This window comes from Flavobacterium sp., from assembly GCF_031423415.1.
Lineage (GTDB): Bacteria > Bacteroidota > Bacteroidia > Flavobacteriales > Flavobacteriaceae > Flavobacterium.
Genome location: NZ_JANPFL010000064.1, coordinates 1 through 43,030, shown reverse-complemented (window position 1 = coordinate 43,030; position 43,030 = coordinate 1). Strand labels below are relative to the sequence as shown.

Annotated in this window: 42 protein-coding genes; 25 read left to right on the top strand and 17 right to left on the bottom strand. The window is 34.3% G+C overall.

What is annotated here, in order from left to right:
* Window positions 1-392: 392 nt before the first annotated feature.
* From RMO83_RS06920 to RMO83_RS06905, 4 genes are all read right to left on the bottom strand, one after another.
* Complete coding sequence (locus RMO83_RS06920) at window positions 393-767, bottom strand: DUF4258 domain-containing protein (protein WP_310558947.1); 375 nt, start codon at window positions 765-767, stop codon at window positions 393-395.
* 36 nt (window positions 768-803) lie between these two features.
* Window positions 804-1,997, bottom strand: coding sequence for an alanine dehydrogenase (locus tag RMO83_RS06915; RefSeq protein ID WP_310558946.1), 1,194 nt, complete (start codon window positions 1,995-1,997; stop codon window positions 804-806).
* Window positions 1,998-2,061: 64 nt separating this feature from the next.
* Window positions 2,062-2,469, bottom strand: coding sequence for a tRNA (adenosine(37)-N6)-threonylcarbamoyltransferase complex ATPase subunit type 1 TsaE (gene tsaE / locus RMO83_RS06910; protein ID WP_310558945.1), 408 nt, complete (start codon window positions 2,467-2,469; stop codon window positions 2,062-2,064).
* A 194-nt stretch (window positions 2,470-2,663) separates the two neighbouring features.
* Window positions 2,664-4,217, bottom strand: coding sequence for a bifunctional response regulator/alkaline phosphatase family protein (locus RMO83_RS06905; RefSeq protein ID WP_310558944.1), 1,554 nt, complete (start codon window positions 4,215-4,217; stop codon window positions 2,664-2,666).
* 437 nt (window positions 4,218-4,654) lie between these two features.
* Between RMO83_RS06905 and RMO83_RS06900 the strand changes: the two genes are divergently transcribed.
* The 10 genes from RMO83_RS06900 to RMO83_RS06855 all read left to right on the top strand — a co-directional run bounded on the left by RMO83_RS06900 (window position 4,655) and on the right by RMO83_RS06855 (window position 14,605).
* Window positions 4,655-6,175 (top strand): glycosyltransferase family 39 protein, encoded by a 1,521-nt coding sequence (locus RMO83_RS06900; RefSeq protein ID WP_310558943.1) that lies wholly within the window; start codon window positions 4,655-4,657, stop codon window positions 6,173-6,175.
* A gap of 214 nt (window positions 6,176-6,389) precedes the next feature.
* Window positions 6,390-7,619 carry an HD domain-containing protein gene (locus RMO83_RS06895; RefSeq protein WP_310558942.1) on the top strand — a complete coding sequence of 410 codons (1,230 nt, stop codon included), beginning with the start codon at window positions 6,390-6,392 and terminating at the stop codon, window positions 7,617-7,619.
* A 131-nt stretch (window positions 7,620-7,750) separates the two neighbouring features.
* Window positions 7,751-8,797 carry a UDP-3-O-(3-hydroxymyristoyl)glucosamine N-acyltransferase gene (gene lpxD / locus RMO83_RS06890; protein WP_310558941.1) on the top strand — a complete coding sequence of 349 codons (1,047 nt, stop codon included), beginning with the start codon at window positions 7,751-7,753 and terminating at the stop codon, window positions 8,795-8,797.
* Window positions 8,790-10,178, top strand: coding sequence for a bifunctional UDP-3-O-[3-hydroxymyristoyl] N-acetylglucosamine deacetylase/3-hydroxyacyl-ACP dehydratase (locus RMO83_RS06885; RefSeq protein ID WP_310558940.1), 1,389 nt, complete (start codon window positions 8,790-8,792; stop codon window positions 10,176-10,178). Before lpxD ends, RMO83_RS06885 begins: the two co-directional genes overlap by 8 nt.
* 79 nt (window positions 10,179-10,257) lie before the next feature.
* Entirely contained in the window at window positions 10,258-11,043 is a 786-nt protein-coding gene (lpxA, locus tag RMO83_RS06880) for an acyl-ACP--UDP-N-acetylglucosamine O-acyltransferase (RefSeq protein WP_310558939.1), read from the top strand.
* A 110-nt stretch (window positions 11,044-11,153) separates the two neighbouring features.
* Window positions 11,154-11,720 carry an elongation factor P gene (efp, locus tag RMO83_RS06875; protein ID WP_310558938.1) on the top strand — a complete coding sequence of 189 codons (567 nt, stop codon included), beginning with the start codon at window positions 11,154-11,156 and terminating at the stop codon, window positions 11,718-11,720.
* 88 nt (window positions 11,721-11,808) lie between these two features.
* A complete protein-coding gene (locus RMO83_RS06870; RefSeq protein WP_310558937.1) occupies window positions 11,809-12,747 on the top strand; it encodes a UDP-3-O-(3-hydroxymyristoyl)glucosamine N-acyltransferase in 939 nt (312 codons plus the stop codon).
* Complete coding sequence (locus RMO83_RS06865; RefSeq protein WP_310558936.1) at window positions 12,744-13,106, top strand: nuclear transport factor 2 family protein; 363 nt, start codon at window positions 12,744-12,746, stop codon at window positions 13,104-13,106. The genes RMO83_RS06870 and RMO83_RS06865 overlap by 4 nt, the downstream gene beginning before the upstream one ends.
* A gap of 72 nt (window positions 13,107-13,178) precedes the next feature.
* On the top strand, window positions 13,179-14,051 hold the full coding sequence (sucD, locus tag RMO83_RS06860; protein ID WP_310558935.1) for a succinate--CoA ligase subunit alpha: 873 nt from the start codon (window positions 13,179-13,181) through the stop codon (window positions 14,049-14,051).
* A gap of 125 nt (window positions 14,052-14,176) precedes the next feature.
* Window positions 14,177-14,605 carry a hypothetical protein gene (locus tag RMO83_RS06855; protein ID WP_310558934.1) on the top strand — a complete coding sequence of 143 codons (429 nt, stop codon included), beginning with the start codon at window positions 14,177-14,179 and terminating at the stop codon, window positions 14,603-14,605.
* A 59-nt stretch (window positions 14,606-14,664) separates the two neighbouring features.
* Here RMO83_RS06855 and RMO83_RS06850 read toward each other — a convergent pair whose 3' ends face one another.
* The 12 genes from RMO83_RS06850 to RMO83_RS06795 all read right to left on the bottom strand — a co-directional run bounded on the left by RMO83_RS06850 (window position 14,665) and on the right by RMO83_RS06795 (window position 26,046).
* Window positions 14,665-15,282, bottom strand: a complete 618-nt coding sequence (locus RMO83_RS06850; protein WP_310558933.1) for a tetratricopeptide repeat protein — start codon at window positions 15,280-15,282, stop codon at window positions 14,665-14,667.
* Window positions 15,270-16,583: a hypothetical protein gene (locus RMO83_RS06845; protein WP_310558932.1), complete on the bottom strand. Its 1,314-nt coding sequence runs from the start codon at window positions 16,581-16,583 to the stop codon at window positions 15,270-15,272. Before RMO83_RS06845 ends, RMO83_RS06850 begins: the two co-directional genes overlap by 13 nt.
* Window positions 16,568-18,757 (bottom strand): urea transporter, encoded by a 2,190-nt coding sequence (locus RMO83_RS06840; RefSeq protein ID WP_310558931.1) that lies wholly within the window; start codon window positions 18,755-18,757, stop codon window positions 16,568-16,570. The genes RMO83_RS06845 and RMO83_RS06840 overlap by 16 nt, the downstream gene beginning before the upstream one ends.
* Window positions 18,758-18,761: 4 nt before the next feature.
* Window positions 18,762-20,120 carry an alanine racemase gene (locus RMO83_RS06835; RefSeq protein WP_310558930.1) on the bottom strand — a complete coding sequence of 453 codons (1,359 nt, stop codon included), beginning with the start codon at window positions 20,118-20,120 and terminating at the stop codon, window positions 18,762-18,764.
* A gap of 106 nt (window positions 20,121-20,226) precedes the next feature.
* Window positions 20,227-21,276, bottom strand: coding sequence for an ATP-grasp domain-containing protein (locus RMO83_RS06830; RefSeq protein WP_310558929.1), 1,050 nt, complete (start codon window positions 21,274-21,276; stop codon window positions 20,227-20,229).
* A complete protein-coding gene (locus RMO83_RS06825; protein ID WP_310558928.1) occupies window positions 21,269-21,517 on the bottom strand; it encodes a PqqD family protein in 249 nt (82 codons plus the stop codon). The genes RMO83_RS06830 and RMO83_RS06825 overlap by 8 nt, the downstream gene beginning before the upstream one ends.
* A 53-nt stretch (window positions 21,518-21,570) precedes the next feature.
* Window positions 21,571-22,935 carry a YHYH protein gene (locus tag RMO83_RS06820; RefSeq protein ID WP_310558927.1) on the bottom strand — a complete coding sequence of 455 codons (1,365 nt, stop codon included), beginning with the start codon at window positions 22,933-22,935 and terminating at the stop codon, window positions 21,571-21,573.
* Window positions 22,936-23,002: 67 nt separating this feature from the next.
* On the bottom strand, window positions 23,003-24,025 hold the full coding sequence (locus RMO83_RS06815; protein ID WP_310558926.1) for a cytochrome c peroxidase: 1,023 nt from the start codon (window positions 24,023-24,025) through the stop codon (window positions 23,003-23,005).
* A complete protein-coding gene (locus tag RMO83_RS06810) occupies window positions 24,022-24,720 on the bottom strand; it encodes an MbnP family protein (RefSeq protein WP_310558925.1) in 699 nt (232 codons plus the stop codon). The genes RMO83_RS06815 and RMO83_RS06810 overlap by 4 nt, the downstream gene beginning before the upstream one ends.
* The gene (locus RMO83_RS06805) at window positions 24,713-25,165 is read right to left on the bottom strand and encodes a hypothetical protein (protein ID WP_310558924.1); all 453 of its coding nucleotides are present in this window, start codon (window positions 25,163-25,165) and stop codon (window positions 24,713-24,715) included. Before RMO83_RS06805 ends, RMO83_RS06810 begins: the two co-directional genes overlap by 8 nt.
* Window positions 25,166-25,172: 7 nt before the next feature.
* Window positions 25,173-25,436, bottom strand: a complete 264-nt coding sequence (locus RMO83_RS06800; RefSeq protein ID WP_310558923.1) for a hypothetical protein — start codon at window positions 25,434-25,436, stop codon at window positions 25,173-25,175.
* A 64-nt stretch (window positions 25,437-25,500) separates the two neighbouring features.
* A complete protein-coding gene (locus RMO83_RS06795; protein ID WP_310558922.1) occupies window positions 25,501-26,046 on the bottom strand; it encodes an RNA polymerase sigma factor in 546 nt (181 codons plus the stop codon).
* Between the two features lie 217 nt (window positions 26,047-26,263).
* Here RMO83_RS06795 and RMO83_RS06790 point away from each other — a divergent pair, with 217 nt between their 5' ends.
* The 3 genes from RMO83_RS06790 (at window position 26,264) to RMO83_RS06780 (ending at window position 29,980) form a co-directional block, all read left to right on the top strand.
* A complete protein-coding gene (locus RMO83_RS06790) occupies window positions 26,264-28,198 on the top strand; it encodes an alpha-L-fucosidase (protein ID WP_310558921.1) in 1,935 nt (644 codons plus the stop codon).
* 266 nt (window positions 28,199-28,464) lie between these two features.
* Window positions 28,465-29,142 carry a hypothetical protein gene (locus tag RMO83_RS06785; RefSeq protein ID WP_310558920.1) on the top strand — a complete coding sequence of 226 codons (678 nt, stop codon included), beginning with the start codon at window positions 28,465-28,467 and terminating at the stop codon, window positions 29,140-29,142.
* A 175-nt stretch (window positions 29,143-29,317) separates the two neighbouring features.
* Window positions 29,318-29,980, top strand: a complete 663-nt coding sequence (locus RMO83_RS06780) for a hypothetical protein (RefSeq protein ID WP_310558919.1) — start codon at window positions 29,318-29,320, stop codon at window positions 29,978-29,980.
* A 128-nt stretch (window positions 29,981-30,108) separates the two neighbouring features.
* On the opposite strand, the gene RMO83_RS06775 is transcribed toward RMO83_RS06780, so the two are convergent.
* Complete coding sequence (locus RMO83_RS06775) at window positions 30,109-30,807, bottom strand: hypothetical protein (RefSeq protein WP_310558918.1); 699 nt, start codon at window positions 30,805-30,807, stop codon at window positions 30,109-30,111.
* A 523-nt stretch (window positions 30,808-31,330) separates the two neighbouring features.
* On the opposite strand from RMO83_RS06775, the gene RMO83_RS06770 reads away from it, so the two are divergent.
* The 12 genes from RMO83_RS06770 (at window position 31,331) to RMO83_RS06715 (ending at window position 42,920) form a co-directional block, all read left to right on the top strand.
* Complete coding sequence (locus RMO83_RS06770; RefSeq protein WP_310558917.1) at window positions 31,331-31,915, top strand: HNH endonuclease signature motif containing protein; 585 nt, start codon at window positions 31,331-31,333, stop codon at window positions 31,913-31,915.
* A 188-nt stretch (window positions 31,916-32,103) separates the two neighbouring features.
* Window positions 32,104-32,943, top strand: a complete 840-nt coding sequence (locus RMO83_RS06765; protein ID WP_310558916.1) for a hypothetical protein — start codon at window positions 32,104-32,106, stop codon at window positions 32,941-32,943.
* A 144-nt stretch (window positions 32,944-33,087) separates the two neighbouring features.
* Window positions 33,088-33,906, top strand: a complete 819-nt coding sequence (locus tag RMO83_RS06760) for a hypothetical protein (protein ID WP_310558915.1) — start codon at window positions 33,088-33,090, stop codon at window positions 33,904-33,906.
* Between the two features lie 144 nt (window positions 33,907-34,050).
* The gene (locus RMO83_RS06755) at window positions 34,051-36,792 is read left to right on the top strand and encodes a DNA methyltransferase (protein ID WP_310558914.1); all 2,742 of its coding nucleotides are present in this window, start codon (window positions 34,051-34,053) and stop codon (window positions 36,790-36,792) included.
* Entirely contained in the window at window positions 36,792-37,046 is a 255-nt protein-coding gene (locus tag RMO83_RS06750) for a hypothetical protein (protein WP_310558913.1), read from the top strand. The genes RMO83_RS06755 and RMO83_RS06750 overlap by 1 nt, the downstream gene beginning before the upstream one ends.
* A 330-nt stretch (window positions 37,047-37,376) precedes the next feature.
* Window positions 37,377-37,856, top strand: coding sequence for a hypothetical protein (locus RMO83_RS06745; RefSeq protein WP_310558912.1), 480 nt, complete (start codon window positions 37,377-37,379; stop codon window positions 37,854-37,856).
* Window positions 37,857-38,164: 308 nt separating this feature from the next.
* Complete coding sequence (locus tag RMO83_RS06740) at window positions 38,165-40,159, top strand: S9 family peptidase (protein ID WP_310558911.1); 1,995 nt, start codon at window positions 38,165-38,167, stop codon at window positions 40,157-40,159.
* A gap of 226 nt (window positions 40,160-40,385) precedes the next feature.
* Entirely contained in the window at window positions 40,386-40,970 is a 585-nt protein-coding gene (locus RMO83_RS06735; RefSeq protein ID WP_310558910.1) for a zeta toxin family protein, read from the top strand.
* Window positions 40,957-41,103 (top strand): hypothetical protein, encoded by a 147-nt coding sequence (locus tag RMO83_RS06730; protein ID WP_310558909.1) that lies wholly within the window; start codon window positions 40,957-40,959, stop codon window positions 41,101-41,103. Before RMO83_RS06735 ends, RMO83_RS06730 begins: the two co-directional genes overlap by 14 nt.
* 297 nt (window positions 41,104-41,400) lie before the next feature.
* Window positions 41,401-41,883 (top strand): hypothetical protein, encoded by a 483-nt coding sequence (locus RMO83_RS06725; RefSeq protein ID WP_310558908.1) that lies wholly within the window; start codon window positions 41,401-41,403, stop codon window positions 41,881-41,883.
* 84 nt (window positions 41,884-41,967) lie between these two features.
* Entirely contained in the window at window positions 41,968-42,453 is a 486-nt protein-coding gene (locus RMO83_RS06720; RefSeq protein WP_310558907.1) for a hypothetical protein, read from the top strand.
* A gap of 212 nt (window positions 42,454-42,665) precedes the next feature.
* Window positions 42,666-42,920 carry a type II toxin-antitoxin system RelE/ParE family toxin gene (locus RMO83_RS06715; RefSeq protein WP_310558906.1) on the top strand — a complete coding sequence of 85 codons (255 nt, stop codon included), beginning with the start codon at window positions 42,666-42,668 and terminating at the stop codon, window positions 42,918-42,920.
* The last annotated feature ends 110 nt before the right edge of the window (window positions 42,921-43,030 follow it).

Sequence of the window (43,030 nt, the reverse complement as noted above, 5' to 3'; positions counted from 1 at the left end):
TCATTCTGTAAGAGTCTCAAACTACAATGGAGATTCCTACGGAATGACAAACAGGATGAAATAGCAATTTTTATTTTTTTAGAAAAATAAGATAAAATGTAGCCCGAACAGAGTAGTTAAGCCCGCCTGCGCAGATGCTACTGTCCGCCGCGGCGGCTGGGAAAGTATGTCGTCGCCTTTCTTTATGGAACCCTTCCCGTTACATCGGGAGGGGTTTTTTGTTTAATAGAATTTTTGAAAATACCTGAAGCCCACTGGGCTTCCTCCTCTTAATATCAAATGTCGCCTTTGCTTCGCCCGTTCGGCTAAAGCCTCGGGTCATTAATCTGAACTTGTTTCAGATTCTAAAACCCTGTTCCGCAAATTAAGAGTTTTTTCGTAAAAGGAAAGTTCTATTTCTTTATAATTTTATCCAAAACAGCTTTTTCAGGATAATTGATCACCTCAAGGTTTATTTCTTGGTTCTTCACAGTTTTACCTTCAATCACATAGCGTTTTCCGGTTCCGACAGGTTTGTTGCTTTTATCAAAATCAACATCACCATATTTCAGACAGTTTTTGATATCGATGGTGTCTATCCATTTTTCTGCCAATACTCGTGAAGCCTCATTTGAATAATAAAAAGGTTTGTTTCTTAAATCATTCAAAACTCTGGCATTAGGAAAATAATTGCAACGGGTGTCTTTACCGCTGAAGATGGCAGCAACAACAAACAATCCCATAATTAATCCTACCAAATAGTAAGCAAAACGATGTACAAATTTCATAAGTCAATTTTCGGGCAAAGATAAAAGAAAGTTACGTTAAAAAACGATTAAATTTATATCGCTGTTAGGTAAATCAAACCAATCTCCAATTGCTTTGTTGGTCAGGATTCCGTGATACAAATAAACTCCATTTTTCAATCCGTTATTGCATCGAATAGCGCTTTCGATTCCGCCATCTTCGGCAATTTGCAATAAATAGGGCGTGATAATATTGCTAATAGAGAGTGATGCCGTTTTAGAATATCGAGAAGGAATATTGGGGACACAATAATGCAAAACATTATTCTTGAGAAAGGTTGGTTTCTCGTGTGATGTTACTTCCGAAGTTTCAAAACAACCTCCTGTATCAATGCTTACATCGACAATTACAGCTCCTTTTTTCATATGTTCGACCATAGTTTCTGTGACGATAACTGGGCATCGATCCTTACCACGCATAGCACCAATCGCCACATCGCATCTCCTTAATGCTTTCAATAAAGATTTGGGTTGAATGGTAGAAGTAAAAATTCGTTGGTTCAAATTGTTTTGCAAACGGCGTAGCTTTCGAATCGAATTGTCAAAAACTTTCACATTGGCACCCAATCCAATAGCGGTTTTTGCGGCAAACTCACCGACTGTTCCTGCACCAAGAATCACAACATCTGTAGGAGGAACTCCGGTAATATTGCCAAACAATAATCCTTTTCCGAATTCATTAGTGATCATTAATTCCGCGGCGATTAAAATAGAGGCAGTTCCTGCAATTTCACTCAAAGACTTCACGGCAGGATAGGAGCCATCTTCGTCTTTGATATATTCAAGTGCCAAAGCAGTTATTTTTTTCTTGGCCAAAGCTTCGAAATACGTTTTCTTCCTTGTTTTGATTTGAATAGCTGAAATAATTATCGAATTTGCATTCATCATTTCAATTTCTGCTAAACTCACTGGTTCGACTTTCAATAACATCGGACAGCCAAATACTTTCTTGGTGTCGTTCGTAATTTCGGCACCGGCATTGGCATATTCTTTATCCGAATAACTCGAACTTTCTCCCGCTCCAGCCTCAATCATTACCCGATGTCCTTGATATGTCAAAGAATTTACCGCGTCAGGTGTAAGGCAAATGCGACGTTCCTGATAGCTTGTTTCTTTGGGAATTCCAATGAAGAGTTCGCTTTTATGTCGTGCTATTTCAAGTTTTTCTTCTTGAGGTAATAACTGTTGCTTGGTGAATGGAGATATTGCCATTGTTTGGTACTAATTAGTGGTACAATTTACATAAAAAGTTTAAAATGAGACTGTATTAATAGATTTAAATTAAAGTTAAGTGTCGTTTCCCATCGGGCAGCGAGACGATTGTAATCACCGAATGCAAATCAGGAATAAGGTTTGGAATTTTTTCGGCCCATTCGATAAAGCACCAATTGCCAGAATAAAAGTACTCATCCGCTCCCATATCTAAAGCTTCTGTTTCTATTTTTAATCTATAAAAATCAAAATGGTAAACAATTTGATTGTTAGTAGTTTGATATTCATTAACTATAGAAAAAGTTGGACTACTTGTGGCACCGTTTACACCAAGAGTTGTAGCCAAAGCTTTAATCAAAGTGGTTTTTCCAACGCCCATTTCTCCGTGAAAAAGTATCACTTTATTCGGATTTTGAGCTACAATTTCTTGGGCAACTTCATTAATTTCATCTAATGAAAAAATAATATTCATTCTATTAAAAGTTTGTGTTTAATCTCTATAGGTTTAATTCCTCGAGGCTCTGCTTCGATTTTTTTGCCACAGATTCACAGATTAAAAATGATTTTTGAAAATCTGTGAATCAGTGACTATAATTTAGTTAATATCTCTGGAGATATACCTCAAAGTAGTTATTGAAGCCTGCAAACTAAAATCTGCAATCTGCATTATTTAGGATTGAAAATCAAAAACGGAATAATCATTTCTTCTAAAGAAATTCCACCGTGTTGATACGTATTTTTATAATAACTCACATAATGATTGTAGTTGTTCACGTAAGCCAAAAACAAATCATTTTTTGCAAAAATATAAGAACTGCTCATATTTATGGTAGGCAAACCAATATTTTTCGGCTCTTTTACGGCATAAACATCTTTGTGTTCATAGGTTAAACTACGCCCTGTTTTGTAGCGTAGATTCAGACTCGTGTTTTTATCTCCAATTACTTTCGAAGGATTTTTTACGTTTATTGTTCCGTGATCGGTGGTTAAAATCAATTTGAAACCTAGTTTTTGGGCTTGCTGAATGATTTCTAAAAGAGGCGAATTCTTGAACCAACTCAAAGTCAAAGAACGATAGGCTTTATCGTCTGAAGCGAGTTCTTTGACCACATCCATTTCGGTTTTAGCGTGCGAAAGCATATCAACAAAATTGTAAACTACAGTAACTAAATCGTTGTTTTTTAAAGATTTGAAGTTTTCAACCAGCTTTTTCCCTCCCGCAAGATTCGTGATTTTAAAATAATCCTGCTTGATATTCAACCCTGATTTTTTGAGTTGAGCGGTCAAAAACTCGGCTTCAAACAAGTTTTTTCCACCTTCTTCAGGATCGTTTTTCCAATATTGAGGAAACTGTTTCTCCATTTCCAATGGTGTCAATCCTGAGAAAATAGCGTTTCTAGCATATTGAGTTGCCGTTGGTAAAATAGCGTAATACGGCACTTCTTTTTCTAACTTATAATGATTTCCTAACACGTTTTCAAAAACTTTCCATTGGTCGTAACGCAAATTATCTATTACTACAAACAAAATTGGCTTGTCTTTTTTTACAATTTCAGGAACTACCAATTCGCGAAATAAAGTGTGTGATTGAACAGGCTTATCTGCCTTTGGACTGAACCAATTTTCATAATTCCTTTCGATGAATTTCCCGAATTGCGAATTGGCCTCAGCTTTTTGCGATTCCAGTATTTCAATCATTGCTTGATCGTCAATGTTTTCGAGTTCGAGTTCCCAAAAGATCAATTTTTTGTACAATTCTACCCAATCTTCATAGGAATTGACCATCGCCATTTCCATCGAAATTTTGCGAAATTCTTTTTGATAATCCAAAGTAGTTTTTTGCGAAATCAATCTAGAGTGGTCCAAATTCTTCTTCAAACTCAACAAAATCTGGTTCGGATTGACTGGTTTGATCAAATAATCGGCAATCTTAGAGCCGATGGCTTCCTCCATAATATACTCTTCTTCGCTCTTGGTAATCATAATCATCGGGATAGACGATTTTTTTTCTTTCATTTCCGAAAGCGTTTCCAATCCACTCATTCCAGGCATATTTTCGTCAAGGAAAACAATGTCAAAATTTTCGTTTTCAAAAATATCAATCGCATCACGACCGTTATTGCAGGTGGTAACACTGTAATTTTTCTTTTCCAGAAATAAAATATGTGGTTTTAGGTAATCAATTTCGTCATCGACCCAAAGTATTTTTATCTTGTCCATAATTGTAAATAGTAAGTAATTAAAAGTAAACATTCAATACGCCAAATTAGCTTTTTTATTATCTTAAGTGGCCAATAAAGTGATAATTTAATATTATTTTAAGGTATAGCTAGTCATTGCGAGGAACGACGCAATCACAACGATGTGTTTTTTTTGGCGTGCCACCGTCTCCGCAAGCTCCGTCGCTGTCGGGTTGTACGCTATATCTCTCCGTTGCACTACGAGGATGCCACTTCCATCCCTCACTAAAGAGGAAGTTACAAAATAACGATTTCCATAAAAATGCTTATTAATTGATAAATATAATTTTTATATTCTGTAGGAATTATTTAATATATTTGGTAATAAATAAGGCAAAACAAACCTAGTTAATCGAACTATTATTTACAAGAAATTTTTTGCAAAATGGGAGTAACCATACTAATAAAATAGTAGCAATGAAACAAAACACTTTAATTTTGATCGGTTTTATTGCACTTAAATTTGTGTTGCAATACATTCTGATTAGTCCTGAATACGACTTGCAACGGGATGAATATTTGCATCTAGATCAAGCCAATCATTTAGCATGGGGATTTCAGTCGGTGCCGCCATTTACTTCTTGGATTTCGTATCTCATTCTATTATTGGGAAACTCGATTTTTTGGATAAAATTTTTTCCGGCACTATTTGGAGCATTGACACTTTATGTGGTTTGGAAAGCAATCGAAGAACTTAACGGAAATACATTTGCATTAATTTTAGGAGCAACGTGTGTCTTATTTTCAGCACTTTTGCGTTTAAATATTTTATATCAACCCAATTCTTTCGACGTGTTGTGCTGGACAAGCTTGTATTTTATCTTTATCAAATATTTCAAAACAGAAAACACAAAATGGTTTTTTATAGGTGCTGTAGTATTTGCGTTAGGATTCTTGAATAAATACAATATAGTGTTTTTAATTGTTGGGTTATGTCCTGCCGTACTCTTGACAAAACAGCGCAAAATAGTGCTTCAACCCAAACTATATCTGGCTTTATTGACTGTGTTGTTGCTTATTTTGCCTAATTTATTGTGGCAGTACAACAATAATTTTCCAGTTATTGGACATGTGAGGGAATTAGCAGAAACACAATTGGTCAATGTAAACAGAATTGATTTTTTGAAGGCTCAATTGCTGTTTTACCTAGGTTCCCTTTTAGTGATTTTTTTCGCGTTTTATGCCTTACTTTTTTACAAACCCTTTAAGCGGTATCGTTGCTTCTTTTGGAGCATTATTTTTACTTTAGTGGTTTTTATGTACTTCAAAGCCAAGGATTATTACGCCATTGGAATTTACCCAATTTACATTTCATTTGGAGCCGTTTATCTGGAATCTATTTTGAAAGAGGGTTGGAAAAAGTATTTAAAACCAGTATTAATTAGTATTCCACTGTTGTTATTTATTCCTTTTTACAAAATTGGATTTCCAAATAAAAGTCCTAAATATATGGTGCAACATCAAGAACCTTATAGAAAATTAGGCATGCTTCGTTGGGAAGATGGCAAAGAACATGCCTTGCCACAAGACTATGCTGACATGCTGGGTTGGAAAGAATTGGCAAGAAAAGTGGATAGCGTTTGTGTCCAATTACCAAACCTCGACCAAACCCTTATTTTGTGCGACAATTACGGGCAAGCGGGAGCCATAAACTATTATACAAAAAACAAAAAAGTAGTAGCTCAATCTTTTAACGCCGACTATATCAATTGGCTTCGTTACGACAAAAAAATAGTGGATGTGGTTTTAGTTAAGGAAGGAAATGACGAAGACAAAAAACGTAAAACTGAAATCCCTTTGTTTGACAAGGTATATTTAGCAAGCCAGAGGATCAATACATTTGCTAGGGAAGATACAATTTCAATTTATGTTCTTCGTGGTGCCAAAGTGGACATCAACATACGAATAAAAGACGAGGCAGATAGAAAGCAAAACTAGCACAGCAAAGTTGCCGCATTTGAGGATGTGTCTGTCAGTTTGCGACGGACTTTATAATTAAATCAGCTAAAACAAAAACGGTTGAAAACCGAACATCAATATCTCAAAGTCGGACGCTTTGCAGAGTGGAGAATCATTCTAAAGGATTTGAAAACTTAAATTTTCATTCCCCCGCAGATTTACCTATATTTGTTACTCAAAACTAAGCGATACAGTGAACGAAATCAACAAGCTAAAAATATTCAATGACCCTATTTACGGGTTTATTACCATACCAAATGCCTTAATTTACGATTTAATTCAGCATCCATACTTTCAGAGATTGCGCCGTATTTCCCAAATGGGTTTGTCTTATTTGGTCTATCCTGGCGCCAATCATACTCGTTTTCATCACGCTTTAGGTTGCATGCATTTAATGCAAAAAGCGGTCGAAACCCTTCGTTTCAAAGGGATTTCTATTTCGCCTGAAGAAGAAAACGCCTTGTTTATTGCCATTTTATTGCACGACATTGGTCACGGACCTTTTTCGCACGCGATGGAAAGTAGCATTGTCGAAGATGTTCATCACGAAGCCATTTCGTTATTGTTTATGCAACAATTAAATGTAAAGTTTGAGGGTCAGTTAAGTTTGGCTATCCAAATTTTTAAAGGAGATTACCACCGAAAATTTATGTTGCAACTCATTTCGAGTCAGCTCGATATGGATCGAATGGATTACCTGAAACGCGACAGTTTTTATTCGGGTGTGGCCGAAGGAAATGTTAATTCGGAGCGATTAATTCAAATGATGAATGTAGTCGATGATGTCTTGGTTATCGAAGAAAAAGGCATTTATTCGGTCGAAAAATTCCTGATGTCCAGACGATTGATGTATTGGCAAGTCTATTTGCACAAAACCAGTTTGGTGGCCGAATTGATTTTGACGAAAGTGCTAAAACGGGCTAAGGAGTTGACCGAAAAAGGAGTGATTTTACCATGCAGCGAACCTTTGCTATTCTTTATGCAACACAAAATAACAATGGAAACTTTCTATAGCGAAACTTTAGATTTGTTTTCTCAATTGGATGATTTTGACATTATTAGCGCATTGAAATCTTGGCAAAAACAAGATGATTTTATATTGTCTTCCTTGAGTAAAATGATTATTAATAGAGATTTATTAAAAATAAAATTAAGCGAAGAAAAAGTGTCAACTGAGGAATTGCACGTTCTTAAAGAACGATTCGCAGCACAAAATAATATTAGTTTAACCGAAGCCGGCTATTTTATTTTTAAAGGGAAAATTAAAAATCAGGCATATAGCAAAGTAGCTGAACCCATTCGGATTTTGAAAAAAGACAAAACAATTGAAGATGTTGTCGAAGCTTCTGACCAATTGAATTTAAAGTCATTATCTAAATTTGTGACCAAATACTATCTTTGTTTTCCAAAACAACTTGCTTAAAAATCAATATTTAAAATCTATTTTTTATATTTTTGTCGAGATGAAACAAAACAACACATTTTTTTTAATAATAATAGATCGTTAAATAAAGGTTTTCATTTTATTACTATAAAAAATACGATCAGATTAAGATGAAATTTACAGCAGAACAAATAGCAGGCGTTTTGGGCGGAAAAGTGATTGGTAATCCAAAAGCTGAAGTATATACATTGTCAAAAATTGAAGAGGCTTCAGAGGGGTCTATTAGTTTTTTGGCAAACCCTAAATACTTACCTTTTATTTATTCGACTCAAGCGACCATAACTATTGTAAACAACACTTTTGTTCCTGAAGGAGAATTAACTACCACTTTGATAAAAGTTGAAGACGCTTACTTGTCTTTCACTAAATTATTGGAGTTTTATGATCAAACTTCAAAAGCGAAAAAAATAGGCATAGAACAACCTTCCTTTATTGCAGAAAGCGTAAATTATGGTATCAATTTATATTTAGGCAGTTTTTGTTATATCGAAAACAATGTAGTTTTGGGAGATAATGTAAAAATTTATCCCAATTGTTTTATTGGCGAAAATGTGAAAATTGGGGATAATGTTACTATTTTTGCCGGCGCTAAAATTCATTCGGAAACAATCATAGGAAATAATTGTGTGATTTATTCTGGGGCAATCATAGGAGCTGATGGTTTTGGTTTTGCTCCAAATGAGGACGGAACGTATACCAAAATTCCTCAAATAGGAAATGTAATTATCGAGGATAATGTAGATGTTGGAGCAAACACGACGATTGATAAAGCCACAATGGGTTCTACCATTATAAGAAAAGGAGTGAAACTCGACAATCAAATCCAGATTGGACATAATGTTGAAATCGGCGAAAATACCGTTATTGCTGCTCAAACAGGAATTGCAGGTTCTACAAAAATTGGCAAAAGCGGAATGATTGGCGGACAAGTAGGTATTGTTGGGCATTTGACCATTGGAAATAATGTACGTATTCAGGCGCAATCCGGCGTCGCTCGCAATGTAAAGGACGACGAAATTTTACAAGGAAGTCCCACATTTGGGTACAATGATTTTAGTAAATCGTATGTTCATTTCAAGAATTTGCCAAAAATTGTAACAGAATTAGAAGAATTAAAAAAAGAAATATTAAATCAAAAAAATGCGAACAATGGTTAAACAAAAGACTATCAAAGCAGAAATTTCACTAACCGGAGTTGGATTACACACAGGAAAAGAAGTGACTATGACTTTTAAACCTGCTCCAATCAATAATGGTTTTACTTTCGTTCGAAAGGATTTAGAGGGACAACCTGTTATTGAAGCCGATGCCAATTATGTTGTAAATACACAAAGAGGAACTAATTTAGAAAAATTAGGAGTTAAAATTCAAACTCCCGAGCACGTTTTGGCAGCCTTAGTAGGTTGCGATTTAGATAATATTATAATAGAATTAGACGCATCAGAACTTCCTATTATGGATGGTTCTTCGAAATATTTTGTTGAAGCGATCGAAAAAGCTGGTGTTCAAGATCAAGAAGCCAAAAGAAACGTTTATGTTGTAAAAGAAATTATTTCGTTTACCGATGAAGAATCAGGTAGTGAAATTATGATTATGCCAAATGATAATTACAGCGTAACAGCAATGGTGGATTTTGGAACCAAAGTATTAGGCACTCAAAATGCAACCATGAAGTCTATTTCTGAGTTTAAAACTGAAATAGCCAATTCTAGAACCTTTAGTTTTCTGCATGAATTAGAATTTTTATTAGAAGAAGGATTAATAAAAGGAGGAGATTTGAATAATGCCATTGTTTATGTGGATAAGGAAATTTCCGCAAAAACCATGAATAATCTAAAAATTGCTTTTGGAAAAGAGGAATTAACAGTTAAACCCAATGGTATTTTAGATAATTTGACCCTGCATTATCCAAACGAAGCTGCCAGACATAAACTGCTTGATGTAGTAGGCGATTTATCACTAATTGGAACAAGAATTCAAGGAAAAGTAATAGCTAATAAACCGGGTCATTTTGTCAACACTCAGTTTGCCAAAAAAATTGCCAAAATCATTAAAATAGAACAAAGGAATCACGTTCCTGTATATGATTTGAATCAAGAACCTTTGATGGACATTCACAAAATAATGTCAGTTCTTCCTCATAGACCTCCGTTTTTATTTTTGGATAGAATTTTAGAAATGTCTGAAAGTCATATCGTTGGATTGAAAAATGTGACAATGAACGAAAGTTTTTTTGTAGGGCATTTTCCTGGAGCTCCAGTGATGCCTGGCGTTATAATAGTTGAAGCGATGGCACAAACGGGGGGGATTTTGGTATTGAGTACAGTTCCAGATCCTGAAAATTATTTGACTTATTTTATGAAAATCGATAATGTCAAATTCAAACATAAAGTGCTTCCAGGAGATACTTTGACATTTAAATGTGAATTAATAACGCCAATAAGGAGAGGAATTTGTCATATGCAAGCCAATGCTTACGCCAATGGGAAACTAGTTGCCGAAGCAGAATTGATGGCGCAAATTGCTAAAAAACAGTAGAAAAATGTTTATAGTTTGTAGTTTAGTGTTTATAATTAAGACTACAAACTACAAACTATAAACCATAAACATAAAATTTATGAATCAACCGCTAGCTTATGTTCATCCAGGTGCCAAAATTGCCAAAAATGTAGTTATAGAACCTTTTACCACTATTCATAATAACGTTATTATAGGCGATGGAACTTGGATAGGTTCAAATGTTACTATAATGGAAGGCGCCAGAATAGGAAAAAATTGCAATATTTTTCCAGGAGCAGTAATTGCTGCTATACCACAAGATCTGAAGTTTGGCGGAGAAGATTCTTTGGCAATAATTGGCAATAATTGTACCATTAGAGAATGCGTAACAATCAATAGAGGAACTATTGCTTCTGGGCAAACTGTAGTTGGTGACAATTGTTTGATTATGGCAGCGGCGCATATTGCACACGATTGTCATATTGGAAACAATGCGATTATTGTCAACGGAGTACTTTTGGGCGGTCACGTAACAATAGGGAATTACGCTATTATTGGAGGTCTTTCGGCTGTACATCAATTTATTAGTGTCGGTGATCACGCTATGATTTCAGGAGGTTCTTTGTTACGAAAAGATGTTCCACCTTTTACCAAAGCGGCAAAAGAACCATTATCTTACGTTGGGATTAATTCAGTAGGATTGAGAAGACGTGGATTTACTTCTGAAAAAATAAAAGAAATTCAAGAAATTTACAGAATATTGTATCAAAAAAATTACAATGTAACTCAAGCTCTAGGAATCATTGAAGGCGAAATGGAAGCAACTCCAGAGCGTGACGAAATCATCGATTTTATCAGAAATTCATCAAGAGGAGTAATGAAAGGCTATTCTGGGAATTACTAATTTTAGAGTTTAGATTTCTGATTTTAGATTTCTAGTTCGTGACATTCAATTTCAATTAAACACCATAAAAAAATTTTCAAAATCTATAATCTAAAATCTAAAATAAAAAAATGGCATCAACATCAGATATTAAAAACGGATTGTGCATAAAATACAACAACGACATCTATAAAATTATTGAATTTCTCCACGTCAAACCAGGAAAAGGTCCCGCTTTTGTTAGAACTAAACTAAAAAGTTTATCTAACGGAAAAGTATTGGACAATACCTTTTCAGCAGGACATAAAATAGAAGAAGTTCGTGTTGAAAACCATAAATTCCAATATTTATATCCAGAAGGTGATTTGTTTCACTTTATGAATATTGAATCTTTTGAACAAATATCTTTAGACAAAAATGTATTGGATTCACCGGATTTATTAAAAGAAGGTGAGAATGTTATGATTGCCATCAACACCGAAACTGATTTACCTCTTTCAGTAGATATGCCAGCATCTGTTGTTCTTGTAGTGACTTACGCAGAGCCAGGAATCAAAGGAAATACAGCGACAAATGCTACAAAATCGGCTACGGTTGAAACTGGAGCAACAGTAAATGTTCCTTTATTTATCAATGAAGGCGATAAAATAAAAATTGATACCACTACTGGAAATTATATGGAAAGAGTTAAAGAATAAGCCCCCTAACCCCCCAAGGGGGAATAGTTGGCATAATTTGATATATTATATTTTAGTATAAATTTCCCCCTTTGGGGGACAGGGGGCTATGAGATTCAATACTACACACACATTAAAGGATATTGCAACAATCATCAGCAGCGAATTCGTTGGTGATGAAAATTTTCCAGTTTCTGGTATGAATGAAATTCACGTTGTAGAATCAGGTGATATTGTTTTTGTAGATCATCCCAAATATTACGATAAAGCATTACATTCTGCTGCAACAACCATTTTAATAAATAAAAAGGTAGATTGTCCAAAAGGCAAAGCATTATTGATTTCTGATGACCCTTTTCGAGACTTTAATATCCTAACCAAACATTTTAAACCGTTTCAATTTTCGAATGTTGCTATTTCGGATTCTGCCAAAATTGGAGAAGGAACCATAATACAACCCAATTCCTTCATTGGAAACCATGTTGTAATCGGAAAAAATTGTTTAATTCATTCGAATGTTTCCATTTATGATCACACTGTTATTGGTGATAATGTTATTATTCACGCAGGAACTATTCTCGGAGCAGATGCTTTTTATTACAAAAAACGTCCTGAAGGATATGATCAATTAATTTCAGGCGGAAGAGTAGTTATCCAAGACAATGTGGGCATAGGAGCACTTTGCACGGTAGACAGAGGCGTTACAGGTGATACCACCATTGGCGAAGGAACCAAAATTGATAATCAAGTGCACGTAGGACATGACACCGTTATTGGGAAAAAATGTTTAATCGCTTCCCAAACAGGAATTGCAGGTTGTGTAATCATCAAAGACGAAGTTACCATTTGGGGACAAGTAGGCACTACAAGTGGCATAACAATAGGGGAGAAGGCAGTAATTCTGGGGCAAACTGGAGTTACAAAATCAGTTGAAGGTGGTAAAACTTATTTTGGAACACCGATAGAAGAATCTCGCGAAAAATTGAAACAGCTTGCTAATATTAAAAAGATACCAGACATACTTCAAAAATTAAAAGATTTGATATGAAACCAAAAGATATTGTTCTCGATTTCTATAAATCTGATGTGCTATTAGATAGAAAAACAGTTAGCGATCTGCTTCATCCTGAAGTTACTATTGATTGGAATACTAGTAAGGGATTTATCCAAATGAACTACGATGATATTTTATCCTTAACAGATGAATTATCTCGAGCTTACGTCCGTTCCAAAATTAGAATTAGTCACATACTTCAGGAAAAAAATCTAGTTTCGTTGCGGTTTTCCCATTTTGTAAAAACTATTGAAAATCCTCGAGAGGAAATGCTAATGGGTAATTTTTTCGTGATTTGGGAAGTAAAAGACGATAAATTGTTTAGAGGTTATCAAATGAGTCATTTTTCTTAATTATTTTTTTAAATATTAACTGCAAAACCTTACTTTTGCACAGCTATAAAAAAACCATATAAAATATATACCATGAGTGTTTTAGTTAATAAAGATTCAAAAATAATTGTTCAAGGATTTACCGGAAGTGAAGGAACTTTCCACGCATCTCAAATGATTGAGTACGGCACAAATGTTGTCGGTGGCGTTACGCCTGGAAAAGGAGGAACAACCCATTTAGACAGACCAGTTTTTAATACCGTTAAAGATGCTGTAGATCAGGCAGGTGCAGATACTACAATCATTTTTGTACCACCAGCTTTTGCTGCAGATGCAATTATGGAAGCTGCCGATGCCGGAATCAAAGTAATTATTGCTATAACAGAAGGAATTCCTGTAGCTGACATGATTAAGGCAAACAATTATATCAAAAATAGAAATTGCACATTAATTGGACCAAACTGTCCAGGTGTAATTACTCCTGGTGAGGCCAAAGTAGGCATTATGCCAGGTTTTGTTTTCAAAAAAGGAACTGTCGGAATCGTTTCAAAATCAGGAACTTTGACTTATGAAGCTGCTGACCAGGTGGTAAAACAAGGTCTGGGAATCACTACAGCCATTGGTATTGGTGGAGATCCAATCATTGGAACAACAACAAAACAAGCCGTAGAATTATTAATGAATGATCCAGAAACCGAATGTATTGTAATGATTGGTGAAATTGGTGGTCAATTAGAAGCAGATGCGGCTCAATGGATTAAAGCCGATGGAAATCGTAAACCAGTAGTTGGATTTATTGCTGGCGAAACTGCTCCAAAAGGAAGAACGATGGGTCACGCAGGTGCCATTGTTGGTGGTGCTGATGATACAGCTAAAGCTAAAAAACGCATAATGAGAGAATGTGGTATTCACGTTGTAGATTCTCCTGCCGAAATAGGAAAAAAAGTAAAAGAAGTATTGGGGTAAATTCCAAAAGACAAATTCCAAATAATAACATAAAACTCCGTCTAGTTGAATAAACGAGATGGAGTTTTTTCATAAGTTGTGTTGCGAAAACAGCCAACGATAAACTATAAACAACAAACAATATAATGTATAAAGAGTTAAAAAAGTTCAAAGTCAATAATCAATTTAGTTTTTCAATTGATGACAATTTAGATGATGTGTGCAATGCTCCAGAAACCGGAAGCGGAATTTTCTTGGTTTATGCTTTAGAAGGTGAAGAAAAAGACTTGATTATGGTGGGTTCTACCGGAACAATCCAAAATGATGGAACATTAAAAAGTAAAAACGGCGGCTTGTTCGACAAAATTGTAAACGGTCACCAATTTGCTAAAACCGGAAGAAAATATTCTTGGCCAGCACAAATGAAATTAGAAAATATCGCTAGATTAGAAGTGCATTGGTACGATACTTTCAACGAGAAAAATAAAGTAATCCCAACTTTTGTAGAAGGACAAATTTTGCAGAATTTCTTCGACGAAAATGGGAAATTACCTCGATGGAATGTGGCTTTTTAAACCATTGTTTCAATATAAATGTAAAGCTCCACAAAATTGTGGAGCTTTTTTTTATACATTTATTTTATCAACCCCAATCCTTCAGTTGCCGAAGTATCAAAAGGACTGTACAATAAAACTCGATTAAATAGTTCTTTTGCTTCACTATATTTTCCAAGAAAGTAATAATTCCAACCGCTCATTAGCATTGAATCATAGTCGAATGGATATAAATTTAGGGAGATTGAAAAATACTTCTCTGCTTTAGCATATTCTTTTTTGTTGTAATAAATTTGACCCAATCTAAAATTGGTTAAACTGTTTTTGGGGTCAATTTTCAGGATATTCAAATGATTTTTTTCAACTTCATCCCATTTCTTTTGAGTTGCCAATGGATTTACGAGAGCCAACAACGGCTCGACAGACGCAGGCATTATTTCTGTTGCTTTTTTATAAGCAGCAACAGATTCATCATATCTTTTTGCAGTGTACAATAGCCACCCTAATCGCAACTGAACAGCATAATTTTGGGATGCGTTCAATGACTTCAATATATCGATAGCCTCGTTATATTTTTTTCCCGTTTCGAGAGTATAACTTTTAGAAAAAGCCTCTTGAGTGGCTTTTTGATCTTGGGCATTTACCCATTGAGTTCCAACAAATAAAATGACTAGCAATGATTTTTTTAGAATTTCCATACGATTTTTGTTTTTAAAAGATTATAATTATAAGTGTAATTTATTGTATTTATGGATGAAGGATTTGGTCCGTTTTCATAAGTAGATGCTCTCTCTTGGATGCCATATCCTAAACTAAAATCAACTTGTTTGAAATAGAAATTCAAATTGCTTCCAGCATACCAATTGATTTTGTTGGGTGTATTGAAAACATAAAGTCCGCTGTCGCTAATATAGTTCTGATGATTTCCGTAAGCACCATATCCTTCAATCCATATTTTTTTTGCTATTTTCACTCCTAGTAATTGAGTAATTATAGTGTTGGTTTCTGAATCATTTGTAACCATGCCAATTTTTGTATTTCCGTAGAAATTTAGATTTCCTAGTGGGAAATAGTTTAATGCTCCTTCAATACAAAATGTATCGGTATTCGATAAATTGGTGTAGGTTATTGCTAAACTGGGTTCAATATATTTTAGCTTTCTACTCAAAGAGATACTTGTAGAAAAATTAGTAGTATTTGTTTTTATCGAAGAAAAAGGAGTATTAGGTTGAAATGGTGGAGGTGGAGTATAGGTAATATAACTCGAGTTATAAACGCCAAAACCTGCACCAATATTCCAACCTTTACAATAATAGGAACCAATACCATTCCATTGAAAATAATTGTTATTGTTTGTGAAAAGTTGAGATCTATTTACGGGTAAAGAAGACTGAAACAGGTCGTTAGAAGTATTTGAAACAAGAGACAATAGGTTTTGCAATTTAAAATTAGGGGTGATTTGATTGTTTATAAAAATGTTCGCGAAAATGACATCAGAATAAAAGGTTCCGTGGGCAAAATTATTGTTAGCTTTTAAATTGGCATTTTTATTTGTATCAAAATTATTTGTTTTTAAAACTCCTAATTCAGCAGAAATTGATTTAAAAAAAGATGATTTATAATTCATTTTTGCTTTTAAATCGTCTGGAAAAATAGCTAATAACTCAACCGCTTTTTCGTTTCTATTGGTGTAAAGATAACTGTAGTAAAGATATTCCATCAAAACAGGATCATTGCTGTCAAATTCTTTCGCTTTTTCAAAATGAGTGATGGCAACTTCATAATTTGTCTTTTCAAAATAAGAAACTCCAATGCGATAGCGCAAAAAATAGAAGTCAATTCCTCGCTTTATTGCTTCGTTTCCCAACTGAATTGTGGTGTTGTAGTCTTTTTTTGAAAACGAATTATAAGTCTCTAAATCAAATTGCTCAGAAGTAATTTGTTGTGCGTTACAAACATATAATGTCAAAAATAGTACGGCTGTTACAAGGTTTCGCATTTTATTTGGTATTTAGTTTTTGCGTTCGTATTTTCAATTACAATGGATTCATTTCCTAGTACACTAATACGATAATTCGTTTCAAAAAATGATTTTTCGAGAAACTCCGAAAGGTATTTTGTATGTAATATAATTTCTGTTGGATGAATTAAATTGTCAATTTTTAGTGGCTTGGAACTGTATTTTACATTGATAAAACTATGTATTGGTGCAAAAATATCATTGATTATTTGGAGTCCGAAATTTGTAAACAAGTAATTCGGCATATAATAATCCAGCGAAATTGTTGGATAATACCCTAATAAAATAGAATAGCAGGATTTGTAAAATTCAAATAATACCGAGTTTTTATTACCTTCAAATTTCTCGAAAGTAAATAAAACGCCATCGTTTTTAAAGAACAGTTTCGTGTCCGTTTTTTTACAATAGAAATACAACTGGTTTAATTCATTGGTTAAAATCTCAAATTCCGCTACAACATTCGTTTTTTCATTTGTAATTTTTAATCGGTTATTGGGTTTAAAATTAAAAGCATTAAAAAGCAATGGCAATTCTTCGACATTACTGATAAACGTGCTTTCTGAAGGAACTTCATTAATTTTAAATTCCAATACATTGTCTTTGTTTTCAATGAAATAGGAGAGGGGCAATGCCACTGTTTTTGCACCAAAAACTGGAATATGTTGGGCCTGAAAATGAATATGCGGTTCTGGTGATCGACCCGAATTTCCGCAGCTTGCAAGTATTGTTCCTTTTTTTACATAATCGCCAATATTGACTAGAAAGCTGTCTTTTTTTATGTGACTTATCTGCGAATACAGCCCATTCAAGTGATTGATTATAATGGAATTTCCCCAATTTTCATTCGTATTTACATCATTGATTTCATTTTCTTCTACATAATTGATGGCATCATAAACGTAACCATCTGCGGGAGCCAAAACAGGTTTGTTGTAACAATAAAAATTTTCAATTTTTTCTCCGAAATTACTATAGGTTTTGTTGGTTTCATCGCAAATCACAAAATCCAATGCTTTGCCCCAATCACCAAGATGCGTCATTTTTCCGTCATAACCCTGACTCACAAACCATTCTCCCCAAAAAGGTAAAAACATGGTATAATTAGGGTTTACCACTTTTCTTTTCAGAAGATGTAAATAGTCATATAATGATTTTTCAGGCGAATAAAAGCTTGCATTTGCTGGGATTATCAATTTATAAGTTTGTCTGTGATACAATATGTACAGCGTTACAGTTGTCAAAATTGAAAAGGACATCGACAATGAGTTCATCTGAAAAACAACCATAATTTTACCCAAAGTAATCATTATAAACATCAAAATTGGACTTAAAAAAAACACCAAAAGCATAGAGTAAATATTGGGAATATAAAAAAAGCAGCCCAAAGCAATAGCCAAAAATATGAAGTTTACTCCTGAATAAAAATAAGTGAGATTTTCTAAATTTCCGCCCATAATAGTATAAAAAAATAAGGCAGAATAGAATCCAATGAAGGAATAAACCACCGCAATTCTGGAGTAAATGAACAAGCCTATCAAGATCAAAATACCACCTAAAACCGTTTTTTGATAAAATACGGTGGAAAGTGTGATTAAATACACTTTGAAATGGTGAGGAATTGCAAATAAATCTAATGAATGTACCAATTTGTACCAATTATTTTGTTGCAATCCAACCAATGTATTTTCGTGAAAAACAAAATCCATATTTACATTAAAGACATCAAAACTTTTAGTCGAAAGTGAAATAATATTCACGATTATAAAAAAAGGAACCGTCAAAAATGGTAAATGATATTTGCCAAAATAATTCTTGCACCAGATAATAATCACAGTGGAAATCAATATGGAAATGAAAAATAGTCCTATGAAAAATTTGTTAATTTCATAGCTGTAAGCAATTGACAAACCCACAAATACTGCATTAAATCCCAAAATTCCAGATCTAATTTCGGTTTTACTATAACCTAATCGAACCAATAAAAAGTGAAAAAACAAAACAAAACCCAAACCAATTAAACCAATTTTTGGAGTCATAAAAGTAACAAACAACAGCAACAATGCCAATATTTTATTATTGGAAAAAAAGATAATGCTGTAGCTATTTAAGGTACTTTCGACCCAAAAATTGGTTAGAATTGATTTAATTTTCATAAAATCAAAGTACGAAATTTGATAAATGTTCCGGTTTTCTTTCAGGAGCTTCAATCGTGTCAACAGTTTCATTTTCTCTGATAATATGAACATCGCCCTTCATATCAATCAAGACCACTTTTGGTCGCATTTGAATAAATTGCATCCACTGAGTCATATTATAAGCACCCACTCGATGCACAACAACATTGTCTCCTTGATTCAATAATGGCAGTGAAATATTATCATTGACAACATCAATATTCATACAAAGTGGTCCGTAGCAAACTGTTTCTTCAGTATGGTGAGAAAAATATTGAGCTGGTGAAATCTTATGATTGTACCAAAAAGCGGTGAACAAGATATTTACACCAAAGTCAAAAATTGTAGCTCTTCGGCCGTCGCTCAAGGTTTTATTGGCAATTACAGAACCTAGTAAATAGCCCGCATCATCAATCATTGCGCGACCTGTTTCCAAAATTAACAAGGGTAAATCTTCTTTTTTGAAACCAAAATTTAAAACTGTTGAAGTTATGGCTTCTGCATAATCATCAAAGGATGGAATAACGTCTGCGCCCTGTAAATAAGAACCTTTCAACGTATTGGCAGAAGCAAAACCACCGCCTAAATCGATGTACTTTATAGCGTGATTCCATTTTGATTTGGTTTCGCGAACCAAATCGCAAAGCTTCCAAGCTGCAATAGAATAGGCATTGGCAGACAACATATAAGTCCCAATATGACAATGCAAACCTTCCAATATCATTTCGTCGTGTGACATAATTTTATTGATGGCATTCCACGCCTGACCGTTTTCATAATTGAATCCAAATCGGTCCCACATTGGGTAAACACCAGTATCCATATTCATTCGGATGGCCACTCTTGCTTTTTTTGTGCCGCCTTCCAGTAATTCTGAAAGTTTATATAACTCATCGAAATGGTCAATATGTATCAATGAATTGTTTTCAACTGCAAGCGCTAAATCTTCTTTTGATTTTTCTGGACCATTAAATATAATTTTGTCTCCAGGCACACCGTTTCTTATGGCTTTTTGGTATTCAAAAATGGAAACCACTTCAGCCCAAGAGCCTTCCTGATGAAAAACATTACATACTGCATTGATGTAATTGGTTTTATAACTCCAAGCAAATTGTACTTTTGGATAACGTGTTTTGAATGCTCTTAAGCAATTTTTATAGGTCGCTCTGATGGTTCTTTCACTAATTACAAAAAGTGGAGAACCATAATCTTTAATCATTCCTTTTACCGATACATTATCGATGTAATCTACTGGTCCTAAATTTGTTCTAGTTCCAAATTTGTTCATAGAACCCGTATTCAATTGTTGAATAAATGGGCGTTCGTATTTTTTCTTTGACATTTTTTTTAATTTAAAGTTATAGATTAAGGGTTTAAGAGTTTAACGGTTAATAGTTTAAGGTTTACTGATTTAAACAATTTTAAACAATCTTAAACTTTTCATTAAACTAGAATTCTCCTAGTGTGCTTATCTTTTCAAAATCTTTCATAGAAACTATTAAATCTTGAGAATAGCGAATAAACATTTTTCCGGATTCATATTCTTTTTGGATTTCTGCTTTATCTCCAAGAGCAATTTTTACTAATGATTCAGGATGATTTTGACCACAACCCTTGGCTAAATATACCCAAGCAGGAAATCTTGGATTCATTTCCAAAAGATAATAAACTCCTTCTTTACTCTTGATAAATTCCAATTCGCAACCACCTTTCCATTTTGATTTTGCGATAACGGAATGAGCAATATCTATTAATTTATCATCTTCCAATGACACACCGGCCCAAGCTTTTCCTTTATCGGTAATGTACAATTTGCGCATCGGAACAGCGCCAAGGCAGTTTCCTTTTCCGTCTCCAATGGCAGTAATATTGACTTCATTTCCGGTAACAAATTGTTGAATAATAATAGGTAAACCCCATTTTGCACTTATTTTATGAAAATAACTGATGGCCTGTTCGGGCGAAGCAGCAATGGAAGCATCGTAATATTTTCCTTTAACCACTAGTGGATAAGAGAATTCTTTAGACAAATTTTGGATTTCGTTGGCACTAAAAATCATTTTGTTTTTAGGAACATCTACATCATATTTCTCGCCAAATTCACTCAAAGCCGATTTGTGTCTTTCCTCAAATTGTTCGGCGCTCGGCAAAGCGGTTGCAATATTAAAAACCGACTTTAATTCGTCTTGAATTTTGATAAAATTGTGCAATTCAGCATCAAAGTTGGGAATAAGTACATCAATATTTTCAACTGAATTTATATATTCCAATCGATCTTTTAAAGCGGCGGTTCCTGCCGACGGCAAAGGAATTTGGTAGGTTTTATCTACAAATTCTTTCATATAAATCCCTGGTTCCAATGTTTCATACGACAATCCAATAATTCGGATGTCATAGACTTCACTTTCTTTTAGCGCTCTTGCTACAGGAATTCCAGGTCCAGGACTGTCAATGTTGTTAAGTCCCGTTACGGCTACCGTAATTTTTCGCTTAGTCATTGTTTTCAACTAATTGATGGTTGCTTAAAACATTCAAATACTCATTGAAATCTTTTTCAATGGTTGATTTTTCGACCTCAAATTCTTGGGAAATGGTTTCAATAATTTCCTTTTTGGTTTTCCCAGTTTTAATTTCATTGATGATTAGTGCACCCAATTCGTTTACCGAAAAGCTGTCTCCGGTGGTTGGATTGAAAACAAATCCGTTTTCGCTAATGGCTAAATTTCTGTTTACTTTCATAAATAATTGAGGTTTTATTGTTTGATTTTTATAGATTTTCGTTTGAACACAATTTACTTTTGAATGATAACTTTATAAGTTTTCTGTTTGGAATTATCTGAAATTTTCACCAAGTAAATGCCATTGTATAACGTTTCGGTTTCAAAAATGCATAAGGTGCTTCCTTGCAACAATTCTCTGGTTTGAATTATTTTTCCCAACTCGTCGATTAATTCAGCTTTTAAATTAGAAGCATTCATTTGAGATTGAATGGCAATAAAATCTTGTGCAGGATTGGGATATACTAAAATATTTAAAGCAGTAGCATCGAAATTAGGATTCTTTAATACCGGACTATAGGTCAACGTGGTTTCTACTATTGAACTAACCTTGGAGGCGGTTACATTTCCGTAATAGGTTGGACCCACTACATAGGGATAAGCCGAATTATGATTGGCATCTACCGTTGTAAAATAGGCATAAGTTCCGTTTGGGTATTCGGGAGTGATACAAAAACGACCATTATGTACATCTAAATAATCGGATTCAGTGTGTGCAATGTATTCATAATCTTCTCTAAAATAGCCATTAAACATGGTTTGTGTTCCCACTATTTGGTTGATTGAAGGCCCATTTGTTCGAAGACCTGTTGGGTATGATTTTATTTGATAACTTGATTTTATTCTTGTAATTCCGCCAGTACCATCTGTTTTAGCATATCCATATGCCCCATAAATAGGAAAACCATCATAAGCAAAACCCAACAGCGGTGCATGTTGAGTACTATTAATTACATACAAACCATCGGAAGGGTAGGTGCTGCATATCGTTGAAGTTACTACTAAGTCCAAATTGAAAGCACTTGGGTTTTGATGGTGATGGTAATTGCCCATGGCGGGATGCGCTTTAGCACAATCAAAACCAGCTTTTTCAGCAGGAATAGCATCTCTATTCCAAGCATTTGTAGCCCCTGGACCTCCAGGGCACGGACTATTTCCTGGGCCACCGCAAAGTGCATTAGTAGTTGGATTCCAAGCCACACCATCACGATAATCAAATAGAGCAACACCATTTATGAATTGGCCGATATTTCCGCCTTTTGTTGCTGTTGCTGTTCCCGTATTTTTAGTGGGGTTTAGTGGAATTTGAAATATAGCGCCATTTCTTGTGGTAGCCAATGAAGGGTTTCCATCCAGAAATGGTCCTGTAATGTAGGCAGGAATTCCGTTTGTGGTCACGTAAACCCAATCAGTCGAATATTGAACTTTTTGTACATTGGCCAAAACGGCATCGACAATTGGCGTAGAATTTCCAGATACATAATGTCTTCCTGTAATAGAAGTTGTATTTCTCAACCAAGAGGTTATCGCTGGATTGGTTTGCGCTATTAATGAATTTCCTATAGCTGCAGCAAATAGAATTAATACATTTTTTTTCATTGTTGGTTAGTTTAGAGTTTGTGTTTAGTATTTAGACGATTTAAAAAAAATATTCTTGCACTCATTGTTAATTATTTTCTCTGGGATAGGAAAAACGTGGGTTAAAAAGGAATTCTTGATCTGTTAAGGTCTTCAAAAAAGCGACCAAATCAACGCGATCGTGCTCGGATAAATGCATTGGTTTTGATAACTCTTTGGGCAAAATAGTATTTTCACTGATTGAATTATAATGTTTAACCACATCGGTTAATGTTTTAAATCTTCCGTCGTGCATATACGGAAAAGTAAATTGAACATTTCGCAATGTTGGCACTTTGAATCGCAAATAATCTTCTTTTTGATGTGTCATTTTTATTCTTCCCAAGTCATTTAAGGTGGTGTCAATTTCCAAACCATTATTTTCGAATTTTCCATTAGTAAATAGAGGCTCAGTATGGCAAGAAGCGCAGTTGGTTTTAAACATTTGATACCCATTTTGCTCTTGTTCCGTAAATTCAGTTTCTTTACGCATCACTTTATCGTATTTCGAATTAGATGAAACCAGTTGCAATTCAAATTGCGAAATGGCCTTTAAAAGTTTTTGTCCCGTAATTTTCGTACTACCAAATGCTTTTTCAAACAATACTGGATAATTTTCTGTTCTTTGAAGTTTGCGTACTACATTTTCTAAAGTTTCATCCATTTCTACTGGACTTGTAATCGGATTTAGGGGTTGAACGTCTAAATGATTGACGCCACCGTCCCACATAAAACTATTACTCCAAGCTAAATTCATTAACGTCATCGAATTTCGATTGCCAACTTTGCCATCAATTCCGTGACTTAAACTGTGGTCAACGTGAGTAAAACCAGTAGCTTGCAAATGACAACTGGCACAAGATATGGTGCTATCTCTAGATAAAATGGGATCATAAAATAATTTTCGTCCCAACTGAAATCCTTCTTCGGTTAACGGGTTTTTTGAAAAATCGTAATGCGGTTTTGGCCACCCTTTTGGAACCTTAAAATAGAGTGGCGTGGTTTTATTTACAGTAAAAGCTACTGTGATTAAAATCCCTACTGATACCATATGTTTCAATTGAATTTTCATTCTACGGTAAACATTTTAACACTAAAATCGGCTATTTCCATAGCTTGTTTACAAGGAATCATAATACTATTCGTCTTGGAAAGTGCTATTTTCGAAAAAATAGCCGCTAAATCAACAGTAACATCTATAGTTGATTTTGGATTATTGGGTTCCAAAACAATTTGTCTCATCGCATAATGTGGTTTTAAATACCCGCCAATATGAAATTGAAATTCCTTTTTTCTAGTGGTACAACTGGAACTTTTACCTTCTATTTTCAAGTTGATGTAGCCGCTTTGCCAAGCCCAATACATTCCTTTTGTAGGATCTAAATCACCACCTAAAGCTCCAGAAGTACTCGCTAAACTATCGATACCAAGATTAAAAATTACTTTTTTAATGCTACTCTTTTTGTTTAGGCAGAGCGGAATCCTTAGCGACTTTGGGCTTTCACTATCTATTAAATGATAACTATTTTGTTGAGTGAAAATGGAACTATCTGAAAATTGAACTGAAATGGAAGAAATATAAAATTTAAACAAATCGATTTGCAAGCTGTCATTTTTGGCCGAGATATATTTTTTGTTCCATTCAAAGTCTTGCTTGTCAAATTTTAAATGAAGATGCATCACCAATGAATCCTTTGCATTTTGAGCAAAAGTCAGTTGGACAAAGAGACTAGTAATACTTAAAAAAAGACCAATTTTTTTAATCACGTTTTGGTGGTTTTGGTGAAAATAGTCTTGAAAGTTCTGCTGTTAAATCAATATAATTTTGCAATTGATCTTTTCGACATAATTTTTTAATGTCTTGAAAATGTTTAAAATGAGTGGCTTCTATTTGCTTTTGGTACACTGCAATAGTAGTGATTAAACTATCTTTTGTCTTCTTTTCAATCTGATTTTTTAGCAGTTGAGCATACAATTCCTTTTTGGTTTCCCGAATTTTTTCATCTAGTTCATTAATTTGGCCACGATGCCAATCAATTAATTGTTCATATTCTTTTTGTTGGTTTTCATCCAAATGTAATTTTTCGATGATTATTTCCCGAGGTTCCGCTCGGTTTCCAGCTCCAGGTTTAGAAACCACAAATCCAATGGTTGCCAGATTAAGCACTAAAAGTGCGATCACTGCATAGGTTAATATTTTAATTTTATCCATAATCGATTTAATAAAGTTGATTCGATTTTGTAATTGTTGCCGCGAGAACTTCGGTTTGGCTTTCCTTGCTATTGGCTTTGCCAAACACAAACTTCAGATTTAACGATACTAAAATAACGAAGGAAGCTGCGGCAAGCCAAATCCAGCGACTGGAAAGTTTATTATCGTTAATCCTGTTTTGAATTTTAAAAAACAGCGCATCATCGGGACTGATTTTTATCATTCCGTCGGTGCTCTTTAAAACTTCATTGATCCATTCTTCTTTTTGCATTTATTCTGAATTTAGTTCAGAATCTTTCAATTCTGTTCTTATTTACATTAGACGATATTAAGTACTATTTCTTGCGATAGACTTCAAAATTTTTTGATAATTTTTCTTTAAGGCTGGCTTTTGCTCTGAAAATCAAGGACTCCACGGATGAAATACTAACTTTTAAAATGGCTGAAATTTCAGGATTCGATAAACCATCCATTTTAGAAAGGATGAAGGCTGCTTTTTGGTTTTCGGATAATTCATTGATGATTCCGTACAGCATCTCCGCTTTTTCTTTGTTTTCCAACAAGATTCCGGGATGTTCAAAGTTGGAAATATTGTGCAGTTCAAATTCGTTATCCGTTTTCTTTCCAAAAATAAAAAGACGCTTTTTGCTGCTTTTACGTTTAATGAAATCCAAGCATTTGTTGATGGTTATGCGATAAATCCAAGTTTTTAGTTCTGAATTTTTTTTAAATTGGGCTAAAGAATGATGCACTTGTACAAACACATCCTGCGTGATTTCCTCGGCATCTTCTCTGTTTTGCAAATAATTGAGCGCAACATTATAAACCAACACTTTGTTTTGGTCATAAATTGTTCTGAACTCATTTTGAATAGTACTCAATTTGCAAAATTATTTTTTTAAGACTAATAACTTTTTGTAAGGTTTAATTCAAGGACCATAGTATTGCATTCCTAATTCTCAAAAGTAGTTAAAATCACTTATTTATTTTGATTAGTATATTTTGTTGTAAAAAGAAGTATTATATCTTTAAATTTACAATGTTATACTATAGAATAACATTTTGCTATAAGTAAAAAGTAATACTAAAAATTTAAAGATGAATTCTAAAAAAGTGAAAAGAATAGTGCGGTCGTGTTTGCCTCTCATGGTGATGCTGGGAATAGCATCAACGATGTTTTCGCAATCCGCAGTTCGGGATGATTTTCCTACTGGCGATTTAAGGGGCGTTCGTTTCGAACATTTCACCAAAGCCGATTGGGACAGTTCTAATTACGCCTCAGCGGAAGCGATGAAGGAATGGCAAGACCGCCGCTACGGCATGTTCATAACGTTTGGTATTACCGCTAAATCCAATAAAGATTTGTCTTGGGTAAGCATTCCCAATCGGTATGCACCGGATGCACCCAGCATCATGGCCAACGGACAGCAACGAACCGAAGAATGGACGACTTGGGGCAACGATATGAAACTCGAAAAATATGATGCTAAAGAATGGGTTGCTATTGCGAAGCGTGCCGGGTTTAAGTATATAGTCGTTATCACAAAACATCACGAAGGATTTCACATGTGGGATACGGCGTTTTCCGATTTTAAAATTACGAACACGCCTTTTGGTCGCGATTATCTCAAAGAATTAGTAGATGCTTGTCACGATGCCAACATGCCCATCGGGTTCTATTTTGCACAACGCGAATGGTACCATCCCGATTATCAACCATTAGATCTAAACAAGGCCAAAATGAATGGTGTGCATTGGACATTAAATCCCGGAGAAACCAGTACGCTGGGACCGCGCCATCCGCAGTATTTAGCCTACATGAAAAATGCCATTCGGGAGCTATGCACCAAATATGGCAAAATTGATATGTGGTGGTGGGATGCTGTTTCTTGGGAAGGTATGTTTACAAAAGAAATGTGGGATGCCGAAAATGCAACCCGAATGATTCGTGAACTCCAACCGGGAATCGTAATCAACAATCGTGCTTCGTTGCCAGGCGATTATGATACGCCCGAAGGACATTTGGGTGCTTTTCAGGATTGGCGTCCGTGGGAGTCGTGCATTCCTATTGCGGATGCATGGAGTTACACTGGTAAACCTGCGCATTCCTTTGAACATTTATTGCATTTACTTGCCGGTGCGGCTTGCGGCAATGGCAATCTATTGTCGTCTTGGGGTCCGCATTGGGATGGTGCTTTTGATGAAGGTCAGAAACAAAGTTTGTTTGAAATAGGGGATTGGCTCAGCTTAAATGGCGAATCTATTTATGGTACTCGTGGTGGTCCTTGGAAACCAGTTTCGTGGGGCGGTTCAACGCATAAAGGAAATAAAGCCTACATTCATTTGTTCAATCGACCAACGGGACCGCTAGTTCTTCCTGCTATTCCAAATCGCAAAGTTAGGGCTGCAAAACTATTGGTTAGCGGAGAGGCAGTTGTATTTAAAGAAAAGGCAAACTTGCTTTCCTTGACGATTCCCGGCGACCAAACCATAAAAGGAGATTTGGTCGTGGAGCTAACAATGAACGAATCATTGGACGGCTTGCCCTCTCTTTCGGTAGAAGACCTTGGAAGTACTTTTGCCATTGATACCGCTACTTACGGCGCTATTATTTCCCGAAATGCAACAGTACAATTAAGTTCTACTTCCCCGGAAATGCCTGCGGACGGCGGTAACAGTCTTCTTGCCGCCAACCAAACCAAACCTTTCGCCATAAAAACCAATAGGGAAGCGGCTCCTTTTGTGGTTATTGACCTCGGAAAATCGAAGAAAGTAACGGGGGTGTTTGTAAAAAATGCGGATGCTTCGGGAAATAAAATGGCGACCTTAACGATCAGCGTCTCGGTAAACGGTAACGATTGGACAGAAATCATAAAATCTACCAAAGCCGAAAAAACTTGGGAAGTAAAAATCACCAATTTCGTTTCGGGTGCGCTAATTCCGGGTCGCCAACTGCGTTATGTCCGACTGCAAACACATCCTGAAAAACCAGAGGCTTTGCTCTTAAAACAAGTGGAGATTTGGGGTAAGTGATACTATTAACGAGGAAGGCGGTCCTCGCACTCAATGACATTAAGTTAAGAGATTTTGTCGATGATTTTGTCATTCTGACGAAGGAAGAATCTCAACAAACGAGAGCAACTAATACTAGATTGCTTCGCCTGTTCGAGCAAGCTATCGGGTCTGCCTTCGTCAGAATGACAAATAAAGCTTAACTTAATGACATTGTCCACGCGCTAGCGGGGGAGACAAACAAAAAGGTAATTTTATACGTTTATTAAGTAGTTATATGAAATTTTATGAGAAAACTGATTCTAATTATCGTTTTACTTTCAGCTAATACATTATTAGCTCAAAAGAAATTTAAACTTGACCCAAGTAGTTTTATAATAGGATTATTTAACGACTATAATGGTCGACAAGTTCCATTAGATAATCCAAAAGAAGCAACTTACCTTACCTATTTTTATTGCTCCCAAAAACAAGTAAGATCGGTTTTTTTAGATTCAATTAATAAATATTTCAATGATGATGATTTTGTATTTGAGCAAAGAACAATTTATTCAAAGTCTTTATCAAAACATTTTAATAGTTACTATAAAATTAACAAGGATGAAGATTATGGGACAACAATAGATGAAGTTGATTATTTCTATTATTCTATGAAACTTAAAACAAAATCATTTCAAACAAATGATAAAAAAGTTTCATTTATTTTAGGCAGTTTTATCCTTAGTGGAGCAAAAGAAAATGGAGAATTTCAAATTAGAATGGCTAATTCAGCTTCTCATTATGATGCGCTTTTAGCATTCTTTAAATTTTTGAAATTTCAATATAAGGCGAATGAGTTGTGTGATACTTGTATGCCAACTGTACAAAGTGTAAGTTTCGTTCCTACATCAGAGTATTTATCTATTTTTATAAATGCTAAAATTCCAGAAACAAATTATTCTGATTGTGATAAAAACGGCTTATAACAGCTGTCAAACGCAATCGCTGATTTTCGGTGATTTGTGATTTTTTTTCCTATTTTCGTTTTTTCTATAATAGAAAAAACGCGTTAGCCAAGCCGCGACTATGTCTGGCAGCCGAACAGTGGCAGATATTTTGCCGAAAAAACGAAAAATAGAGACAACCTATAATAATTAAATAATGAGAAAACTAATTTGCCTTTTAATTTTAATTCCATTTGTTTCTTCTGCAAAGTTTCATTCTGGTACTATGACTTTTACTGATAATTCGACAAAAAAAGGATTTATAGAGATACCTGACGATTCCGAAAATAATAAAATTAAATTTAGATTAGAAGAAAAAGGAAGTACCGAAAAGTATCCTTTAGAGCAAATTAAGTCTTTTATTGTTTATAATGAAAAAGGACAAGAAGTAAAATTTGCTATTACTCATTTGGCTTATTTTAATATTTTTAGTAAGGATAATTCTTTTAGAGCCCACAAAAAATGGGCTTGTGTTAAAGTAGTAAAAGAAGGCAAGATAAATTTGTATTCAGCGTGGTTTATGACAACTGGCGCTGGTGGTGGCGCAATAGGTGGAGCCACAATTACTGGCAGTTTTACCTCTTCGGGAAATTTATATTTAAACCGAGAAGGACAAGATTATTCGTTAGAATTTTACGAAGCAGATGCAAGTGGTTTTTCAATTACAGTTAACTCTTGGAAATATTTTATGACAATTGTTGAAAAACATTTTGGAAAAGAATGTCCAACTTTAGTCAAACTAATTAACAAAGATGATTTTAAGAAGAATGGTTACGGTAGAATTGTGGAACTATACGAACAAAATTGCGTAACAAAATAAAACCTGCCTATAACAGCTAAACTTCGTTGCGGCTACAAGCCGCACAACACCCGCTCCTTTAACTCCACAAAAAAGCCCTGTTTTTTAAAAAAAAAACAGGGCTTTTTCAATGCTACAACTTCGATACTTTATGGCGTTACGGGTGGAACGACTGATTCGTCTGTACCGCTTGGGGTGTTGTAAATAACATAGTCGTTGTATTTTGCTTCGCTTTTGGTGACCCAAATATCTTTGCCGGTATCGTCATAGCGAACCACTAAATCATACAATTCATTAGCCAAAATAATTCGCGCTTCGGTAGCGTTGTCGCGGTCTTTTATCGCGTTCTTTTGCTTGTCGATAGCCTTATCCAGTTCGCTTCGGGTGGTGGTCATTAGGGCAATCTTTGCTGCAGTAATGCCTTCGCCACCAAGGTCAGTGACATATTTTGTGGCAGTAGCAATCATTGCTTTTGCGCTTCGCACCAAGTCTGAATCGGTTTGCTTGGTCAGGTTGACATCGCCAAATTCTCTAAACTTTCCTGTTTTTTCGCCAGAGGTGTTTTTTGCCGCCAAAAACACGGTACGCATCTGTGTTTCTAGATTGGCTCTTGCGGCATCTTTGGTTTGAGTGGTGCTGATTTTTATACCCTGCAACTGTTCATCGGTCGGAAAATTTTCAACAGCATCAATCGCGGCTTGCAATGCTGTTTTTTTCGTTGCAGTAAAACCCCGATCGGTAAATTCTGCAAGGTCTCGTTCAATTAATCCTACCAATTCATCTGCCAATTGCTTTAGAAAACTAAAAGCGAAATTAAATTTTGCTACAATCATTTCTTTTTTTGCCATAATAATAAAGTTTTATAGTTAGTACTGAGTGCTTGATCAAAAGTAGATATAAAATTTTTAAACTGTAAACTTTTTTTTACTTTTTTACAACTATTTTATTGACTACCAGCAATACATTGATAGTGATACATGGAATTTTATTTCGGATGATGCGCTTTTTGACTGTTACAACAATTTTTTTGATTTAAGTGTAAAAATTTACGAAAGATATTCACACGGACTGAAAAGATATTCACACGGACTAAAAATTTACTAGTACGGAGTGAAAATTTACTAGTACGGACTGAAAATTTGCTATTGCGGAGTGAAAATGTAGTAGTCCTAACTAGAAAGTTTTTATATCTGAGAGAAAACTGGCTACTACATAGTGAAAAGGTGGGCGTAAATAGTTGAAATACGGCTATTCCTTAAAAAAAATGCTGGTGTTTTGGATAAATTATCACAAAAGGATGTAATAATAATTTTGTAGGAATATTATTTTTAAGTTTTTTTTATATATTTGGGAACTATAACAAAGCAAAATATGGCATCAAAATACTTAAAATCGTTATCAAAAGAAGACTACGACCAATTGACAGAAAAGTTATGGAACATTCAAAACTGCAAATGCTTCATTTGTAATGAGCTTATAGACCTAAAACTTCATACGACAAATATCGACCATATTACACCTTTGGCTAACAAAGGTAAAGACAGCGAAGAGAATTTTGCAGTAACTCACGAAAGTTGTAATAAATCAAAGCAGGACGCAGATTTGAAAATTGCAAGGACTCTTTACAAACTCAAAAAGATACAAGAGGACACTCAGCAAGCAGAAAATAAATCTGCATCATTAAAACAACTTTTAGTGGCTTATAGTGGCTCAAAGTATGACTTCAAGTATACAATCAAAGGAGATAAACTTTCATACAGTTTTTCTGAATTAGGCGACAACAAAATATATGAAACAGATGTCCACACAGACTTTTTATCAAATGAAAAAACTTGCTTCATTTCATTTCCACTTGAATACATTTATCACGATGAATTAATAAACCCAAGAGGAATAAACAACAGCATTAGCAAACTGGTAAAGGAATTCGATAAGAAAAATCCCAATTACATTTAAGCTTAGGACGTGTTGAAAATAATAAAATTAAAATATTTGATGGACAGCATAAAGCTGTAGCCCAAATTTTATTAGGCAACAAACGAATTTTAATTAGAGTATTTATTGAGCCTGACATCGACAGGCTGACAGAAACAAACACAAATGCAGGAAGCGTTTTAAGCCAAATAGCTTTTGACAAATCGGTAATGCGACAATTAAACAATACACTTTACTACGAACGAATAAAAAAATATCAAGAAGACCACAGTTTTAAAGAAGACGATTTTACGTTTTCTGAACAAAAATTGGTGGATTATTTCAAAGGTGACAACGCTAATATTAAAAAATATATCATCGACAGCATCAAGCATTCAATAACAGAAGCTAATGAAAATAAATTGAAAGACTACATTGACCGAGATGGTAAAGCAAAAGAATTGCCAATTTCTTATAGTGCTTTTGATAAGTCCTTTTTGACAATTTTCATTGACAGTAAACAACTGCTTGCAACACCAATAAATTTTAAATCTGACGAAGGACTTAATCCAAGAGAATTAGAAATTTCGCAAGCAATTAAATTATTAAACATTCTTGCAGACGAAATTTATGTGTCTTATTTTCAACCAGAAATAGGTGTTGCAAGAATTGAAAGCAAAATAGTTGATGGAAAAGATATTGACATTTCGGACAATCATCTTATTGCTTATCGTATGAGCAAAGAAGAAATTTTGATAAGTTGGTTAAGTTACATAAGTGATGTTATAAATAATTATTTTAGCAACACAGGAAAAAAATTCAACAAGAGTTCAGTATTCCAGCAAAAGTTTGACGACCAACTTTGGACTAACATTACCAACTTCGTAAAAAACCTAAAATCATTACCACTTTGGAAAGACCGCGGTATGGCTGGGACAATTTTTGCAGGTAAAAAGAACTACGACTATTGGCGACAAATTTTTGAACACGGAAAAACATTAGACAATGTTCCAGTTTTAGCAAAACCAATAAACTATGTTGAAATGATAAAACCCTTGACCGATGACTAAAAACCGAACTTCTGCTCGAGCACGCATCAGGTTTCTAAAAACGCTAGTGAATGCATCATGATTGTACGTAAATCCAGTCCAAGAAGATAATAATTTAGCGCGTATACGAGCGAAAATCCAGTACTAACGGGGTAAATCAACGATATGTTTAGTAAGAACTTTACAACTTTATTGAATGAAGCTCAATTCACTTCTGAGATTTTAGCTTCTGGCGTGACGCAAATTGGTAAAGTAAATTACGCAAAAAAAGGAATTTACTTCTCTTCATTTACATCACTTGCTACAGGCATAGAACGAATTGGAAAGTTATCTTTAATTGTTGATTATTATCTAACTCATGATGGTACTTTTCCAGATGAAAATACTTTAAAAAATGATTTTGGTCATGATTTAGAAAAGTTATATCATAAGTCCAAAGAAATAATTGCGCGCCATAATTTAGACTTTAATTTTCTTGAAAATTTAGATTCTCAAATACATCAAGATATACTATCAATATTGTCGCGGTTTGCAAAAGGAGATAGATATTCTAATATTAATTTTATTGTGCAAAGCAAATCTCAAAGTGATCCGGTTTCAGAATGGTATACAAAAGTTGAAAACGAAATATACAACTCAAGAGTTACAGATTACACAAAAAATAAAATTTTAGAAAATGCTAAATTTGTTAATGAATTTCTAGGCGGAAATAGTATGGTATTGTTCTCAAGTGAAACAGGTGGTGCTATAACAACAATTGAAGAATCCAGTATAAGAACTGGAATGGCAAATGCTAATAGAAAATATCGACAATTGTATGTTGCCCAAATCATCAGATATTGGGTTGAAATTTTAAGAGGGCTTAATTATATTACAATAAAATCTGGAAGTGAAGACATTCCTTATTTTACAGAAATGTTTCCTCTATTTCTAAATAATGACACATATTTGTTAACGAGAAAAGATTTTGAAAAATTACGATAACAAGCCCGATCTCTAGGATATATAAAATAGTTCTTGTGTGGACAGCGCGGACTTCTAACCCTCAAGCAACACGAAACACATAAAGAAAACACCAAAAAATAATCTAAAAAAATCATTACTTTAGCGTTTTGAAAAAGTAAAATTATGGCATTAAGTTGGAACGAAATCAAAGAACGAGCTGTAAAGTTTTCTAAAGAATGGGCAGAATATTCTAACGAAGAAGCAGATGCCAAACCATTTTTAGTAGAATTCTTTAACATCTTTGGAATTTACAGCAAGAAAGTGGCAACTTTTGAGCATCGAGTAAAAAAACTGGATGAACGTGATGGTTATATAGACTTACTTTGGAAAGGAACAATTTTAATAGAAATGAAAAGTCGAGGAAAAAATCTTGACAAAGCATTTCAGCAAGCCAAAGAGTATCTACACGGTTTAAAACAACACGAATTACCGAAATACATTTTAGTTTCCGATTTTGAAATCTTCAAACTTTACGATTTAGAAGAAGAAAAAGTTGTTGAATTCAAAATTTCAGAATTAGTAAACAACGTTAATAGTTTTGGATTTTTACTGGGCTATCAAAAAAAAGTGTACAAAGAACAAGATCCAGCCAACATAAAAGCGGCTGAATTAATGGGAAAATTGCACGACCGATTAAAAGAAATTGGTTACGATGGTCATCCATTAGAAGTGTATTTGGTTCGCTTACTATTTTGTCTTTTTGCCGAAGACACTACCATTTTCAATAAAGAACAATTTCAAGATTACATTACGCATCGTACGAACGAAGACGGAAGTGATTTAGCCCCAAAATTGCAAGAACTTTTTCAAGTTCTCGACACGCCAAATGGAAAACGTTTCAAAAACCTTGACGAGCAATTAGCCGAATTTCCGTATGTAAACGGAAAACTATTTCAAGAAATCTTGCCAATGGCAAGTTTTGATACCAAAATGCGCAGCGCATTATTAGATTGTTGTTACATCGATTGGAGCAAAATTTCTCCTGCCATTTTTGGTTCAATGTTTCAAAGCGTAATGAATCCGAAAGAACGCAGAAATTTGGGTGCACATTACACCAGCGAAACCAATATTTTAAAACTCATAAAACCTTTATTTCTTGACGAACTTTGGGCGGAATTCGAAAGCATAAAAAACAACAAAAACAAACTTCCAGAGTTTCACAAAAAAATTAGTTTACTAAAGTTTCTTGACCCAGCCTGTGGTTGCGGCAACTTTTTAGTAATTACGTACAGAGAATTACGTTTGTTAGAAATTGCAGTTCTACGTGCATTAAACAAATCCGGACAAGGATTTTTGGATGTTTCCGAAATTATTTGGCTCGATGTCGATATGATGTGCGGCATTGAATATGAAGAATTTCCAGCACGAATTGCCGAAGTGGCAATGTGGTTAATCGACCACCAAATGAATATGTTAATTAGTAACGAATTCGGTCAATATTTTGCACGTTTGCCATTAAAAAAATCTGCAAATATTGTTCACGGAAATGCTTTACAAGTTGATTGGGAAACTGTAATATCAAAAGAACAACTTTCATATATTATTGGTAATCCTCCATTCTATGGTTCAAGAAATCAATCAAAAGAACAAAAAGAAGATACGATTGCTGTGTTTCGAGACAAAATAAATAGTGGTGTTTTAGATTACGTAGCTTGTTGGTATTACAAGGCATCTAGATTTATAGACAATACTAATATTAAAGTTGCTTTTGTGTCAACAAATTCAGTATGCCAGGGAATTCAAGTTCCAACACTGTGGCAATTGCTAATAAATACAGAAAAAATATACATTCATTTTGCACATCAAACTTTTGGTTGGAGCAATGAAGCAAAAGGAAATGCAGCTGTATACTGTGTAATCATAGGCTTTGCAAAATTTGATATTTCAAAAAAACTTTTATTTGAGTATGAGAATATTAAAAGTAATCCAACTGAAAGAATTGTATCACATATAAATCCATATCTATTAGAAGCAAAGGACATTTTTATTCTGCCACGAACAAAACCATTAAACAATCGTTCATCAATGATGAAAGGTAATGCGGCTATTGACGATGGTAATTTTATTTTTAATTCAGATACAGAAGTTGAGGAATTTAAAACTAGTTTTCCTGAACAGTCTTATTTAGTTAGAAAATTTATCGGTTCAGATGAACTCATCAATAATTATCATAGATATTGTTTATGGTTAAAGGATGCAAAACCAACTGATATAAAAAATAATCCTGATATAAAATCACGTGTTGAAAGAATTAGAACTTTTAGAGAAAGTAGTCCAAAAACTGCAACAAGAAAATGGGCTGAAACACCTACTTTATTTATGGAAGACAGACAGCCAAAAAGTGATTATTTAATGATTCCTGTAGTATCTTCTGAGTTAAGAAAATATATTCCTATTGGTTTTTTAACGCAAGAAATAATTGCAAATTATTCATCTTTTATTTTACCAAACGCAACTATTTTTGAATTCGGCATAATTTCATCTTTAATGCACAATATCTGGATTCAGAACATCTGTGGTAAGCTGGAAGGAAGAATAAGATATTCTAATACTTTAGGATATAATAATTTTCCATTTCCAGAAAATCTTACCGAAAAACAAATCAAAGCTATAGAAGAAAAAGCTCAAAATATTATAAATATTAGAAACGAGTTTAATTCAAATTCACTTGCTGAATTATATGATCAATCGTCAATGCCGCCATATCTAAAAAAAGCTCATAACGATTTAGACAAAGCTGTAGATTTGGCTTATAGAAGTGTTGCTTTTACCACAGAAGCTAACAGAATGGCGTATTTATTTGACTTATATGAAAAATATACTGCTGATTTATTTACCGCAGATAAACCTAAAAAAAAGAAATAATGGGAATACATATTAGTAAATGCCAGATAAAACCGGAAACATTAGCATATTGGAGGAATCCAACCAAAGAAGAAATAAAATTTGGTTATGGTGCAATACATTATCGCGATTTTGATTTTGAAAGTTGTTTCAACGATAATGGTTTTCAAAAAGTAAAAGTAAGAGCAAGTGATGATGGTTTGATTTATTATTCTTGTAACGATGAATATTTTACAACTTCAACAGCTAAATTGGAAAAAATAGAAGTGAACTAAATAATGTAAATAGTTTACCTGTTTGAGTTATACGAGAAATATACAGCAGATTTATTTACAAAAGAAAAGCCAAAGAAGAAAAAATTATAAACCGTAAAAAAGGAATGTTTGCATCTGCTCGTGAGGATTTATAAAATAGTTCTTGTGTGGAAAGCTGATGCTAGTACTACATTTGAAAAGAGTAAGAAATGAGTAGGAATTACAAAAGTGTTACAGCCTAACAAATTAATTTAAAAAAAACCACACGAAGGGATTCGTGGGGTAGCAGGGATTTTACTTGCCACGACAATAACATCGACAAAACGGAATAATAATAATAATAATAACAATATGAGGACATTACTTTCAATTTTACTATTAACATTATCGGTGACAAATTTACTTGGACAAAGTAGTTCGCCGACAATTAAACCAACCTCCAAATCTTTCCCGACAAATATTCAAGAAGGAAACGAAAATGAACTTAGTAAATTTGACGGCAAGGTAGTAGCGTTTAATGGGACAATTGAAAAAATTGAAAACACTAGAAACAACACACCTTTTTATAGACTTAAAATTACAGACGATAATTATTTGTGGACAGCTTTAATGTTTAAGAATGAAGCAAATAAGATCGGAGACAAAGTCAGGGTTGTTGGGTATTTACGACCTAACGATCCAAATGAAGCCGCGAAAAAATATTTAGACGGAAAATATATGGTAATCGCATTTGGACTTATTGACTTTAATAATTCAAACTTTTTATTTTTAGGTGGTGCAGGACAACAACAACAAGAATGGATAGATGGAAAAATACCAAGTGCGAATTAAAAACAGCCCAAGCTCCCGCGCGAAATGAAATTCGATGAAGTCAATCCCTTCGCGTGGCTAGCTGATGCTAGTACTACATTTGAAAAGTGTAAGAAATGAGTAGGAATTTCAAAAGTGTTAAAGCCTAACAAATTAATTAAAAAAACACACACGAAGGGATTTGTGGGTAGTAGGGGGAAATATAACAAACCAAAACATGTGCATAACGTACCAATTTGGAACAAAAAGCGGTTGTTTTATCCGTATATATGCGAGTTATGAGAAATGCCAAAAGACCACGGATAATTCAAAACTTAACAATTAACAATATGAGAATAGTATTTACTTTTTTAACAACATTAGTATTTGCATTTGGACAAAGCAATGTTTACGCCCAAAAGAAATTTGAATTAGCAGACTACGCCAAGTTTGTAGGTATAGCTGACCCCCAAATTTCGCCTGATGGCAAAAGTATTATTATTGTGGTTTCAAGACCAGATTATGTAAATAACCGATCTAATGCAGAATTGGTTTTAGTAGATGTAGCTTCTAAAAAGAGAACTGTTCTCACACAAGAAAGGTTTTCAGTTTCAAGTCCGCGCTGGTCTCCCAATGGAGAAAAATTGGCTTTTATATCCAAAGCCAGTTCAGCTAAAGATGCACAAAACCAAATTTTCATTCTATCTATGAAAGGTGGCGAAGCAAAGCAAATTACGAAAGCACCAAAAGGAGTTCAACATTTTTCTTGGAGTCCAAATTCATTAGACATAGCTTATGCTTCAGCAAATGAACCTAAAAACAAAGCCGAAATTGAAAAAGGTTTTACCGCTTTTGAAATCGCCAATAACGATATGTTTGTAGGCAGTCAACCGCAACCTGCCCACATTTGGTTGGTTAACACAACAACTGCGGAAGATAAAAGATTGACCGATGGCGATTGGAGTTTGCCACAAGTAATACAACCAAGTCCACCACCAGCCCCATTTTCGTGGTCAGCAGACGGGAAAACCATTTTATTTTTAAAAGTAGTTTCAGCCTATTCTGGTGATGGGAGATTTATAACTATTCAAGTTTTAAACCTTGCCGATGGAACCTTTGAACCATTAACAAAAAGATCAAAACTAGAAGGAGTTCCGGATTTTTCATCCGATGCTAGTAAAATATCGTATTGGTATAAAAAAGATGATAATAGTATAAATGTAAATCAATTATGGGTTACAGATACAAAAGGCGGCGAAGGCAAAGCGGTTGCAATGCAACTAGACATAGACTTTCGTTTTAAAGCTTGGATGCCCGATGGCAAAAACATTTTGGTTGGTGGCAACAACGATAATACAACTTCTATGTATAACATCAGTTTAGATGGAAAATCATCAAAGATTGATGTAGGAAATCTTTGTTCTAATTTAAACGCTAGCATTAGCAAAACCGGGGCAATTGCTTTTACTGGAACAGAGCCCAACAAACCGCTTGAATTATATTTTATGGCATCGACCACTTCAAAAACAGTACAATTAACAGATTATAATAGTGAAGTGAGCAAGTTGACTTATGGTAAAACCGAAACCCTGCGTTGGGAAAATGACGGCTTCAAGCATAACGGCATCGTAACTTATCCTATTAATTACGAAAAAGGCAAAAAATATCCATTGGTCTTAGTGATACACGGTGGACCAGCATCGGCTTCATTAGAGCAATTTGCAAGATTGCCACAAATTTTTGCAAATGAAGGCTACTTTGTTTTTGAACCCAATTATAGAGGAAGCGACAATTTAGGAAGTGAATATAAATTAGCGATTTTAGAAGGTGTGGGTGCTGGTGCAGGACGAGATGTGATGGCGGGATTAGAGAAACTCAAAGCTGCAGGAATGATTGATAACGATAAAATAGGCGTCAGCGGTTGGTCGTATGGCGGTTTTATGACCGTTTGGTTAGCTGGTCATTATGGCGGCTGGAAAGCGGCAATGGCAGGTGCAGCAGTTACAGATTGGCTCGATCAATACAATTTTAGCGATGCAAATGTTGCCTGGGCAGATGCGATGGGTGGTTCACCTTACATTGGCGATAATATGAAAAAATATATAGATCAATCTCCAATAACTGAAGCGAAAAACATAAAAGCACCAACACTTATTTTGGCAAATGTCGGTGACCCTAGAGTTCCCGTTACACAATCGTATAAATTATATCATTCATTAATAGATAACGGAACAGTTACAAAATTTATTGGTTGGCCAATACCTGCACACAATGCCTCCGACCCCGTAACCCAGATGGAACGAGATAGGCTTTGGTTGAATTGGATGAATACGTATTTGAAGTAATTGATTTGGACTGACAAAGGCACTGTGCATAACCGCCTTTTGGCAATGTGGCGGGTTTAGGTTTAATTTTAAGTTGGTTTTGTACTTGGAAAATTAGTCATTAACCGAAAGATAAGGCTTCTTTAATCCACCACATCGCCAAGCGGCCAAATGTTATGCGAAATGCTTTGAAAAATTCGTAACCAAGAAATAGCCGTTAAAAATTGAATTAATTACATTTGCAACTATGAAAAAGAATCTTTACATAATTGCAGGTTGTAACGGAGCTGGAAAGACGACTGCTTCTTTTACTATATTGCCTGAGATTTTAGATTGTAAAGAGTTTGTAAACGCAGATGAAATCGCTAAAGGTTTGTCGCCTTTTCAACCGGAAAAAGTTTCGTTCGAAGCTGGTAGAATAATGCTGAACAGAATAAACGAACTTTTAGAAACCAATGAAAACTTTGCTTTTGAAACTACATTAGCAACTAAAAGCTACAAATCAAAAATTGCAGCAGCGAAAAGCAAAAATTATAGTGTTACACTTTTATTCTTTTGGCTACAAAATGTAGAGTTAGCAATTGAAAGAGTTAAAACAAGAGTTTACGAAGGTGGACATAATATTGAAACTGAAGTTATAAAACGTAGATATCTAAATGGAATAAAAAATCTGTTTGAAATTTATCTCCCAATTGCTGACGAAGTTATGATATTTGATAACTCCGAAGGAAAACATGATTTAATTGCCAAAAAAACTTTGGAAACTGAAATCGATATTTTTAGCGAAACCAAATTCAATAAACTTAAAAACTATTATCATGGAAACACATAAAATGACTCCGAACCAAACTAAAATTTTGGAAGGAATGGATAAAGTTTATGACAAATTGATCGAGTTCAAAAAGAAAATGAACAGCGAACTTGTGATTCTAAAAGATAATAAAATCACTAGAGTAAAACCGTAGCACTTCTCATAACACTTGCTTAATCTCATGGCTAGTTTTCAGTAAATTGTTCGTTTACTTTTCATAGCTTCTCCGATCCCCGCTCCCGCTCGAAATGAAATTCAACGAAGTCAATCCCTTCGCGTGGAAAGCTGATGCTAGTAGTAAATTTGAAAAGTGTAAGAAATGAGTAGGAATTACAAAAGTGTTACAGCCTAACAAATTAATTCGAAAAACCACACGAAGAAATTCGAGCGGTAGCAGGGGGAGTCGCAGAAAATTGAAAGAAAAGTAAAAACATAAAAAGAATAGAAATCGATGGCAACAATGATTTACTTGCGAGAAGTAATTTTAATGAAAAAAGTATTAGCAATAGTTTTAATAATTGCAGGAATTGGAATATTTTTCACGGATAGTATGTTTGTAGGATTAATGGTTTTAGTAATTGGAATAAATTTAATTTCAACCGAAGGTTCTGAAATAAATTTAGAAAACAAAACGTATAGAACTGTAAAATCAATTTTCGGAATCAATTTTGGAAAATGGCAACCTTGTCCAAAATTTGAATATGTTTCAGTATTCAAAACGAAAGAAGCAACCGAAGTAAGTTCTTATGGAGCGACAATTGGAACATTTAAAAATGATATTATAATCTTAAACTTATTTTACAAAGGAAATAAACATATAACATTTTATAAAACTGACGATAAAATGGATGTGTTTAAAGTTGCAGAACATTTTAAATTAGCATTGGATATTGACATTTTAGATGCAACAGAAAGTGAAAGTAAATGGTTATGAAAAAAATATTGAAAACTTCAGCTGCGCGATAAACAAAAAAAATTAAACACAGTCACTCAATAACAATAATTGAACTCAAAAAAAATGGACGACAAAAGAATAATTAGAAGAATAAAAATAATTATTATAGTATTTATCGTCTTCTTAACATTAAGTGGAATTACTGCATTTCCAATTGAAACAGAACTTCAAATTTTGAACGAGAACGGCTCAATATTTCCGGATTTTATTGCAAAGTGGCTAGCTGATGTATATCTTGCTGTGAAAGATACCAATACTAAATTTCCATTTCTAAGTTATGGGACTGATTGGCTTGCTTTTGCTCATCTTGTTATTGCCGTTGCTTTTATCGGACCTTTAAAAAATCCAGTAAAAAATATTTGGGTAATTGAATTTGGAATTATTGCTTGTCTTATGGTTATTCCATTAGCATTAATTGCAGGTGTAATAAGAGGCATTCCATTTTATTGGAGACTTATCGATTGCTCATTTGGCATTTTGGGTCTTATTCCATTGATTTGGTGTTATAAGCTAATAAAGAAACTTGAAGTCAATTCTAAACCTAACTAACAGCATACGGTTTTTTAATGAAAATAATAGTTATTAATCCCTTTGCTAGCGCAAACAATAGGCTATAAAAATCCTGCTGTGCGATTCCGATACTTTTACGAACGTTTTCTTTTGATTGAACCCTTCTTGCAGCTGCAAACAGTTATGCCACATTACGTTGCCCAGAAAAAAATAATTACTTACCTTTGGCGTTAGTATTTAAAATTTGAGCTGTGATTAAAAGTTTTGGAGATAAAGAAACAGAAAAAATCTGGGACGGAATTCAATCGAGAAAATTACCGAGTGAAATTCAAAATGTTGCGAGACGAAAATTGAGAATGATTAATAACTCTCAAAATTTAGCGGACCTAAGAATTCCACCAGCGAACCATCTAGAAAAATTAAGTGGAAATTTATCGGGACTTTACAGCATCAGAATTAACAATCAGTGGAGAATTATATTTAGTCATTCCTTAAAAATGAATTAACAATTTGATTGTTAATAACTTGTGATTAAATTCAGTTGAAAACAGTACTTTTAAATCGCCAAAAAGTGTATATTTCGGTATAAAAAAGTGGCAATATGTTAGGCAAAATA

Coding starts and splice junctions, on each gene's coding strand:
- RMO83_RS06920 (WP_310558947.1), bottom strand. CDS start 767: ATGAAATTTGTACATCGTTTTGCTTACTATTTGGTAGGATTAATTATG.
- RMO83_RS06915 (WP_310558946.1), bottom strand. CDS start 1,997: ATGGCAATATCTCCATTCACCAAGCAACAGTTATTACCTCAAGAAGAA.
- tsaE (WP_310558945.1), bottom strand. CDS start 2,469: ATGAATATTATTTTTTCATTAGATGAAATTAATGAAGTTGCCCAAGAA.
- RMO83_RS06905 (WP_310558944.1), bottom strand. CDS start 4,217: ATGGACAAGATAAAAATACTTTGGGTCGATGACGAAATTGATTACCTA.
- RMO83_RS06900 (WP_310558943.1), top strand. CDS start 4,655: ATGAAACAAAACACTTTAATTTTGATCGGTTTTATTGCACTTAAATTT.
- lpxD (WP_310558941.1), top strand. CDS start 7,751: ATGAAATTTACAGCAGAACAAATAGCAGGCGTTTTGGGCGGAAAAGTG.
- RMO83_RS06885 (WP_310558940.1), top strand. CDS start 8,790: ATGGTTAAACAAAAGACTATCAAAGCAGAAATTTCACTAACCGGAGTT.
- lpxA (WP_310558939.1), top strand. CDS start 10,258: ATGAATCAACCGCTAGCTTATGTTCATCCAGGTGCCAAAATTGCCAAA.
- efp (WP_310558938.1), top strand. CDS start 11,154: ATGGCATCAACATCAGATATTAAAAACGGATTGTGCATAAAATACAAC.
- RMO83_RS06870 (WP_310558937.1), top strand. CDS start 11,809: ATGAGATTCAATACTACACACACATTAAAGGATATTGCAACAATCATC.
- RMO83_RS06865 (WP_310558936.1), top strand. CDS start 12,744: ATGAAACCAAAAGATATTGTTCTCGATTTCTATAAATCTGATGTGCTA.
- sucD (WP_310558935.1), top strand. CDS start 13,179: ATGAGTGTTTTAGTTAATAAAGATTCAAAAATAATTGTTCAAGGATTT.
- RMO83_RS06855 (WP_310558934.1), top strand. CDS start 14,177: ATGTATAAAGAGTTAAAAAAGTTCAAAGTCAATAATCAATTTAGTTTT.
- RMO83_RS06850 (WP_310558933.1), bottom strand. CDS start 15,282: ATGGAAATTCTAAAAAAATCATTGCTAGTCATTTTATTTGTTGGAACT.
- RMO83_RS06845 (WP_310558932.1), bottom strand. CDS start 16,583: ATGCGAAACCTTGTAACAGCCGTACTATTTTTGACATTATATGTTTGT.
- RMO83_RS06840 (WP_310558931.1), bottom strand. CDS start 18,757: ATGAAAATTAAATCAATTCTAACCAATTTTTGGGTCGAAAGTACCTTA.
- RMO83_RS06835 (WP_310558930.1), bottom strand. CDS start 20,120: ATGTCAAAGAAAAAATACGAACGCCCATTTATTCAACAATTGAATACG.
- RMO83_RS06830 (WP_310558929.1), bottom strand. CDS start 21,276: ATGACTAAGCGAAAAATTACGGTAGCCGTAACGGGACTTAACAACATT.
- RMO83_RS06825 (WP_310558928.1), bottom strand. CDS start 21,517: ATGAAAGTAAACAGAAATTTAGCCATTAGCGAAAACGGATTTGTTTTC.
- RMO83_RS06820 (WP_310558927.1), bottom strand. CDS start 22,935: ATGAAAAAAAATGTATTAATTCTATTTGCTGCAGCTATAGGAAATTCA.
- RMO83_RS06815 (WP_310558926.1), bottom strand. CDS start 24,025: ATGAAAATTCAATTGAAACATATGGTATCAGTAGGGATTTTAATCACA.
- RMO83_RS06805 (WP_310558924.1), bottom strand. CDS start 25,165: ATGGATAAAATTAAAATATTAACCTATGCAGTGATCGCACTTTTAGTG.
- RMO83_RS06800 (WP_310558923.1), bottom strand. CDS start 25,436: ATGCAAAAAGAAGAATGGATCAATGAAGTTTTAAAGAGCACCGACGGA.
- RMO83_RS06790 (WP_310558921.1), top strand. CDS start 26,264: ATGAATTCTAAAAAAGTGAAAAGAATAGTGCGGTCGTGTTTGCCTCTC.
- RMO83_RS06785 (WP_310558920.1), top strand. CDS start 28,465: ATGAGAAAACTGATTCTAATTATCGTTTTACTTTCAGCTAATACATTA.
- RMO83_RS06780 (WP_310558919.1), top strand. CDS start 29,318: ATGAGAAAACTAATTTGCCTTTTAATTTTAATTCCATTTGTTTCTTCT.
- RMO83_RS06775 (WP_310558918.1), bottom strand. CDS start 30,807: ATGGCAAAAAAAGAAATGATTGTAGCAAAATTTAATTTCGCTTTTAGT.
- RMO83_RS06770 (WP_310558917.1), top strand. CDS start 31,331: ATGGCATCAAAATACTTAAAATCGTTATCAAAAGAAGACTACGACCAA.
- RMO83_RS06765 (WP_310558916.1), top strand. CDS start 32,104: ATGCGACAATTAAACAATACACTTTACTACGAACGAATAAAAAAATAT.
- RMO83_RS06760 (WP_310558915.1), top strand. CDS start 33,088: ATGTTTAGTAAGAACTTTACAACTTTATTGAATGAAGCTCAATTCACT.
- RMO83_RS06755 (WP_310558914.1), top strand. CDS start 34,051: ATGGCATTAAGTTGGAACGAAATCAAAGAACGAGCTGTAAAGTTTTCT.
- RMO83_RS06750 (WP_310558913.1), top strand. CDS start 36,792: ATGGGAATACATATTAGTAAATGCCAGATAAAACCGGAAACATTAGCA.
- RMO83_RS06745 (WP_310558912.1), top strand. CDS start 37,377: ATGAGGACATTACTTTCAATTTTACTATTAACATTATCGGTGACAAAT.
- RMO83_RS06740 (WP_310558911.1), top strand. CDS start 38,165: ATGAGAATAGTATTTACTTTTTTAACAACATTAGTATTTGCATTTGGA.
- RMO83_RS06735 (WP_310558910.1), top strand. CDS start 40,386: ATGAAAAAGAATCTTTACATAATTGCAGGTTGTAACGGAGCTGGAAAG.
- RMO83_RS06730 (WP_310558909.1), top strand. CDS start 40,957: ATGGAAACACATAAAATGACTCCGAACCAAACTAAAATTTTGGAAGGA.
- RMO83_RS06725 (WP_310558908.1), top strand. CDS start 41,401: ATGGCAACAATGATTTACTTGCGAGAAGTAATTTTAATGAAAAAAGTA.
- RMO83_RS06720 (WP_310558907.1), top strand. CDS start 41,968: ATGGACGACAAAAGAATAATTAGAAGAATAAAAATAATTATTATAGTA.